The following is a 53,602-nucleotide window of genomic DNA, read 5'->3' as shown; positions in this document are numbered from 1 at the left end:
CCATAGGTAAAAATCTAGCCTGCGATGTAGCGAAGCTGGGGGAGTTCAAAGAAGTAAGAAAGGTTACCGGTTTGGATGACGTATTGACCGACACGGAGTTGGGATAAGTGACCGCGAACGTTGGTGATTTGACCATCGGTGTGGACCGGCATTAGTTGAACGAAGACCTCCCGGTGCTCCTCAATGGCCCGGGCGAGGAATTGCCGCCGCTGAAAGAGGGGTTGAACGGGAAGAACCCGTGGTGCCACTGGTTGGGCTTGCTGAGGGGTTTCAAATAAAGAAGACCAAAGGGCGGTCCCCCGGTTAATTAAAGAACGCTTTTGAATTTGCATCGTGCTTCCCTCCGAACGTTTGTTTGTGACTATATTATACGAACGGACGTTCAAAAAGGCAAGGGTAAAATCGATCATTTGTTCGTATTTATAAAATGGTGGCGAGAATTCGCCATTGACGCCCCGGCAGGTGGGCAAAGTGTGGTATCATATATCCAATACTTTTAAAAAAGGTTAGGGGTAAGAGCAAACATGACAAAGCGAGGAATGTTGATTGTCCTTTCGGGACCATCCGGAGTTGGTAAGGGAACGGTGCGTAAAGCCATCTTTGACCAACCGGGAAACGACTTTCAGTATTCAATTTCAATGACGACGCGCAAGCCGCGGCCGGGAGAAGTCAATGGCAAGGACTACTTCTTTGTTTCCAAAGAGGAGTTTGAACAAAAAATCCAGGCCGGCGAAATGCTTGAGTACGCCAAGTATGTTGACAATTATTACGGCACGCCATTAAAATGGATTAATGATACCTTAGATGCCGGTAAAGACGTCTTTTTGGAAATTGAAGTTAACGGGGCGATGCAAGTTCGTTCCAAGAGCCCAAATGGCGTCTTCATTTTCCTAACCCCACCTGATCTAATGGAATTAAAGCAACGTCTAATTCACCGGGGAACCGACAGCATGGAAGTAATTAACAAGCGCATCAAGAAGGCCTTTAGTGAGATCGAAATGATGCAAAATTACGACTATGCGGTGGTTAACGACGAGGTTCCAAACGCCGTTGAAAAAGTTAAAGAAATCATCCGTAGCGAACGGTTACGGGTGCGGCGCGTGATGCCGGACTACTTAGAAATGTTAGGAGAATCGATGAAATGATCTTATTTCCATCCGTTGATAAGCTATTAGAGCGGGTTGACTCCCGTTACTCACTAATCATGTTGGCTAGCAAGCGGGCCCACGAAATCGACAAGTACCGGATCGATAAGTGGCGGGCGGCCCACCCGGATAAGGCTGGCGAAACGGTCAGCTTAGAAGGCGACAAGCCGCTCTTGTTGGACCACTATGACTCCAACAAGTCCGTTGGGATGGCGCTGGAAGAAATCGAAGCGGGATTGGTAACGATCAACCCCGACCAACACGAAGACTTACAAGATTAATGACCGGGTGAACCGGGAAAAGTGGCCAGGGGGATCCCGGGTCGCTTTTTATTTTAAGGAGGAAGACAGGATGGCAAGGATTGCGGTATACCTAACGGGAAGCATTGCGGCTTATAAGGCAGTAAGCGTGGTGCGGGAGCTTCAGCGCGCTGGTCACGAGGTGCGGGTAGCCCAAACAAAAGCGGCGGAGCAGTTTGTTGGTCCCGCCACCCTGGCTTCTTTGACGCACCACCCGGTCGTTGATGACCTCTGGGAAATGAGCGAAGAGGGGCAAATCCCTCACGTTCACTTAGCCGACTGGTCCGACTTGGCCTTGGTGGTGCCGGCTAGTGCGGATGTAATTGCTAAGATGGCGGCGGGGCTGGCTGATGATGCGGTCACCAGCGCCCTGTTAGCGACCCAGGCCCCGCGTCTGGTGGTGCCGGCCATGAATTCACACATGTGGCAAAACCCAGCTACGCAACGAAACGTTACCCAACTGCTGGCTGATGGGGTTCACTTCTTGGAACCCGCCGATGGGATGTTGGCGGAGGGTTACACCGGCATGGGACGGATGCCCGAGGTTAGCACCATTATCGCTTGGGTTGCGGAGTTTTTAACCACCGGAAACGCCTTAGCGGGTAAGCGCTTGGTGGTGACGGCGGGGGGAACCCGCGAGCCACTGGATCCGGTTCGCTTTATCGGCAACCGTTCCTCCGGTAAGATGGGAATTGCGATTGCAAAAGCAGCTGCTAACCAGGGGGCCCAGGTGGAATTGATTGTTGGCAGCGTGAGTGTCGACTTGCCAAACGACGCCGGAATCACTGTTCGCCAAGTTGAAACCACCGAGGAGTTGTTGGCGGCCGTTGATCAGGCTTTTGAAGGGGCGGACGCCCTCGTAATGGCGGCGGCGGTGGCCGACTTTCGCATGGAAGCGGTTAGTGACCAAAAGATCAAAAAGGATGCCCATGGGGAGCTGATCCTGAAACTGGTGAAGACCCCGGATATTTTGAAGACAATGGGGCAAAAGAAGGGGCACCGCCTGGTGGTGGGGTTTGCCGCCGAAACAACCGCTCTGGTCGAAAACGGCATGGCGGAGTTAAAGAAGAAAAACGCCGATTTGATCGTAGCTAATGACGTGACCAAGGTGGGCAGTGGCTTTGGGGCCGATACCAACCAGGTCACCATTTTGGCGGCCGATCAGACACCCCAGACTTGGCCCAAGCTTAGTAAAGCGGCGGTGGCAAAGCGACTGGTAGCGCTGATTGGTCAACGATTGGGGGGGAAAACAAATGGCGGAACTCGTTCAAGTCATAGTTGATGTTCCAACGATGCAGACCAACCGCCCCTACACCTACCGGGTGCCCGAACGCCTCGAGCGTCAAGTGCAACCGGGGATGCGAGTGATGGTCCCCTTTGGGCGGGGAAGCCGGGAGGTCCAAGGGTTTGTGGTCGCCGTTGACCAACCAGGTGAATTTGACGGTGACTTAAAGGACCTCGCTGGGGTGATGGACCTAAGCCCGGTCTTAAATGACGAGCTACTGAAACTAGCGGGTTGGTTGGCCGATCAAACCTACGCCTTTAAAATCACGGCCTTTTATACCATGTTACCGAGCCTCTTAAAGGCCCAGACGACACGGTTGGTTCGCTTGGTCGATGAAGTTGATGAGCAAACGAGGCTCGCCCTGTTTGCCGATCAGGATGAATTAGACCTTGCCAAAGTTCAAACTGATCCCCTGGCACTGAGTCAGTTGATGAGGCTACGGCGAGCGGGTAAGGTGGTAATTGACTATCGGGTTCACGACCGGGCCCGGGCTAAACAAATCACCACCATTACCCCAACGCTGTCCTTTGATGATTACGAAGGGGAGCGACTAGGGGTGTTAAAAAACGCCCACGCCCAGCGGAATCTATTGGATTACTTGCAAAGCTTAGCGGGGAAAACCGTGCCACTCAAGCAAGCCCAAGAAGAGAGTGGCCTTTCGGCGGCTACCTTTACGACCGGGGCTAAGCGGGGTTGGCTCAAAAAGGGGCAAGCAGAAGTTTACCGCGATCCCAGTGGGGCGCTGCCTACGTCACCAACTGCCCCGCCGACCCTAAATCAGGAGCAGGCCCAGGCGGTGAAAAGGATTAACCAGGCCACCGATCAACGAACCGCCGAAACTTTCCTGTTGCAGGGGGTGACGGGTTCGGGGAAAACGGAGGTTTACCTGCGGGCAATTGAACGGGCCTTAGCTAACGGGCGCAGCGCCCTGATGTTGGTGCCAGAAATTTCACTAACCCCGCAAATCGTCAGCCGGGTGCGGGGCCGCTTTGGTAAACAAGTCGCGGTCCTGCATTCGGGCCTTTCCAACGGGGAACGCTATGACGAATGGCGCCGAATCAAGCGTGGCGAGGCGAAAGTGGTGGTGGGGGCGCGCTCAGCGGTATTTGCCCCCCTAGACAACGTTGGTTTGATCATTATGGATGAGGAGCACGAGTCGTCTTACAAACAAGACGACGCCCCCCGTTATCACGCCCGCGACGTTGCTAAGTGGCGAGCTGCTTACCATCACGCCCCGCTCGTCTTGGGATCGGCAACCCCGAGCCTAGAAAGCCGGGCCAGGGCGGCGACCGGGTTATACCACCGCTTAACCTTGCTCCACCGGGTTAACCAACGCCCCCTGCCGCCGATCCAAGTGGTCGATATGAAAAGAGAGGTTCAAGCGCGGGGGGAGACTAATTATTCGTTGCCGCTCTTGAACTTGTTGACCGACCGGCTTAATAAGGGGCAGCAAAGCATCCTAATGCTTAACCGGCGGGGCTTTTCCTCCTTTGTGATGTGTAGGGACTGCGGTTACGTTCCTAAGTGTCCCAACTGCGATATCTCGTTGACCCTGCACATGGATAGCCGGAGCCTAAAGTGTCACTATTGCGGTCACGAGGAGCGGATCCCCAACACCTGTCCGAACTGCCAGGGCCACCGAATCCGCTACTACGGGACCGGTACCGAAAAGGCGGTAGCCGAATTGCAAACCTACCTGCCGACCGCTCGGATCATCCGGATGGACGTTGATACTACCCGCCGAAAGGGGATGCACGAGAAATTACTAACTAAGTTTGGTAACCACGAGGCCGACATCCTATTGGGGACCCAAATGATCGCCAAGGGGTTAGATTTCCCGGGGGTGACCCTGGTGGGGGTCTTAAACGCCGACACGGGGCTGGATTTACCCGATTTTCGGTCCTCTGAGCGCACCTTTGACCTCCTAGCGCAGGTGGCCGGGCGGGCCGGACGTGCCGATGAGGCCGGCCAAGTGGTGATTCAAACCTTCAACCCGGATAATTACGTGATCCAACTGGCGCGGGCCCACGATTACGAGCGCTTCTTCGTCCAGGAGATGAACCTGCGCAAACTCGGCGCCTACCCGCCGTATTATTACACGGTCCGGGTGATGGGCAGCCACCCCGATGAGCAGATGGCCGCCCGGGTGATGCAAGCGGTTCGCCAGGAGTTGGTGGGGCAGTTGGATTCGCAAACGATCATTTTAGGCCCCACCCCCCGGGCAATTGCCCGCTTGAAAAACCGTTACTATTACCAAATTGTGATCAAGTACCGTCACGATCCGGCCCTCCATGCCCGCTTAACCGCGATCATGGAAGGGGCCCAGCAACAGTTTGACCGGGAGACCCAGGTGATGATTGACCCGGATCCCCAGTACTTCTTGTAGATGTAGAAAGGAAACCACGCCAATGAAATCAATTGTTTTTATGGGGACCCCCCAGTTTGCGGTCCCAATTTTGAAGGCCCTCATCGATAGCGAAGACTACCAAGTACTAGCCGTTGTTTCCCAACCTGATCGTCGGGTGGGACGCAAGCGCGAATTACGGGCCACTCCGGTTAAGGAACTAGCCCTTGAAAACGGAATTGAGGTTTTGACCCCCGAAAAAATTAATCACAGCCCCGAAATGGACCGGGTGATTGAACTAGCACCGGACCTGATTATCACGGCGGCCTTTGGTCAATTCTTGCCGGACAAGCTACTCGCCGCCGCTAAGGTTGCGGCCATTAACGTTCACGGTTCCTTGTTACCTAAGTACCGGGGTGGGGCGCCAATTCAATACGCCGTGATGAACGGGGACGCCGAGACCGGGGTCACAATCATGTACATGGTTAAGAAGATGGACGCCGGCGATATCATCAGCCAGGCTAGTTTACCAATTACCAAGCAAGACGATACCGGGACGATGTTTGAAAAGCTATCACTACTGGGGCGCGACCTTTTGTTAGATACCCTGCCTAAGTTGCTCGCCGGCGATATCACCCCGGTCAAACAAGACGAAAGCCAGGTTGTCTTTTCACCAAACATCACCCGCGAACAAGAAACGATTGATTTCACGCTCCCGGCCGACCGAATTGATGACCTCGTTCGGGGGTTGCGCCCAGCCCCGGTTGGTAACATGGTGATTGATGGCCTACGAACTAAGGTTTACGACGTGACCCCGCTAACGGAAACGACTGATCTGCAACCGGGCCAGGTGGTGCGGGTGGAAAAACACGCCCTGATTATAGCGGCCGGAGCGGGGACGACTTACCAGATTAACAGCCTTAAGCCAGCCGGAAAGCCCAAGATGGACATTACGGATTACTTAAACGGCCACCAAAATTTAAAGCCGGGAGTACAAGCGATTAACAATGACTAAGAAACAAGCACAATTAACGGGGGCCCGGGCCATCGCCCTGGCGACGCTAGATAAGGTCCGCACGTCGGGGGCCTATTCAAATCTCCAGTTGAACCAGGCCTTAGAAAGCGGGCAATTATCGGGCGCTGATCGCCGCCTAGTAACAGCCTTAGTGTACGGAACTCTACAGCACCAACGGACCTTAGACTACTGGCTTTCCCCCTTTATCGCCGGCAAAAAGGTGCGCCCTTGGGTCAAAACCCTTTTGTTAATGACCCTCTTTCAGTACCAGTACCTGGATCGGGTACCCAACTTTGCCGCTACCGATGAGGCGATCGAAATTGCTAAGCGGCGGGGGAACCCTGGGGTTCGTCGCTTTGTGACCGGGGTTTTGCACGCAATTCTGAGGAACGGAGTGGCCGACGTTGAAAAAATTGAGGACCCCAAGCAGCGGTTGGCCATCCAAGCCTCCCTGCCGGACTGGCTGGTTGACGAATTGGTCGCTCAGTATGGGCTGGCCCAAACGGAGGCGCTTGCTAAGGTAATTAACGAACCGGCACGGATCAGCCTACGGGTTAACCGGGCCAAGGCCACGGTCGAAGAAGCCCAAGCACTGCTAAGGTCAGCGGGGGTGGAAACCAAACCATCTGAGGTCGCCCAAAATGGCTTAGTGGTTACTAAGGGGGCGGTGTTAAAAACGGCGGCCTTTAAAAACGGGGTGGTAACGATTCAAGACGAATCCGCCATGTTAGCCGTGGAAAGCATGCACCTGACCGGTCACGAACGGGTCTTGGACGCCTGTGCCGCTCCGGGGGGTAAAACCGTTCAAATTGCGGAGGCCTTAACTGACGGGGAGGTCTACGCCTTAGACATCCACCGGCATAAGGTGGGCTTAATCGAAAAGAACGCGCAACGGATGGGGGTTGACAACCGGGTCTTCGCCCGCCAACTCGACGCTCGCCAGGTTGGCCAGGAATTTGCCGATCAGTTCTTTGATCAGATCTTGGTTGATGCACCGTGTTCGGGGATGGGACTTTTACGGCGGAAACCGGAGATTCGCTACGATAAGCAACTGGGCGACAGCCAACGTCTCCACCAAATTCAGGGGGCAATTTTGGATTCGGTGGCCACAAAAGTCAAAAAGGGCGGTATAATTACCTATAGTACGTGCACGATCCTTCGTCAGGAAAATGACGAGACGGTGGCCGAATTTTTAAAGCACCACCCCAACTTCCGGTTACAAAAAACCACCACCGCACGTATGTTGGAGGACAACCGCCAAGCCCAGACGCTCACCCTGTTGCCGAGTGACTACGGCTCTGATGGTTTCTTTATTAGTAACCTTCAACGAGTTCAGTAGAAGGGGAAAAAGAAACTCATGGAGACTGCATTTCAATCAGATATCGGTCAACAACGGTCCGAAAATCAGGACCGGGTTAATAATTTTTTTGCTGCGCCAAACCTCCAATTAGTGGTTATTGCTGATGGAGTGGGGGGCAATAATGGGGGCAACGTCGCTGCTGAAGAAACGGTAGCGGCGCTCGGTCGTTACTTCACCCAGGAGGCACCTAAAACCGTCCGCACCGCTAAGGCGTGGTTTCGGGATAAGGTCCGCTTGGTTAACAAATTAATTTTAAATAAAGCAAATTCAAATCTTAACTACCGAGGGATGGGAACGACGATGGTTGCGGCAATCCTGATTGATAACGTTGCCGTGGTCGCCAATATTGGTGACAGCCGGGGTTATATTTTCCACCAGGATTTGTTGACCCAAATCACCGTCGATCACTCCCTCGTCAATGAACTAGTCAAAAACGGTGACTTAACGGAACAAGAGGCCGCACATTCCCCGCAAAATAACATTATTACCCGGGCAATTGGAATCTCAACTGACGCTGAAATCGACGTCAATTCCTTTGAACTCGGGGAAAATGATCAACTACTGTTGTGTACGGATGGCCTGAGCAAAATGGTCGAAGGTGATCAGATTGCGGCCGTTTTAGCGGGACACGAGTCTTTAGAAGATAAGTGTGCCGACCTGATCAAGCTGGCCAACGCGGCCGGCGGCAACGATAACGTCACCGTTTTAATTAGCCAAAACGACCAGGAGAAATAACAGATGGAACCCGGATACGAGCTAAATCACCGGTACCGGATCATCCGTCCCCTTGGTGAGGGCGGAATGGCCAATGTCTACTTGGCCCACGACCTGGTTTTAGACCGGGATGTATCGGTTAAATTATTACGGCTTGATCTGCGGGATGATCCCAACACGCAGCGCCGCTTTCACCGCGAGGCTTTAGCGGCAACCCAACTTAATGATCCCCACATTGTTGGGGTTTACGACGTGGGAGAAGACCACGGAATGCAATACATGGTAATGCAATACGTCAAGGGGATGGACCTCAAGGCGTACATTAAGCAGCACTACCCCCTTCCGCTCCCCCAAGTGGTTAACATTATGGAACAGGTGCTGGCTGCCGTTGAAGCGGCCCACGCCCAGGGAATTATTCACCGTGATCTCAAGCCCCAAAATATCTTAATTGACGATCAACAAAACATTAAAATTACTGACTTTGGTATTGCGACGGCCAGCTCGGGGAATTCGTTAACCCAGACGAATACCCTGTTAGGTTCGGTCCATTACTTATCGCCCGAACAAGCGCGGGGCTCGATTGCCACCAAGCGTTCGGACATCTACTCACTCGGGATTATCCTGTACGAGTTATTAGTTGGCAAGGTGCCCTTTGAAGGGGAAACCGCGGTTTCAATTGCGCTAAAGCACTTTCAGGACCGGGTTCCTTCGGTACGCCAGGCGAACCCGGCGATTCCCCAGTCACTGGAAAACGTCGTCTACCGGGCGACCGCCAAGGACCCCGCCCAGCGCTATGGTTCCGCCGAAGAGATGGCCAAGGACTTGAAAACGGTCCTGACTCCGGAGCGAGCCAACGAGGCACCACTGGTCTTAGCAGACCCAGGGGATGAGGAAACTAAGGTCTTGGATTACCGCCAAATCAAGGAAGCGGCGGCCAAAACTAAGCAGGAGCCGGAAGCAAAAGAAGCCCCTGAACAACAAGAGACGGCTCCAGAACAGCCGCCTGTCCCGAAAAAGAAACGGCGCCAGGGGTTGTGGGTGAGCCTACTGACGATTGTTTTAGCAGGTCTACTGGGTTCGGGGTGGTATTTCAACCGTGAAGTAACCGTGCCGGACCTGACCGGGATGACGACCGCTCAGGCGACCAAGGCGTTAGCTAAAAAGCACCTGCGCTTGGGAAATATAACCCGGGAAACATCCTCGTCAGTGGCCAAAAATCGGATTGTCACCGTTGATGGTGCCAGCAAGGCCCGTTATGGTCGTGAAGTGAACGTTATCTTATCCAACGGGATGAAGAAGTGGACAATGGACGACCTGGTCGGCAACGACTACCAAGGGACCGCCGAAAGCTTACGGGCCAAAGGATTTACCGTACGGATTAAAAAGGAGTATTCCTCTTCCGTTAGCGCAGGGCAAATCATTCGTCAATCGGTGAGCTCGGGAACGGTGGTTCACCCGGCCCAAGACGTGATTACCCTAACCGTATCGGCCGGGAAACAAACTTATAAGATTCCTAACTTTAAAAACGAGGACATTACCGATGTTCAAGACTACGCTAGCAAGCATGGCCTACAACTGACGGTGACCCAACAGGAATCAACCACGGTAGCGGCCAACAAGGTCATTAGCCAAACTCCCAAGGCGGGGAGTCGTTTAGCTAAGGGGGACACCCTGACGGTGGTGATTGCAAGTTCGGGGACCCAACTGAAAACCACTAGCATCCAAATCGACATCCCCTTTGATGGTAACGGGGGCAAGACCGAAAACCGGGTCCAAGTTTACATTGAGGATGCTTACCACAACCTAACGATGGAATACCAAGACATCACGATTAACCAGGAAACAACGATCAACGTGCCGTTCACCCTGCGCAACGGTCAAACCGGGGCCTACAAGGTGATCCGAAACGGCAAGACGATCATGAGTGCAACGAACATTACCGGCTAAAAGCGATAGGAGGTCGTTTGTGAAAAACGGGACGATTCAGCAGTCACTGAGTGGCTTTTATGACATTTGGTCCGGGGGAAAACTATACCGGACCAGGGCACGGGGAAACTTTCGGAAGCGGGGGTTAAAGCCCGTCGTTGGTGACCAAGTGGAGTTTGAGGCGGAAAACCAACGGGAGGGCTACCTCCTAAAGATCTTGCCCCGCAAGAATCAGTTGGTCCGTCCCATGGTGGCCAACGTCGACCTAGCGGTGGTCGTGACTGCCGTTAAGGAACCCAACCTGTCAACGAACCTATTAGACCGCCAACTAGTGGCCTTGGAGAGCCAGGGGATTGATCCGGTGATTTACTTCTCTAAAACGGACCTCCTTTCGGATCAAGAAGCAGACGCCCTGATGCTGGTGGTAAAAGGCTACCAAATGATTGGCTACCCGGTGCTTTACCAACGGCCCTCGTTTGGTGAGGAGGCCTTAGGTGAGTTACGTAAGATACTGGCCGGTAAGGTGGTCACCATGATGGGCCAGACCGGGGCGGGGAAGTCCACCCTGTTAAACCACCTGGCGCCCGATCTTAACCTGGCGACCGGGGAGATTTCCCAGGCCCTCAAGCGGGGGCGTCACACCACCCGTAAGGTTAGCTTGATGCAGGTGGGCGACGCCTTGATTGCTGATACACCAGGTTTTTCGTCGTACGAAGACTTCCAAATGACCGTCGAGGAGTTACCCCACTTCTTCCCGGAGATGCAAGCACTCGCGCCCGAATGCAAATTTCGGGGTTGTTTACACATAAAAGAACCGTCCTGTGCGGTCAAGAATGCGCTTAAACATGGTAAAATAATGAACAGTCGGTATGACAATTACCTCCAGTTCCACGAGTTAATTGCCAACCAGAAACCAAACTATCAGAAATGAGGGAATTGATTATGATTAAAGTTGCACCGTCAATTTTGAGTGCTGATTACGTGAACCTGCAAAAAGACATTGAAATGGTGGAAAAGGGTGGCGCCGAAGTCCTTCACATCGACGTGATGGACGGGAGTTTTGTCCCAAGCATTTCTTACGGTCCAGGCTTCGTAAAGGCGATTCGGCCAATCTCTAAGATGGTCTTAGACGTGCACCTGATGGTTCAAAACCCAGAACACATTTTACCGGACTTCATTGACGCCGGTGCCGACATCATTGGGGTGCAAGTCGAAGCCACCCAACACATTCACCGGGCCCTTCAAATCATCAAGAATGGTGGGGTCAAGGCCGAAGTAGTTATTAACCCGGGAACACCGGTTGACATGATCAAGCCTGTGTTACACATGGTGGACCAAGTGCTGGTGATGACTGTTAACCCAGGCTTTGGTGGCCAGAAGTTCCTGCCGGAAACGGTGGCTAAGATTGCCGAATTGGATGCTTTGAAGAAGGAACTGGGTTACGACTTCGACATCGAAATCGATGGTGGGGTGAACGACCAAACCGTTGTTGACTGCTACAAGGCGGGGGCAACGGTGGCCGTAGCTGGCTCCTTTGTGTTTGACAACGAAGATCCAGTGGCCCAAATCAACAAGATCAAGGACGCAACGAAGTAACGCTTAGGGACGTGACAGCGAAATCACTGATTTCCGTCACGCCCTTTTTTGATGGGGAGGTAAGGTCGTGAGAGAAGTCAACATCATGGTCGGGGGGATCCTAGAGCTCGTGCCGCTAGACCAACTAAGGACGCGGGCCAACCAGATTTGGATCGGGGTTGATTACGGCGCCACCTTCTTGTTGGACCACGGAATCACACCACAAGTGGCACTGGGTGATTTTGATTCAACGCCGGCGCCCCTCTTGCAACGGCTAGAGGAGCGGGGAATTTCTTTAACGACGTTCCCCCCCGAAAAGGACTACACCGACACCCAATTAGGGGTCAAGCGGGCCTTTTTAGACTACCAGCCTGATCGGGTTAACATATACGGGGCCACCGGGGGGCGCTTGGATCAGCTTTTGTCTAACCTCTATTTCCCGCTCTTAGAGGAATTTCAGCCCTACTTGGACCGGCTCCGCTTAATTGACCGGCAAAACGAAGTCACTTACTACTGGCCGGGTGAGTATACAATTGAGAAGTTACCGGAGATGAAGTACTTGGCCTTCGTCAATTTAACCTCCGTCAAGGGCCTAACCCTGCCAGATGAAAAGTACCGGCTCACTAATTTTGATGCCGAGGTGCCCATTTCGTGGTCCAGTAACGAGTTTGTTGGTGAGGTTAACCACTTTTCCTTTCAAGACGGGGTGGTTGCCGTCATTCAGAGCCGGGATTGGGGTGCCCGTTAGCTGTCAAGGAAAAATACTTGAAAGAAAATGTTGCAATCACCGTGCCCCTATGGTAAATTATTTAGGTGAGTTACCGCAGATGCGCGGAGAAAATAATTTGATGAGGAGAGGAGGGTTATCATGGCTAAGGATTTTATTACTGGCAAGCGGACGCGGTTTGGTAACAAGCGTTCACACGCCCTTAACTCAAGTCGTCGCAGCTGGAAGCCAAACTTGCAAAAGGCCACCATTTTAGTTAATGGTAAGCCGAAGAAGGTTTACGTTTCAGCACGTACCCTGAAGTTAGGGAAAGTGACTCGGGTTAACTAAGAACCTAATAAATGCGGCTGCCAATTTTTGGCAGCCGTTTTTTGCTTGCCAACGGGTTAGTTTTGTTGCCCGGGGCGTTGTATGGTAAGATATGATGGATACAAATTTTACGAACTGAGTTCAACGACTAAAGGAGGCCGTTTTGGATGGCAGTAAAGATTAAAACTCCTGCTGGAATGATCGACATTGCAAATGACGTCATCGCGACGGTTGTTGGCGGCGCCGCCACTGATAACTATGGAGTTGTCGGAATGGCAAGTCGCAACCCGCTAAAGGATGGGGTTAACCAAATCTTAGGACGTGACAGCTTCCACCAGGGCGTTGTCATTCGTCAACAGGATAACGGGATTGCCGTCGATGTGTACATTATCGTCGGCTACGGAACCAAGATTTCCGCCGTCTCCAAGAGCGTGCAAGAAAAGGTGAAGTACAACTTAGAGGCAATGCTCGGGGTAACGGCCAACTCTGTGAACATTATGGTTCAGGGCGTGCGCGTCCTGGGCGACTAGCGTGACCGAGCGGGAGGAACAATAACTTTGGTAGTTACAACAATTACAAACCATGAATTTGGCAAGATGGTGCAAGCCGCGGCCGCCAAGCTGACGGCCCAAGCGGATTACATCAACTCGCTAAATGTCTTTCCAGTTCCGGACGGCGATACTGGGACGAATATGTCAATGTCAATGGCCTCCGGGGCCAAGTACGAACGGGACGCCACGGCCACGGCCGTTGGTGACCTAGCTAACGCCCTGGCTAAGGGGCTGTTGATGGGGGCCCGGGGGAACTCCGGGGTAATTTTATCCCAAATCTTCCGTGGCTTTGCCAAGGGCTGTGAAGGGGCCGAAAGCCTCGACGCTAAGGCCTTCGTGGATGCCTACGCTAACGGGGCAAAGACGGCGTACAAGGCCGTCATGAAGCCAACCGAGGGGACGATCCTGACGGTAGTCCGCGAGTCGGCCCAAGCGGGGTTGAACGTAGTCAAAAACGGCGAAGACGATTTAGCAATTGTGCTGCAAGAAATCGTTACCGCTGCCGACTTGGCCCTCCAAAAGACGCCGGAGCTCTTACCGGTATTAAAGGAAGTCGGTGTGGTTGACTCTGGTGGTCAGGGGCTGGTAACGGTGCTGCACGGCTTTTTAGAGGCTTTGACTGGCCAAGTAGTCGAAGACACCCTGCCGGATGCCGCCACCCTAGATGAAATGGTTAACGTTAACCACCGTCAGAGTGCACAAGGGAAGCTCAACCCCGAAGACATCAAGTATGGTTACTGCACCCAGATGATGGTGCGGATTGGCCGTGGTAAGACGGTTACCAAGAAGTTTGATTACGACACCTTCTACAACTACTTAGCCGACCTAGGTGATTCACTCCTGGTAATCAATGACGACGAAATCGTCAAGGTTCACGTCCACACCGAGCAACCGGATAAGGTTTTAGGCTGGGGACTTCAGTTTGGGGACCTGCAAACGATCAAGATCGATAACATGCGTTGGCAACAAGAATCGATCATGGAACACGATCAAGAGCCCGCACAGCAGTCGGCACCGGCTGCCAAGCCGGCCGACCAACCGCAATTTGAAACGGCGGTGATCGCGGTGGCCTCTGGTAACGGGATCCAAGAACTGTTCAAGTCCCTCGGGGTGACCCACGTGATCAGCGGTGGGCAAACCATGAACCCAAGTATCGAAGACTTGGTTAAGGCCGTTAATGAATCAGGGGCTAAACAGGCCATCATCTTGCCAAATAACGGTAATATCTTCATGGCCGCCGATCAAGCTGCCCAGGTGGCTAACATTCCAACCAAGGTCGTGCATGCCAAGACGATTGCCCAGGGGATGAGTTCCTTACTTGAATACAACCCAGAGGCCACCTTGGAAGCTAACCAAACGGCGATGGAAGCGAACTTAGCTAACGTGAAGTCCGGGGAAGTCACCGTGGCCGTTCGCGACACGACGATCGAAGGCCAAACGATCAAGGAAGGCGACTACATGGGGATCGTTGACGGCAAGATCACCAACACGGCGCCGGAAATTGAAGACGCCGCCGCCCAAATGGTGGTTGGCATGTTAGATGAGGACAGTGAAATTGTCACCATCCTTTACGGTCAGGATGGAACCAAGGAAGCCGCTGAACGGATTTCCAAGGCGATCGAAGACGTCGATGACGAAGTCGAAGTACAAATTTACGAAGGGGATCAGCCAGTTTACCCATACCTGATCTCAGTTGAATAGCTAACCGCAAAAGCGGGGTGGTCCACGCGGCAACCCCGCTTCTGGTGTTTAAGGGGGTGCAATCGTGCGGTCGCTACAGGATTCAGTTGGTCAATTGAAGGGTGTAGGGCCCAAGACGGTGGAGAACCTAGCCACGCTAGGGATCAAAACGGTGGGGGATTTGTTAACCCACTACCCGTCACGCTACGATGACTTTGCCCCCACTGATTTAACCGTGGCTAAGGACAAGCAAAAGGTAACCGTTAAGGGGACGGTGGTTTCTGAGCCGCTGATGTCACGGTACGGCTACCGGCGCTCCAGGATGTCCTTTCGTTTGGTGGTTGGGCAAGCCGGGGTGGTCAACGTGGTGTACTTCAACCAACCCTACTTAAAGCAACAAGTTGAGCCCAACCACGACGTCACGGTACTGGGGACCTGGGACGCCCCCCGCCAGCAAATTCTGGGCACCAAATTAGTCGTTGCCGACAGTAAGGCCGAGGCAGTCGGGGCAACCTACCCGGCCAATAAGCACGTTCGCCAGACCACCCTACGGAAACTGATCCGGCAGGCCTTTGATCAGTACCAAAACGTGATCGCGACCCTCCTGCCAATTAGCCTGCGCCAACGCTACCAGCTGATGGAAAGGCGCGAGATGATCAAGCAGATGCACTTCCCCACCGACACCACGATGGCTGAAGCCGCCAAACGAACGGCCGCCTTTGAGGAATTTTTCTTGTTTGAGTTACGCTTGCAAGCGATCCGACGGGCGAACCGCAAGGAAGAGGGGCTCCAGATCCTCTATAATAACACGGAATTACGGGACTTTATCAAAACGATCCCCTTTGAGTTGACGGCGGCCCAAAAGCGGGTGGTCAATGAAATCTGCCGCGACTTGCGGGCCCCTTACCAAATGAACCGGCTTTTGCAAGGGGACGTCGGGTCCGGGAAAACGATTGTAGCGGCGATTGCGGTCATGGCGGCCGTCCTGGCCGGCTACCAGGTGGCCCTGATGGCCCCCACCGAAATCCTGGCCGCCCAGCACGCCGAAAAGTTGGCGAAGGTCTTTTCCGGTACCCACGTTGAGGTCGCCCTGTTGACCGGGGCTTTAACCGCTAAGCAACATGACCAACTGGCCAAGGCCATCAAGGCCGGTGACGTCAATTTGATCGTCGGCACCCACGCCCTGATTCAAAACGGGGTTGATTACGCCAACCTCGGTTTGGTAATCATTGACGAACAGCACCGCTTTGGGGTCAACCAACGCCAGCAGTTGCGTGAAAAAGGGGAGCACCCCGACGTCTTAGCGATGACGGCGACGCCAATCCCGCGGACCCTAGCCATTACGGCCTACGGGGAAATGGACGTCTCGGTGATCGACGAATTACCGGCCGGGCGCCAACCGATTAAAACCACTTGGCTCAAGGGAAACCAGGGGCAAAGTGCCCTGGACTTTTTGGATCAGCAACTAATGGCCGGCGCCCAAGCCTACGTTGTGTCGCCCTTAATTGAAGAATCGGAAAACTTGGACGTCAAAAACGCTACCGACCTCTACGCTAGGTTTAAGGAACACTTTGGTCCTACCTACCAAGTGGGGCTCTTGCACGGCCGGATGAATAACGACGAAAAAGCGGTGGTCATGAAGGACTTTCAAGCGGGCAAGGTGCAAGTGATGGTCGCCACTACGGTGATCGAAGTCGGGGTCGACAACCCCAACGCCACCGTGATGTTGATTTACGACGCCGACCGCTTTGGCCTGGCCCAGCTCCACCAGTTACGGGGACGGGTCGGCCGGGGTAAGCGGCAATCCTACTGCTTATTAGTGGCCGACCCTAAAACCGACGAGGGGAAGGCGCGGATGGAAACGATGGTCGCCACCACTGATGGCTTTGAAGTGGCCCAAAAGGACCTCGAGTTGCGCGGGGCCGGGGACGTACTGGGGGACCGCCAGTCCGGGATGCCCGATTTTAAGGTGGGTGACCCGGTGGGCGACCTCAAGATGCTTCAAATCGCTCGGGCAGACGCCGGCAACCTCCTGGCTACCCCGGGATGGGATCAAAAGGATGAAAACCAGCCACTGGTGTTGTACTTACAGCGTCACCAGTTAGAAACACACTTTGATTAGGAGAGAAGAGTTATGAAGATTGCAGTTGATGCCATGGGCGGAGACAACGCCCCAGCCGTTGTAGTGGAAGGGGTGGAACGGGCCCGGGACCGTTTTAAAGACATTGAATTCGACCTGTTCGGGGATCCCCATCAGGTTCGGCCCCTCATTAAGGACGCCACCCGGATTAATTTGATCGAAACGACGGAAATGATTGAGATGGGTGAAGAACCGGTGCGGGCCATCCGCAAGAAAAAGGATTCTTCGATCGTCCGGGCGGCCGTCGCCGTTAAGGAAGGCCAAGCCGACGCCTTCTTTTCGGCCGGCAACACCGGGGCCATTTTAGCGGCCGGGTTATTCATCGTTGGCCGAATCAAGGGAATCGACCGGCCGGGGTTGACTTCGATCCTGCCAATTGCCAAACCAGGCAGTGGGGCAAAGAACTTTGTTTACCTCGATTCCGGTGCCAACGCCGAAAGTAAGGAAAAAAACTTGCTCCAGTTTGCCCAACTGGGGCGCTTTTACGCCGAAAACGTCTTAGGGGTCAACAACCCGCGGATTGCCCTGTTGAATAACGGGACCGAAGAAGATAAGGGGGACCGCCTCCACAAGGAAGTTCACCAACAACTTAAGGCCCAAGGGGATCTAAACTTCGTGGGCAACGTGGAAGCGAGCGCCCTCTTGGCTGGGGAAGCCGACGTAATTGTCTCAGATGGGTGGACGGCCAATGCCGCTTTGAAGGCTACCGAAGGGACCGCCAAGATGATGTTGACCTTAATTAAAAACGGGATCGAAAACGGTGGGCTGCGGGCCAAGCTGGGCTACCTGTTCTTAAAGCCGGTTTTCAAAAAGATTGCCAAGTTGATGGGGACGTCAACCTATGGGGGCGCCGTCTTATTGGGGCTCAAAGCGCCGGTAGTTAAGACCCACGGTTCGGCTGATGCCTTAGCGGTTGAAAACACGATCGCCCAAATCCACACGATGATCGAAAGCAAGGTAATCGAAAAAACGGTCTCCTACTTTGGTCAGGTCCAATCTGAGGAAAACATAGACAAGCCAAGCAAAAACTAATAGAATAAGGTAGTTAGTTTAGATAAAAGAGGTATTGAAAGAATGGATAAGAAGGAAATCTTTGATACGGTCTCGTCAATCGTGGCCGACCACTTTGATGTCGATCGGGCCAAGATCACCGATGACCTGAATTTGAAGACCGACCTGAACGCGGATTCCATTGACTTTGTGGAGTTTGTTCTCGAGGTCGAAGACACCTTCGGCGCGGAAATTGAGGACAGTGAAGCTGAAAAACTCAGTACCATTGGTGAAGTGGTTGATTACATCGCCGCCCACCAAAAGGACTAACGCTGGTACGCTAAAAAAGGGGGTCGCGAAAACATATCGCGGCCTTTTTTTGCAAAACGGACCAAATAGATGGGTATTCGGTCTGTGATAAGGGGTCGTGGGCTCACGACCCCCTATCAGAGGCCCGATCAGAAAGGACGGACACGATGATTACACAATTGCAGGATTACCTAGCCAAAACCTACGGGATTCACTTTAATAACCCGGCGCTGTTGGCCGAAGCCTTTACCCAGGCCTCATACGTCAACGAGCACCCGCACGAGAACCTAAAGTACTACGAACGAATTGAATTTTTGGGGGACGCGGTGTTACAGCTCTTCGTCTCCGAATACATCTACCGCCGCTATCCGGAACTGCCCCAGGGGAAATTAACCCGGCTGCGGGCCGCCATGGTTTGCGAGGACTCCTTTTCTAAGTTTGCCAAGGAGTGCCACTTTGACCAGTACATCCGCCTGGGTAAGGGGGAGGAAATGGCCGGGGCGCGCAACCGGGCTAGCCTTCTGTGCGATATTTTCGAATCCTTTATTGGGGCCCTGTACCTAGACCAGGGACGCCAAGCGGTCGAACAGTTTATTCAAACCGTTATCTTCCCTAAGCTTGACCTGGGGTGGTTCGATCACGCCGTCGATGCCAAGACCAGCCTGCAGGAATTCCTGCAAAGAAACGGTGACGTGGCAATCGAATACGACCTCCTAAGCGAAGGGGGAACGGAAAACGACCCGGTCTTTGAAGTGGAAGTAACCGTTGACGGTAAAAAGGTTGCCACCGGCCAGGGAAGTTCCAAGAAGCACGCGGAAATGGAAGCCGCTAAACACGCCTTAGAAAAACTACGAATGGACAAGTAGGTGTTGATCACTCATGCGACTACTTTCACTAGAAATTGAAGGTTTTAAATCCTTTGCCGATAAGACCGTCATCGATTTTCGACCGGGGATGACCGGAATCATTGGGCCCAACGGGAGCGGGAAGAGTAACATTATTGAAGCCATCCGCTGGGTGATGGGGGAGCAGTCCGCCAAGACCCTGCGGGGGGATAAGATGGCCGACGTGATTTTCAACGGGGCGGCCGACCGCAAGCCCTTAAACCGGGCGCAGGTTAAGATCACCCTCGATAACAGCGACCACTACTTGGATTCCGAGTTTACCGAATTAACGGTGACCCGCCGGCTGTACCGGAACGGTGATTCCGAGTACCTAGTCAACGACCGGCCGGTACGGCTCAAAGACATCGTCGACCTCTTCATTGATTCAGGGATTGGGCGCGAGTCCTTTTCAATCATCTCCCAGGGGCGGGTAGCCGCCATTTTCAACGGGAAGCCAACCGACCGGCGGGAAGTGATCGAAACGGTAGCCGGCGTTGCCAAGTATAAGCAAAACAAACGGGCCGCCGAAAAACGGCTAGTTACCACCACTGATAACCTTAACCGGGTCAACGATATCATTGCCGAAATCAACGGGCGCTTGGCCCCGTTAGCCGAGGAAAGCGCCCTGGCCGAGGAGTACCTAGAGCAAAAGGGACGCCTGGACCGCCTGGATCGTACCCAAACGGTCCGCCAAACCAGGGCTAACCAAGCCCGGCTAAGCCAGGTTAACGAAAAGGTCGTCAAGGGCCGAGAGCTAACTAAGCAATACGATCAGGACGCCAACACCGCTAGTCAGCGCCAGGCGCAGCTAGAGGGACAACGGCGCCAATTACTGGCGACGCGCGATGAGCACCAGGCTAAGTTGCTAGAGGCGACCCAGGTGATCGCTAAACTCGAAAATCAACAGTCGCTCTCCTCGGTTCGCAAGGAACAGCGCCAGGCCGAACAGGACCGGTTGACCAAGCGGCAAAGCGACCTGACGGAACAACAACGGGCGCTGACGGACCAAATAACGGCGGTCAATGGCGAACTGACTAAGCGTAAGGAAGCCATCAAGGACCACCAGGCTCAGCTGCGTCAATTAAAGACGATGAGCGCCGAAGAGCGGGCCGCCCAGCTAGAGGAGACGATTGAAAACCTGCGCAACAAGCAAGTCGACTTGATGCAGGAACAAACGACGATTCAAAACAACCAACTCTTCTTAAAGCGGGATCACCAGCGTAACCAGAGCCAACAAGAAGCCGGGGCCGCCGCCCTCAGTGAAGCCAAGCAGAAGTTGGCCGAGCTAACGAAAGCGGCTAACCAACAGGCCACCGTTGCCCAAACGGCTGAGCAAACGGCCCAAGAGGTGGTACAGCGCTATAACCAGGAGCAGGCCAACCAAGCAAAACTCCAGCAGGAATACGAACAGACTTCCCGCCGGTGGTACCAAGCCCTGGGGGACGTTTCTTCCGCCGAGGGACGGATTAAAAGTTACCAATCAATGGCGGCCGATTACACCGGATACTACCACGGGGTTCAACAGGTGTTGCGTAAGCGCCAGGCCTACCCGGGCCTTTTCGGCGCCGTTAGCGAACTCCTGGAGGTGCCAAGTCAATATACGACGGCGATTGAAACCGTCCTGGGTGGGCAACTACAACAGTTAGTCGTTGACAGCCAGGCGACCGGGAAGCGGATCATTCAGGATTTGATCCAAAGCCGGGGCGGGCGGGTAACGATCCTGCCACTGGATAACCTACGTGGCGGTTTTGCCCCCCGCAACTTGGCCAAGTTAGTGACCATGCCCGGTTACGTGGGCCGGGCCGGGGAGTTGATAGCCTATGACGCTCGTTTTCAAGTCGTGGTCGACCAGCTCCTGGCCAGCACGGTGGTCGTTGACAACCTCGATCACGCCACTGAGATTGCCCGGGCCGGGCAGCACCAGGTTCGGGTGGTCACCTTAGACGGCCAACTGATCAACGCCTCTGGGGCCATGACCGGGGGGGCCAACCGTAACCAGCGGACGGGGCTACTTCGCCAACGCCAACAGTTGGCCGAGCTAGAGCAAGCCGTTAAACAGGCTCAGGCCACCGCCAGTCAGTTGGAAGCACAGGTTCAGCGCCTCCAACGGGCGCGTCAGGCCAGCCAGGTCACCCGCGACGAACTGGAACAAGAACTAGCACGGGCACGTAATGAGGCCGTGGAGCAGGGTAACCAGGCCCAGCGGCTTCAAGACCAGGTAACGGCCGCCGCCCAAACGGTTACGTCGCTGGAATACCAAACCAACCAACAAAGCAACCAGCAGGCTAACTACCAAAGCCGGATTCAAGAGGCAGCTTGCGAGGCCGCCCGGGTTGAACAAGAGTTGGCCGAGGTTAAGGAGCGGACCAGCCGGGCGCAAGAGCAGTTGACCGCCCTCCAGTCCAACGCCGCTAGCCAAAACGAACAGGTTCACGAGCTCAGCCAGTGGCTGGCCGTTGAAAAGACCCGCTTGGAACAGGACGAATCTCACCGTAGTGAGCTGTTGAAGCAACAAAGCGAGGTCCAAGCCGCCTTAGCGGAAACGCAAGGGGCGCTCGCGCAGTTATCTAAACAAGACCAAACGATGGACGCCGAACACGAGTCCAGCCAGGTGGCCTTAGAAGAATCCCGCGCCGCTCTCAAGGACCACCAAGCCGCCGTCGAAACCGTCACCGACCAGTTAGATCAAGTCGAAGCAGACTTGCGGCAGGCTAGCGAACGGGCCCAACGACTGCAGGACCTGCTCAAGGTGGCCTTAAGTGATCAAACCAGGCTGGCTGCCGAACAAGCTCATCTGGAAACGACGATTGATCAGGGCTTAAACCGCCTGAGCGAACGCTACCAGATGACCTTGGACGCCGCCAGTCAGGACATGGCGGACCTAGCCGACGAAGAGCTAGCTCGTCAAATCAAGCTCTTGAACCGTGGAATCGCGGACCTGGGGGAGGTCAACACCTCTTCGATTGCCGAATACAAGCAGGTTAAGGAGCGCTACGACTTCTTGAGTGGCCAGCAAGCTGACTTGGTGGCCGCCAAAGAGCAGCTCGAACAAACGATGACCGAAATGGATCAACAAGTCGAGACCCGCTTTATGAACACCTTCAAGCAAGTTTCGGCGGCCTTTAGTGAAACCTTCACCCAGATCTTTGACGGTGGCGAGGCCAAGTTGATCCTGACCGAACCAAGTCAGCCTCTGACGACCGGGGTTGACATTATGGCTCAGCCGCCTGGCAAGCGTAACCAGCGTCTATCCCTGTTATCAGGGGGGGAACGGGCCCTAACGGCGATCGCCCTTTTATTTGCGATTCTAAAGGTCCGGCCGGTGCCGTTTGCCATCCTAGACGAACCGGAAGCGGCCCTTGACGCGGTTAACGTTGATCGTTTTGCCCACTACCTCGATCGCTTCGGGGATCAGGGCCCGCAGTTCATTGTTATCACCCACCGTAAGGGAACCATGATGAACGCCGACGTCTTGTACGGGGTTACCATGCAAGAGTCCGGGGTTTCGCGGATGGTTTCCGTTGACGTCAACACCACCCTAGCACAGCACCAAGGATAGAAATGAGGGGATCACATGGGATTATTTGATATTTTTCGGCGCAAGAAGCGCGAGGAAGTCGACCAGTCAACCGAAGCAACGGCCCCGGTCAGTGCGGCTACTAGTCCACAAGACCAGGCACCGGTAGCAGAAGCCAGTTCGGCTACGACACTTGACCAGCCAGCATCAGAAAAAGAAGAGACGACCAGCGCGGCGCCGGTAGAGGAAGCGGGCGCAGAAACCGCGGCCCCCAAAGCTGACGACCAAGGGGAAGTGGCACCCGAAAAAGATGAAGCTGTTAGTGCTACACCAGAGCAAGCCGTTGAAGCTCCGGCGTCGGCGGAAGGGTCAGCCAGCGTCGCACCAGAGGAACCGGTAGAAGAAGTGGCCCCAACGGTGGTGGCTAGTGCGGTTGCGGAAGAACCGGCCGTCAGTGAGGAACCAGCGCCAAGTGATGCTAGTGACGTGGCTGAAGAAGGTAGTGACGATTCCGCGTCCGCATCCGTGGCCCCGGTAACGGCGGACTGGGTCAACCAGATCGCCAAACCGGAGCCCACTACCCCGGCTTCACCGACCGAGGTGATTGAGGCCCAAGAAGAACTTGAGCAACCCCAAAAAGAGGATCACAACCAAGCAGAAGACGAGCCGGTGCCACAAGGGGAACCAGCTGCAGAAGACGAAACGGAAAAGAAGTACGACCAGGGGCTGGAAAAGTCACGCAACGGCTTCGGGGCGCGGTTAAACCGTTTCCTGGCGAACTTCCGCCACGTCGATGAAGACTTCTTCGATGACCTCGAAGACATGTTGATCGAATCCGACGTTGGTTACGAAATGGCGATGAAGCTCTCCGATTCCCTGCGCGAAGAGGTCCGGTTGCAAAACGCCAAGAACAAGCAAGACGTGTCCAACGTGATCATCGAAAAGATGGTCGACCTCTACGATGAAGCCGGGGCTGGGGAACAAACTACCCTGACGATGGCCGATCAGGGTCCAACCGTGATCATGTTCGTGGGGGTTAACGGGGCCGGAAAGACGACCACGATTGGGAAGATGGCCGCCCGCTTTAAGGGCCAGGGTAAGCGGGTGCTTTTAGCCGCTGCCGATACCTTCCGGGCCGGGGCTACCGAGCAGTTGGAAGTGTGGGCCCAACGCGACGGGGTTGACATCGTCACCGGGCCGGAAAATAGCGACCCGGCGGCGGTGGTCTTTGACGCCGTGACCAAGGCCAAAAAGGACAATTACGACGTCCTCTTTGTCGACACGGCCGGCCGGTTGCAAAACAAGGTCAACTTAATGAACGAGTTGGCCAAGATGAAGCGAATTTTAACCCGTGAAATTCCGGACGCCCCGCACGAAGTCCTGCTGGTTTTAGACGCCACCACCGGGCAAAACGCCCTGACCCAGGCTAAGTTATTCAAGGAAACGACCGACGTGACTGGGATTGTCTTAACTAAGCTCGACGGGACCGCCCGTGGGGGGATCGTCTTAGCCATCCGTAACGAATTACACCTACCGGTCAAGTTCGTCGGGTTGGGTGAAAAGGTGAGCGACTTAGAAGAATTCAACGCCCAAGACTTCGTTTACGGGCTCTTCAAGGGGCTCGTGACGGTCGATTAGCAAGGAGGATTTGGTAATGGAACTCGAAAAAAACGAGCGGATCAACGCCCTCTTCGCCTTTTACCAACCCTTGCTAACGGCCAAGCAAAACGACTACTTGCAGCTTTACTACGCCGACGATTACTCGCTGGGCGAAATTGCCACCGAGTTTTCGGTATCGCGCCAGGCCGTTTACGATAACATTAAGCGGACCGAAAAGATCTTGGAGGGCTACGAGCAAAAGTTACATCTGTACGCGGAGTTTAAAGCCCGCAATCAGCAGGCCGATCGGATCCGTGATTACGTTTTAAGCCACTACCCGACCGATCAGACCCTGAGGGATTTAATTGACGGGATGGAGAACCTGGAAGCGAAGTAAGTTTGGTGAGTAGAAAAGATTAGAACAGCGACCAGGTTAGGAGAAGGGTTTTCTCTCAACCTGGTTTTGTTTTTGTGAATTTTCCGCCCCCTTGTTTAGATGGAGAAAACGGGGCGGGTGTAGTAAAATTAGAAATGGTTTTGGCAAAGTTGCCACACGAATTTGAAATTATTAGGGGAGAAACACATGGCATTTGAAGGTTTAACGGAACGCCTGCAAAAGGCAATGGAAAAACTGCGGCGTAAGCCCAAGGTGACCGAAGCCGATTTACGCGAAACGATGCGTGAAATCCGGCTCGCCCTGCTGGAAGCCGACGTTAACTTTAAGGTCGTTAAAGACTTCGTCAAGACGGTGCGCGAAAAGGCTGCCGGCGCGGAGGTTTTAAAGGGCTTAAATCCGGCTCAGCAAATCGTCAAGATCGTTAACGATGAACTGACCGAAATGATGGGTGAAACGGCAACACCCCTCAATAAATCCGCCCACATCCCGACCGTCATCATGATGGTCGGGCTGCAAGGGGCCGGGAAGACGACGACGGCCGGTAAGTTGGCCAAGCGCCTTAAAAAAGAAGAAAACGCCCGCCCACTCTTCATTGCGGCCGACGTTTACCGGCCAGCCGCCATTACCCAGTTGCAACAAGTGGCCGCTAGCATTGACGTGCCGGTCTTTGAAATGGGGACCGACGTCGATCCGGTCGAAATCGTGCGCCAGGGGATGGAAGTCGCTAAGGAAAAGCACAACGACTACGTGATCATTGATACGGCCGGGCGCCTGCAAATCGATGAACAACTGATGGAAGAACTGGCTAAGATCAAGGAACTCGCTAAGCCAGACGAAATCCTCCTGGTGGTCGACGCCATGACCGGGCAAAACGCCGTCAATACTGCCCAAGGGTTTGACGACCAGTTAGACATCACTGGGGTAGTCTTGACCAAGTTGGATGGGGACACCCGTGGTGGGGCCGCCATGTCCATCCGGGCCGTCACCGGTAAGCCAATTAAGTTTGTCGGTGAAGGGGAAAAGATGGACAACTTGGACGTCTTCCATCCAGACCGGATGGCCTCCCGGATCCTGGGGATGGGGGACATGATGACCCTGATCGAAAAGGCCCAGGAAAACTTTGACCAGGAACAAGCCACCCAGGCGATGGCTAAGATGAAGGAAAATTCCTTTGATTTCAACGACTTCTTGGACCAAATGGACCAGATCACTAAGATGGGACCGCTGGAAGACCTCTTGAAAATGATGCCGGGGATGGCCAACAACCCGGCCTTACAAAACATCAACCTGGACCCGAAGCAGTTCGCCCACATCAAGGCGATTATCTACTCGATGACCCCCGAGGAACGGGAAAACCCGGACATGATGAACCCAAGCCGGCGCCGGCGGTTAGCAGCCGGGTCCGGGCGGCCAATCGTTGAAGTCAACCGGATGATCAAGCAGTTTAATCAAATGCGCAAGATGATGCGCCAGGTCACCAACGGGAACCTCAGCGGGATGGAAAACCTGATGGGCGGCCAGATGCCAGGCGGTCGCCTCGGTAAGTTGGCGATGAACCGGATGGCCCGGCAAATGAAGAAGAATAAAAAGAAGCGCCTGAAGAAAAAGAAGCGCTAAGAAAAAAATCGTGGAAATCCACGATTTTTTTAGTTAACGACAAAATACGTCCAGGTCGTTTGCAATAATAGAGAATAATAGAGAGTGAAAGGAGGAATTGAAAATGTTAGTAAAAGTGACACTACAATCAGACGCCGATGACTACCGGGACTTACTGGTCGCTAATCTGAAACAAGATGGCGCCGGGCTCAAGGACTTCCCGCGCCAGGGCTTTACCCCCATGTATAAGGAGGAAGACCTCAAGCTGGGCGATTGGGTGCTAGTACCCTTTCAAGCGCACGGTGAAGCTGAGAAGATTTTGCCGGCCGTGGTAATTGAAATCGTCGACAAACCGGAGGCAAGCTTTTCCTTTAAGATCAAGGAGGTTTTTGCCACCTTCACGCCTAGTTCGGCCACCATTAAGGAAGCGCAAAAACGGGTCACCGCCGACCTCTTTGCCAAGGCCGCACGCCGGGCCGAATTCTTGAAGCGGTTGGAAAAGTACCGCAAGTTAGCCAAGGACGACCCGGCGATGGCCGAACTGGTCAAGCAGTTGGAACAACTAGATGTTGACGGGAACTGGGAGGACCTGTTTGACTTTATGGTGGACCAACCAGACCCAGACCTAATCGTCTACTAGACTACTTGTTAATCAAACGATCACCAGTTAGAATGGGAGGAAAACGCAGAGGAGTTTGGTTTTGGGAGGAATCAGAATGAAAAAAACACTCTTATTGGGAACGCTAACGGTGGTCGCATTGGGATTGACGGCGTGTGGGAGTACGCCGTCTGGGCACCAAAAGACAAGTAGTGCTTCAAGTTCGACTAAGCAGGCGCAGACCAGTTCTAGCCAGATGTCAAAAGTCACTTCAACGAGCAGCGCGCCCAGCAGTAGCAAACAGCAAACCTACACGGATGCCGAGTACGCCCTGATGGCCTACGAAAAACTCGATGGGCAGGGAATGGCCAATTTACATAGCAATTCCGACAGAATGAACTGGTACCAAAAGGACAACAAGTTTTCAGTCGACTTCGGGGGTCACAGCACGACCATGACCGTCAATAACAACGACGTCTTGGTTGCCTACGACTCAGCGACCAGCAACGGGATGGGGGAGAAGAACGCCAGTGTCAACTACACCAAGGCCGAGTTGGCTAAGGAATACGGGCAGTACAAGGACACCTTAGACCAGTTGATCGCCACTGGGACGATGCACGCCCAGCAACGGGATGGGGCCGGTTCGACGAGTAGCGCCAGTTCTAGTTCGGCTAGCGTTAGTCAGGAAGCGTTGAACAAGACCTATACGATCATGGGTCATACCTTTAAGCCGGTCTGGGCAGATGATTATAAGTCATGCGTTTTGGTTGGAACGGATGGGGAAGGTGAGGCCGCTGAATGGGCGCCGAACGCCATTGGTTACTCGGTTGAAGAACGTAAGCAGGGAATGGAACAAGTAAGTGAAGCTTATAAGGAACTCTACGGAAAAGACTAAACTAAACAAAAAACGCTCGCCACTGGGGGGAGCGTTTTTTTATTCCAGTTTATAGCCAAAGCCGCGGACGGTCGTTAGGTGGACGGGCTTTTGCGAATCGTCCTCCAGTTTGTCGCGGAGGTGGGAAACGTGGATGTCCACGATTCGTGAGCTCCCCAGGATATCGTAGCCCCAAACCCCGTCAAGTAGTTGCTCGCGGGACAAGACTTGGCCCTGGTGGTCGGCCAAAAAGGCTAAGAGTTGAAATTCCTTGCGGGTCAGGCTAACCTCTTGGCCGGCCTTGGTGACCCGGACTTTTTTTGGATCGATTTCCCAGTCGCCGATCTTAATCCGGTCTTCAATGATTGGTTCATCGTCATCATCATTGGTGGTGGCGTCTTCATCGGCTACCGTGGCGTGTTGGTAAAGCCAGCAGCGTTGTTCGATTAGTGGTCGTAAAACGTCGTGGGCGAGGTCTTTTTCCAATACGTCGTCGACCTTGGCCCGGAAAAGCTTGCGTCGCTGCCGGTCATCGAGGTTGGGTGAGAAAACCAGCAGCGGGCCGTTTTGCTGGTGGCGGATCAGGGTCATGGTGGCGATGGTGGTGTCTAAGTTGGTGGCAGCCAGGTCCCACAAAATACCGGTGTAGGAGTTTTGCTCGAGGTTAACCACCAGGGCGGTAGCGGTGGTGACCCGGTCGAGGTCCCAGTGCTGGTGGTGGCAAAAGTGGGCTAAATCGGTCGCAAAGGTTTGATCCTTAGTCATGAGCAGAAAGTTTTTGATGATCGTTCCCCCCTGAATTTACAAAAGCTTTACACGATGAAGGTGGAAGGTTTACATGGCCTTGTTAAATTATAGTAGAAATGCGAGGGCGGATGGTCGGCACCCGTCAGCCCCCGAGGCGTCGCGTAACCCGGCACGGTTAGGCAGGGCGCCCAGAGTTAGACTAAGAAAAGTTTACAATTGTCATTATAGCACCATGCTTACCCGGCGGGGGGAAATCGGCCGATTTGCCGCCTAGGGTGATGGTTGTAAGCCAAACGAGAGGATTTTGATAATGAAGAAGATCATTGGGGGCCTTGGGGTCATATTGGTGCTCTTGCTCGGTTGGGGCTGGTTTTCCGCCCGGGGCAATGGCGCCACCATCACCAAGGTGACTGACGTGGGATCAACGGCCCTGCAACCCTTGGCAGAAGCGGCGATCCCTGGTTTTAATAGGACCAACCCGGACGTTAACATCACCGTTCAGGGTGGGGGCTCGGGGACCGGCTTATCCCAGGTTCAGGCCGGCGCCGTTGACATCGGGAGCTCCGACGTTTTTGCCGCCCAGCAAAACGGGATTGACGCCAACAAGTTGGTTGACCACATTGTGGCCGTGACCGGGATTGTCCCGATTGTGAACCCTAAATTAGGGGTGGACAACCTATCGATGAGCCAGCTGCGCGATATTTTTGCTGGTAAGATTACTAACTGGAAAGAGGTCGGTGGCCCGGACGAAAAGATCACCGTCATCAACCGGGCCTCCGGTTCCGGGACCCGGCTGGCCTTCGAGCAAGTGGTGATGGACGGGCAGGAAACCATGAAGGCCCAGGAACAAGATTCCAACGGGACGGTTAAGCAAATTGTTTCTAACGTCCCCGGAGCGATTTCCTACGTTTCCTCGGCCTATTTAAATGACCAGGTCAAAGCCCTGACGATTGACCACGTCATCGCCACCAGTGAAAACATCAGCGATAACAAGTGGAAACTGTGGTCTTATGAGCACATGTACACCACTAAACACGCCAAAAAGGCGACCTTGGATTACATCAAGTACCTGCAGTCCAGCGATGTTCAATCCCACTTGGTCAAAGAAGCCCGCTACATCTCGATTCACGATATGAAGGTCCAACGGGATGCTAACGGGGTCGTCACAAAGATAGGAGAGAAGTAATGAACGATTGGGAAAAGCGATTAACTGGTCCCTCCAAGGAAACCAATCAGGAGCGGCTAGGGCGGGTGTTGACGACCCTGTCGATCACCGTGATTGGCTTGCTGGTGGTGACCATCCTGGTCTTTTTAGCTAGCAAGGGGCTGTCCTTATTCTTTAAGTACGGGGTCAACGTGTGGGACTTCTTGTCCGGCACCGATTGGTCACCGAAGAAGGGCTTTTACGGCGCCCTGCCAATGATTGTAACCTCCTTTGGGGTGACGATGATGGCCGGGGTCGTAGCCCTGCCATTAGCCCTGATGGTAGCGTTGGCGGTAACGGAAATTTTGCCAGCCACCTTCCGCAAGGTCACCCAGCCGGTGATTGAACTGTTGGTCGGGATCCCGTCAGTTGTATACGGGTTCGTCGGTTTGACGGTGATCATCCCGGTCTTGCGCCAGTGGTTTGGCGGCACCGGGTTTGGGATGCTAGCGGCCACGGTCGTCTTGTTCTTGATGATCGTCCCGACGATGGTCTCGATGACGATCGACACCCTGCTAGCGGTACCGGAATCCTACCGGATGGCCTCGCGGGGTCTCGGGGCGACCAGGTGGCAGACCATTTACCGGACCATTTTACCGAGCGCGACCGGGGGAGTCTTGACGGCGATGATCTTCGGGATGGCCCGTGCCTTTGGGGAAGCCCTGGCGGTGCAAATGGTGGTCGGGAACGCCTCGATTATGCCAACTAGCCTGATGAGCTCGGCGGCCACCCTGACCTCGGTCTTGACCACCGGGATCGGGAACACGGTCATGGGGACCGCGGCCAACGACGCCCTGTGGTCCCTGGCCCTGGTACTGTTAGTGATGTCACTGTTCTTTAACCTGGCCATGCGCCTGGTCAACCGCAATAAGGAGGGCTAGCATGAACCCACAAAAAAGTGACCGGCTGGCGACCGGCGTGATCCTTTTCTTTGCCGCCATTGTGAGCCTGATCGTGTTAACCCTGGTGGTTTACCTGCTGGCGATTGGGTTGCCCCACGTTTCATGGCACTTCTTGACCAGCCCGGCCAGTTCCTTTACGGCCGGCGGGGGGATTCGCGACCAGCTCTTTAACTCCTTTTACCTGGTCGTCTTAACCCTGATCGTTTCGGTGCCGTTATCCTTGGGGGCGGCCATTTACCTGAGTGAGTACGCGCCGCAAAACCGGCTCACCAATACCCTGCGGTTGGCAATCGAAGTCCTTTCGTCATTGCCATCGGTGGTAGTTGGCTTGTTTGGGTACCTGGTCTTCGTGTTGCAATGGAAGATGGATTTCTCCCTGTTGGCCGGGGCACTCGCTTTGACGATCATTAACTTACCGTTGTTGACCCGTTCGTGTGAAACCGCCCTGTCTCAGGTGCCCTTCTTGCAACGCCAAGCGGGTCTGGGGCTGGGGATGGCCAAGTGGCGGGTGACAACCCGGATCGTGGTGCCAGCTGCCTTGCCGGGGATCATGACCGGGGCGATTTTATCGGCCGGCCGGATCTTCGGGGAGGCCGCCGCTTTAATCTACACGGCCGGGCAGAGCTCGATCAACGTTTCTTACAGCAACTGGAACCCGTTCAGTCAAACGAGTTTTCTAAACCCGATGCGCCCGGCCGAAACCCTAGCCGTCCACATCTGGAAGCTCAACACCGAGGGACTGATTCCAGACGCAACGGCGGTCTCGGCCGGAGCCGCCGCCGTCTTAATCCTAGCCATTTTGGCATTCAACCTCTTGGCCCGCTTCGCCGGTAGCCTGGTTGCTAAGCACTTCCGTCAATAAGGAGGAACAGTAATGGAAGAAAACATTGCACTTGAATTAAAGGACGTTTCCGTGGCCTACGGGGCCGAACCGACCGTTCACAACGTCTCAATGAAGTTCAAGAAAAATCAGGTGTCGGCCTTGATCGGGGCCTCGGGGTCTGGGAAGTCGACCCTCTTGCGGAGCATTAACCGGATGAACGATGGGATTGCCAACGTCACCGGGCAAATTCTCTTTCATGACGTCGACATCAACCAACCCAAGGTTAACGTCTACAAGGTCCGCCAAGAGATCGGGATGGTCTTTCAGCAGCCGACCCCGTTCCCGATGTCGATTTACGAAAACGTCATCTACGGCTTGCGTTTGACCGGTGAAAAGGATCGTCAGGTGCTAGACCAGCGGGTCGAAGAGAGTTTAAAGCAGGCCGCCTTGTGGGAAGAAGTTAAGGACCGCTTGAAAGTTAGCGCCCTTTCTCTTTCCGGGGGTCAGCAACAGCGGCTGTGCATCGCCCGGACGCTGGCCACCCGGCCCGAGATCATCTTGATGGACGAACCGACCAGCGCCCTGGACCCGATTTCAACCACCCAGATTGAAGCCACGATGATGGACCTCAAGAAAAACTACACCATCATCATCGTGACTCACAACATGCAACAGGCCTCACGGGCTTCTGACTGGACCGCTTTTATGCACCAAGGAAAGCTGATAGAATTTAACCAAACGACGGAAATCTTTATGAATCCACACGAACAAGCAACCAATGACTACCTCAACGGGAAGTTTGGCTAAAGGGGGAAATAACAATGGGTGTAATTTTTGACGAAGAATTAAAGAAACTGCGGACCCGTTTTATGGAAATGGGGATCGACGCTTCCGAGCAGATTTATAAGGCGGCCAAGGCCTTTACCGATCACGATAGCGCCCTGGCCCGGGAAGTGTTGGCCACGGACGCCCAGATCAATGACGAAGAAATCAGCCTGGAAAAGCGGGCCCTTAAGCTAATGGCCCTGCAACAGCCGTTGGCCAGCGATTTTCGGAAGATCATTTCGATTTTAAAGGCCTCTAACGACGTCGAACGGCTGGGGGATTACGCCACCCACATCGCCCGCTCCGCCATCAACTTCGACAAGAAAAACCACAACGGTGAGATCGAAAAAGAAATTGAAAAGATGACTGAGATTGTGCGCCAGATGCTGGAAAAGGTGATGGACGCTTACGTTTACACCAACGAAAAGGCGGCTTACGAAGTAGCGGACCAGGACTTGAAGGTCGACATGATTTACGTGACCGAACAAAAGCGGGTCTTAGCGGCGATGATGAAAAACCAGGCGGCGATTCCAGCCCTGGAAACCTACATGACCGTTATTCGGAACCTGGAACGGGCCGGCGACCACATCGTTAACCTGGCCGAGTGGGTCATCTACATTGGCGCTGGGAAGTTAGTCGAATTAAATCCCGGCAAGACCGACCCGGACCTGGTTAAGCGTAAGCTAGGTGAAGCTAAGTAGGCAATGTCGTAGGGGCGCCTAACCATTAACCAGAAAAATTTCCGAGGCTGTCAAGAAAAACTACTTTACAATCCTTGGAAAACTTGGTATATTATTACCTGTTAGAAAAAAGGTTAAGGAGGTGTCACTATGTCAGTCAAGATTCGTTTAAAGCGGATGGGTTCCAAGAAGCGTCCATTCTACCGGATCGTTGTTGCCGACTCACGTTCACCACGTGATGGTCGCTTCATCACTTCTCTTGGTACTTACAACCCGCTGACCACGCCAAAGCAAGTTAAGTTCGACGAGGACGCTGTGATGGAATGGTTACAAAAGGGTGCGCAACCTTCCGACACTGTTCGCAACATGCTGCAAAAGGCCGGTGTTATGAAGAAGTACCACGAAGCCAAGTACGCTAAGAAGTAATGGTGTGATCGGTCATGAAAGAGGTTGATTTTAAGGGGCTAGTGGTTGCCTTAGTGGCACCGCTAGTGAAACACCCTGAGGCGGTCAAGGTAGAAGAAGAAAATACTTCTTGCTACCATCAGTTCCGGGTGACCGTTGCGTCTACGGATACTGGCCGGGTGATTGGCCGTCAAGGACACGTTGCCGCAGCTTTGCGGACCATTGTCGAAGGGGCTCGTGATAAGCGGGTGAATGACAAGAAAATTCGGCTGATCATTCATGACCACCGTCATTAGAAAACTCCCACAAGCCTTTGTGGGAGTTTTTTTGAAAGCGGGCAAGGAAACACGTTCTTTTAAGGACGTGATGAATTGCCTTTTTTTGTACATTAAGGTAGATAAAAGAAAGAGGAACGAGCGAATGGAACTCTATACGGTTGGAAAAATCGTTAATACCCACGGCATTCGGGGGGAAGTCAAGGTGGTCGCAACCACCGACTTCGTTGATCAACGCTTTGCCGATGGCGCCACTTTATACCTGGTGAAAAAGGATCAAGCGCCCGTCGAATTGACGGTGGAACACGCCCGAATGCACAAGGGGCTGGTGTTGGTTAAGTTTAAGCAGTTCAATAACATTAACGAAGTCCAACACTTCCGTGACGCCGAGTTAAAGGTGGCGGATCAAGACCAAGCGGAATTAGAAGAGGGGCAGTACTACTACCACCAAATCATCGGCTTGACGGCGGAAACCGTTGACGGCCGGGTGCTGGGGAAGATCAAGGAAATCCTGGCCCCGGGTGCTAACGACGTCTGGGTGGTCGACCGCGAACAAAAGACCGACCTCTTGTTGCCGGTGATCGATGACGTGGTTAAAGAAGTCGACTTAGCTGGTGGCAAGGTGATCGTGGAACTCTTGGAGGGATTGGAATAATGCGGATTGATATTTTAAGCCTCTTCCCGGACATGTTTGACGCTACGTTGGGTCAATCGATCGTGGGACGGGCCCAAGACGATGGCTTTGTTGATATTAAGGTGACTGATTTTCGCCAGTACACCACCGATAAGCACCGTCACGTTGACGATGCCCCCTTTGGTGGGGGCGCCGGGATGCTTTTGCAAGCTCAGCCAATCTTTGACGCCATGGACGCCATTGAACAAGAAACCAAGGACACTTATCCCAAGGGCCGCGTGATCCTGATGGACCCGGCCGGGCGGCGCTTTGACCAGGACTTTGCCATGGAACTGGCCCAAGAAGAACACCTGACCTTTATTTGCGGTCACTATGAGGGCTATGACGAACGAATCCGCCAGCTGGTGACCGACGAGGCCTCCTTGGGGGATTACGTTTTGACCGGGGGTGAATTGGCCGCCATGGTGATGGTGGACGCCACCGTCCGCTTTGTTCCCGGGGTGTTGGGGAACATGTCTTCTCCGATGGGCGACTCGTTTTCCAACGGGCTGCTCGAATACCCGCAGTATACCCGTCCGGCTGACTTCCGGGGGATGAAGGTGCCGGAGGTCTTGACCAGCGGTAACCACGAAAAGATTCGGGAGTGGCGGATGCGTGAATCATTGAAACGAACGCTAGAACGGCGCCCCGATTTATTAAAAAACGCCAAGCTGAGTCGGGAACAACAGATCATCTTGCAAGACCTCAAGCTCGACTTGGATCCGGACGCACCGAAGTAGGGGGCCCAGCGTGAAAAAATTAATCGCTCGTCTCTTAAAACAAGAGGACCCCAGCGTCTACCAATTAAAGGACGGCCAACTGGAGCCAACCCTACGCACCATCGACTTAATTGGCCTAGGGACCGGGATGGTGGTCGGAACCGCCATCTTCACCTTGCCCGGGATCGTGGCTGCCGAACACACCGGCCCGGCTGTGCCGTTAGCCTTCATCGTGGCGGCCATCGGGGCTGGACTGTCGGCCCTGGCCTACGCAGAAACCGCCTCGGTACTTCCCTTTGCCGGCTCGGCCTTTTCTTGGATGAACGTCTTGTTCGGCGAATTCTTTGGTTGGATTGCCGGCTGGGCCCTATTAGCCGAGTACTTTATCTCAGTTGCCTTTGTCGCCTCCGGCTGGTCGGCTTACATGCAGGGCTTTCTCGCTTCGTTTGGGATTAAACTGCCCACCGCCCTGACCGGGGGCTTTAACCCTGCCAGTGGTTCGTACGTCGATATTTTCGCCGCCATCGCAATCTTAGCAGTTGGTTGGCTTTTATCCCACGGGGTCCACCAGGTCGCCCGGATTGAAAACACGATCGTCGCCATTAAGCTCTTGGTGATCATCCTCTTCATCGTGGTCGGGGCGACGGCCATTCACACCCAAAATTACCACCCCTTTATTCCCGCACACCGGCCGGGAACCACGTTTGGCGGCTGGACCGGGATTATGGCCGGGGCCTCGCAGATCTTCATTGCCTACGTTGGCTTCGATGCAATCGCGGCCAATACCGCTGAAACCAAGAATCCCCAAAAGACGATGCCGCGTGGTTTGATCGGCACCTTAGTTTTGGGGACTGGCTTTTTCATCGTCGTTTCGCTGGTCTTGGTGGGGATGTTTAAGTACTCGCGCTACGCCAACAATGCCGAACCAGCTGCTTGGGCTTTGCGCGAGTCTGGCCACTACCTGACCGCCAACCTCTTATCCGTTGTCGCCTTGATCGGGATCTTCTCGGCCTTGATTGCCATTTTACTGGCCTCCTCACGGCTAATTTACGCCTTTGGCCGTGACGGGCTTCTGCCGTCTTTCTTGGGTCACGTCGACGCCAAGCGGGTGCCAAACCGAGCCCTGTGGACGATCACCGTGTTGGCGATGATTTTGGGGTCGATTTTTCCCTTCACCTTCTTAGCAACCTTAGTGTCGGCCGGAACCTTGGTGGCCTTCATCTTCGTTTCGCTGGGGATTTACGCCCTGCGGCGCCGCGAAGGGAAGGACCTACCCGAAGCCCAGTTCAAGATGCCGGGTTACCCGATCTTGCCGGCGGTATCGGTGATCTTTTCGGCCGTCATCTTTTGGAACTTAAACGTCGATGCCAAGTGGATGATGGTCGGTTGGTTTGCCATCGGCCTGCTAGTCTACTTCTTGTATGGGATTCGCCACTCCACCTTGGCTAAGAAGGGCTAAATTCCGTTTGCAATTTAGCGGGAGAAATGGTACATTAGTTGTTGGCTATGTAAGCCGCATAAACGGTATTCCGCTGGTTCCAAGGGAATTAATGAATGTCGGCGAAAGGAAAGAAATATTATGCGTCAAAATCAATTGATCGAAAAGGTAACTGCTGGTCAGTTACGCAGTGACATTCCGGCCTTCCGCGCCGGTGACACCGTTCGGGTACACGCCCTCATCGTTGAAGGGACCCGCGAACGTGTTCAGATCTTCGAAGGGGTTGTTATCAAGCGCCACGGTGCTGGTATCTCCGCTACCTACACGGTACGTAAGATCAGTAACGGGATTGGTGTTGAACGGACCTTCCCACTTCACTCACCACGGGTGGAAAAGATCGAAGTTGTACGCTACGGTCGTGTACGCCGTGCTAAGCTCTACTACCTCCGTGAACGGACTGGTAAGAGTGCCCGCATTGCTGAACGTCGTCGCGACAAGTAAACTCTTGACTAGGTCAATGCCTACTAAAGAGACTGGAATTTGTTCCAGTCTCTTTTTTTTATGGGACGAATTTACAATTGAAGTGCAACAAGTAAGAAGAAAATAAAAAAGAACTCATAGCCTGAGTCCTGTAAAATGAAGTCACCACAACAAACATCTAAAGGAGATCTTAGGCTATGAGTTCGTACAACCATCTTACCTTAAAAGACCGAGAATGCATACTATTAGGCGTCACTTTGAAGGACACCTATCAAGTTATTGCGCAGAGGGTTGGGTGTTCTAAAGCCACCGTATCGCGCGAGATCAAACGCAATGGCGGTCGTAAGGCTTACTCAGCCGTCAAGGCCCAAGAGAACTATCAGGGACGTCGACTAAAAAGCCGACGTCCTAGGCTTCTAACTAACTTGAAGTTACGGGATTTTATCCTTCACTGTATTGTTCAACGTCAGTGGTCCCCGGAACAGATTTCAGGTCGTTTAGCCCACGAAAACAGCGAATGGCGTATCAGTTATAACACCATTTATCGTGGGATTGAACGCGATAATTTAGGCATCAAACGTAAGAGTCACGGGGCTCGTGGCTTTGCCCGTAAGCTCCGTCACCGTGGTAAAACCCGAAAGGTCAAGGGAACCATTAAGGAACGTCGAGGACGATTTAACGACGTCCCTTCCGTTCATGAACGCCCGGTTTCATGTGAGAATCGAAGCCGGTTTGGTCATTGGGAAGGTGATACAATTCGCGGTAAAACCGGGCGTTCAGCCCTGGTAACCTTAGTGGACCGTAAATCTCGGTATTTATTATCTCAGCGCGTTCTCAAAGTAAACGCCAAGAACGTCACACAAGCGATGATTGACCTCCTGCATACCGTAACGCCTAAACGCGTTCGGACGCTTACGCCGGACCGTGGAACTGAATTCGCAGGATACCGTGAAGTTAGCCAAGAACTAAGCATTCCAGTCTATTTTCCCGATCCCCATGCGCCCCAACAACGGGGAACCAATGAGAATACCAACGGGCTTATCCGTGAGTATTTCCCCAAAGGAACCGACCTAGACCAACTAACTGATCAAGATATCGACAAGTTTGTCAGGGATTTAAATCACCGACCACGTAAGGTCTTAGGCTGGAAGAGTCCATTTGAAGTTTTCTTCGGGACAAAGTTGCGCTTGATTTGACAATTCGTCGGAAATTTGGGCTTTTTTTGGCTAGCGACATGATATGTCAAAGTGGTGTGGGAGAATAGTCATTAAGGGAGGTGGTAGTAAAGAAAAGGCGGAATGAAATTTGATAAAAATTTTGCTATAATACAAAAGTTATGTGAAAGCGATTTTAAAACAATTGGGGATTGAGTAATGAAAGAACTATCTAAACAAGTTAAGGCACTCTGGGGGAAAAAGAGCAACGTTGATGGTCAAGAACTGTGGCAACCTCTAGTGGTGCACCTCTAGAAACAGTAGAAGAAGTTCAAAAGCGATTAGATTTTCAATTGAAAACGGTCTATTTTTGCGTTATATTTATAACGTAATAATTAAATTTAAGAGGAATAGTTATGGAATTTAAGAAACACTTTAAACTTTACAAAAGTGGCAAGCAATGGTGTATTGCGGCAGTAGTAACATTTACCGCAACATTAGGTTTAGTAGCTGGCAATACTACTGTTAATGCGGATACATTAACTACTGGTGGTTCAACTCCTCAAGCCCAAGTAAATCAAGAGAAGGGTATAACTAATACTAGTCAGCCAGCTTCTGATCAAGGAAAAACTAGTAATACTGGGGATGTAAGAAATACTGTCCCTCAGCCAAATAATTCTGGTAAAACGAATCAGTATCAAGCGGATACATTAACTACTGGTGGTTCAACTCCTCAAGCCCAAGTAAATCAAGAGAAGGGTATAACTAATACTAGTCAGCCAGCTTCTGATCAAGGAAAAACTAGTAATACTGGGGATGTAAGAAATACTGTCCCTCAGCCAAATAATTCTGGTAAAACGAATCAGTCTCAAAATGGACAAGATCAAAAAGAAAGCGCTGGCAATGATAATGGATCTACAGGTAACAACGATCAGAATAAAGGCCAGCAAACAACTGATTGGCAAAAAAATGCTAATAACCAGTGGGTATACAATGGTAAAACTGATCAAGATTTGAAGGGAACACAATATGTTCAATTACCTACAATTCCAGATACAAATGTTCAAGGAAATACGAATTGGTATTTTGTAAAGGACGGTATTGCTCAATCTGGTGTTCAACAGTGGGCTGGTACTTATTACTACTTTGATCCAACGACCTACCTCCGTGTAGATAATGACTACCGTCAATCACAATGGGGTGATTGGTACTTATTTGGTAACGATGGTCGAATCTTGAGTGGTGTTCAACAATGGGCAGGAACTTATTACTATTTCGACCCTACTACTTATCTTCGAGTGGATGATGATTATGTTACCTCACAATGGGGCTTAAAGTACATGTTTGGTAAAGATGGTCGGATTGCTACCGGTTTGTATAAGTGGGATAAAAATAATCAATGGTATTACTTTGATCCGACAACGTACTTGGCTGTAACGAATAATTATATTCAGGCTAATGACGGTCACTGGTATCTCTTTACTGCAGATGGTACTGCAGCCAGTCGAGTTGCTAAGTGGGCCGGTACCTACTATTACTTTGATCCGCAGACACATTTACGTGTAGATGATAATTATGTTCAATCGCAATGGGGCGACTGGTACATGTTTGGTAAAGATGGTCGGATTGCCACGGGACTATACAAATGGGATAAGAATAATCAATGGTACTACTTTGATCCAGTAACCTACTTAAAAGTTACTAATAAGTGGGTAGACGGTAATTATTATGATGAAGATGGTGCACAAGCCATCTCTAAGCTAGTCACAATTAATAATCGTCTTTATTATTTTGATGATCAAGGAAAAGAAATTTCAAACCAATTTAGAACTATTCATGGAAATACGTACTATTTTGGCAATGATAGTGCGGCTGTAACAGGGCAACAGACGATTGATGGTAAAGTATACAAATTCAGTAATTATGGGTATTTACTTGGAAATCGTTATGGAAAGATTGAAAACGGTAAGCTGAATATTTATAGCCTTGCTGACAATTCCTTAATTAAGACAGTTGAAGCAGGTCCATGGGAAAATATGGCGTATAGTATGGATTCGAACTCTATTAATAATATTGATGGGTATATTAGTTATACTGGTTGGTATCGTCCATATGGTACAAGCCAGGATGGTAAGACTTGGTATCCAACCACAGTAGCTGATTGGCGTCCAATTCTAATGTACGTTTGGCCTAGCAAAGATGTTCAAGTTAAATTTATTCAGTACTTTGTAAATCATGGTTATGAAAATAGTAATTATGGTTTAACAGCTGGTTCAGTTAAAGATTTGTCTGAAAACACTGCTTCTATTAAATTGAATGAAGTTGCTCAAAACTTACGTTATGTAATTGAACAACATATTGTAGCAGCTAAGAGCACAAGTCAGCTTGCTAATGATATAAATAATTTTATAACTACAATTCCAGAATTATCAAAGGCTTCAGAATTGTCGGTAGTTAATCGTTATGGATATCAACCGGATTACAGTGGAAGCGTTGATGATGATCAAGTAATTTTTGTTAATAATGATTCTAAGAATCAAAAAATCGGAAATACAAGTTATGCTGATAGTAATTACAGATTAATGAATCGAACAATTAATAATCAAAATGGGGATAATAATAGCGATGACAGTCCAGAATTGTTGGTTGGTAATGATATTGACAATTCTAACCCAGTTGTTCAAGCTGAAAATCTTAATTGGGAATATTTCCTTTTGAATTATGGTAAATTCATGAATTATAATCCAAATGGTAATTTTGATGGTTTTAGAATTGATGCTGCTGATAATATCGATGCGGATGTTTTAGACCAAGCAGCTCAATTGATTAATAGTATATACAATACTAAGGGTAATCAGGCTAATGCAAACGATCATTTGATCTACAATGAAGGATATCATTCAGGAGCAGCTAATATGTTAGATCGAAAGAGCAATCCTGAATTGTATATGGATTCAGGTTATTTCTATACTCTTGAAAATGTCTTAGGACGTGCTAGTGATCGTGACGATATTAATAATTTAATTACAAATAGTATTGTTAACCGTCAAAATGATGTTAGTGAAAATGTTGCTACACCAAACTGGTCATTTGTTACTAACCATGATCAACGTAAGAATTTAATTAATCAAATTGTAATTGATGATCATCCTGGGGTTGCCGATATTATGAGTGACGGTTATAAGGCTGAATATGTAAACCAAGCATGGAAAGAATTCTATGCTGACCAAGCAAGGACAGATAAAAAGTATACTCAATATAACTTGCCTGCCCAATATGCTTTACTCTTGACTAACAAGGATACCGTTCCTCAGGTTTACTATGGTGATTTATATGATGAAACCGATCAATATATGCAAAATAAGTCGGTGTACTATGATGCAATCACCACTTTGATGAAAGCTCGTAAGTCGTATGTAAGTGGTGGTCAATCTATGATTAAGATCAACGACCATTTACTTACTAGTGTTAGATATGGTAAAGGAATAATTGATGGTAATGTCTCAATGACAGATATACTTGGTAGAAATTCGGGTATTGCAGTTGTTGTAGGAAATGACGCTCAAATGGCTAACCAAACTATCAGTATTAATATGGGGAAAGCTCACGCTAACCAAGCTTATAAACAATTATTGGGAACAATAGATTCTGGATTAACCTCTAGTGATACTACAATTTACCATACAGATAGCAATGGAGTCTTGAATGTTACAGTAAAAGGATATAGTAATCCATATGTCAGCGGTTATTTAGGGGTTTGGGTGCCTCTAAATGGTGGAGCTAATATTACTACTAAGGCAAGTGAAGTAACTAATCAAAGTGATAAAACTTACAGCTCTAATGCAGCATTAGATTCACACGTGATTTACGAAGACTTTAGTTTATTCCAACCAGAGCCAACGTCAAAGGCAGAACATGCATATAATATTATTGCAGATAATGCCTCACTATTTAATGAATTAGGAATTACTGATTTCTGGATGGCACCTGCATACACGCCATTTAATAGGAGTCGGTATAATGAAGGCTACTCAATGACTGATCGTTATAACTTGGGAACTGAAGCAAATCCAACTAAGTATGGTAGTGGTGAAGAACTTTCAAATGCAATAGCAGCTTTGCATGATGCTGGATTAAAGGTACAAGAAGACTTAGTAATGAACCAAATGATAGGTTTTTCTGGTCAGGAAGCTGTAACAGTTACTCGCACCGACGCACATACTAAACAATTAACTGTAGATGGTAAGACATTTGCTAATCAAATTTACTTTGCCTACACTCGTGGTGGTGGTGAAGGACAAAAGAACTATGGTGGTAAATACTTGGATGAACTTCAAAAAAAATATCCTGAGTTGTTTACTACAAAGGCCGTTTCAACAGGAGTAGCTCCAGATCCATCAGTTCATATTACTGAATGGAGTGCTAAATATCAAAATGGTACTTCTCTACAAAACATTGGAATAGGCTTAGCTGTTAAATTAGCTAATGGCGATTATGCCTACTTAAATGATAGTAATAATAAAGCATTTAACACCGCTTTGCCAGAAACGATGTCTTCCGCTGATTATTATGCTAATATTGAAGACGATTAGATTTAGAAAGAATATAGTAGATTTTGTCAGATTTAAGATAAGAATTGCATATTTATGATTTCTAGATAAATAGGAAACGACTGATACTAACGTTGATGAGTATCAGTCGTTTTTTAGTTTTTGATCGGTGGTAGCTTTTCGTTTGAGGCCGAATTGCTGGCAGCCGGCATCGAGGTGCGCCACATCACCGAGGAGGTCAACGTGCCGATGTATAACACCAACTTACCCCTGCAAGGTGCCGGCGCCCTGCACGGTAACATGGTGGTGTCGATGCGACCAATCCCGGCTAGCCAGGTAGCTAAGGCGGTGGAGGTGACGGCGGCGATGCCTAGGGTCCACGGGGCACCGATCCACGTTGGCGACCCCGCTTCGTTAGGGATCAAAGACCTGTTCCAGCCCGATTACGGTGATCCGGTCACAATCAAAGACGGGGAGCTGCCGGTCTTTTGGCCCTGTGGGGTGACCCCGCAAAACGCGATCATGCAAAGTAAGCTGCCGCTGGTGATTACCCACGCCCCGGGCCACATGTTGATCACCGACGTGTTAAACGCCGACCTGAAGGTTAACGGGTGATCAATCAAAACTTTGATGACCAAGCCTTGACAACCCCCTATAGAAGGGGTACATTATTAGCAATCAGATGTCCTTTAAGCTAGTCCCGTGAGGCTAGAAAGGTAACGGAGAAATTGCCCAGTTTGGGCCACCGTTGAACCCTTCACTTGCGGAATGCGAGTGGAGGGTTTTCTTTTGGGACAGCAGAGAATAAACCATCAAATTGCTCCAGCGAGGGCAAAATGGTTACGCTTTCCGGATTAAAGACGGTAGTGGTAACGATTAACCTCCCTGGAGCAGCGCCAAGTTGCCCCGGGGAGGTTTTTTCTTTGGGGTACAGAAAAGGAGAATGTCTCATGACCACCCAACTCGTTGAACAACTGGTTTCTTTACCACACTTTGTTTCCGTGGAGGATTTAACGACTGACCAAGTCAACGCCCTGATTGCCCGGGCCGAAGAATTCAAGAACGGCGCGCCGACACCGAAACTTAGCCAGCCGGTTTACGTGACCAACATGTTCTTTGAAAACTCGACGCGCACCCACACCTCCTTTGCGATGGCCGAAAAGAAGCTGGGCTTAACCGAAATCCCCTTCGACGCGTCCCACTCCTCGATTAAAAAGGGCGAAACCCTTTATGACACCTGCTTAACCCTGGATGCCTTAGGCGTTGACCTAACGGTGATCCGGGCGCCCGAAAACGACTACTACCTGCCACTGATCAACCCGGGGGCGGGCCACTACCTAGGCCTGGGGATCGTGAACGGTGGTGACGGCTCTGGTCAACACCCATCCCAATGCATGCTAGACATCATGACCATCCACGAACACTTTGGCCACTTTAAGGGCCTCAAGGTGGCGATCGTCGGCGACATCACCAACTCCCGGGTGGCCCGCTCCAACATGGAAATCTTAAACAAGCTCGGCGCCGAAGTGTACTTCTCCGGCCCGGAATATTGGTACGACCACGCCTTTGACAAGTACGGCAAGTTCTTACCGATCGACGAACTGGTCGAAGAAGTCGACGTCATGATGCTCTTACGGGTCCAACACGAACGCCACGCCGGCGATGCTTACGAAGGGGACTTCTCGGCGGCGGACTACCACAAGCAATACGGGATCAACGAGGAACGCTACGCCCTGCTCAAGCCGGACACGATCATCATGCACCCGGGCCCGATTAACCGGGGCGTTGAACTAGCCGACTCCTTAGTCGAAGCCCCAAAGTCGGCCTTCGTCGCCCAAATGAAAAACGGGGTCTTCATGCGGATGGCGATGTTAGAAGCCGTACTGCGCGGTCGCAAACTGGGGGGCTTGGAATAATGAAAACCCTAATTAAAAACGGGACCGTCTACAACGATGGCCGCCTGGTTAAAGAAGACGTCCTGGTGGAAGACGGGATCATCCGGGCAATTGGCAAGGACCTCCACGAGTACCTAGACGATGATTACGACGAACTCGACGCCGGCAACCTCCTGGTCAGCCCCGGTTTAGTCGACGTGCACGTCCACTACCGCGAGCCGGGCCAAACTGAAAAGGAAACGATCAAGACCGGATCGGCCGCCGCGGCTCACGGCGGCTTCACCACGGTTGGGGCGATGCCAAACGTCGACCCGGTACCGGACACCCCGGCCAAGGTGGCCCAGATAGTCGCTAAAAATAAGCAGGACGGCCTGGTTCACATCGCCCAGTACTCGGCGATCACGACCGACCGGACTAGCGATGAGGTGGTTGACATGGCCGGCGTCAAGCAGGCCGGGGCCTTCGCCGTTTCCAACGACGGTAACGGGGTCCAAGCGGCGGGGACGATGTACCGGGCCATGCAGGCCGCTAAGGCGGTGGGCCTACCGTTAGCCGCCCACGTGGAGGACGAATCGCTGCTCTTTGGCGGCGTGATGACGGAAGGGGACCGGTCCCGCTACCTGGGACTACCCGGCGCCCCGGAAGTAGTCGAATCCGCCCAAGTCGCTCGCGACCTCGCCCTGGCCAAGGCCACTGGGGTCCACTACCACGTCTGTCACGTCTCCACCAAGGACAGCCTGGCGATGATCCACTTCGCCAAGCAAAACTGCGTCCGGGTGACTTGCGAGGCGACCCCACACCACCTGCTCTTGTCCGACCAGTGCATTGACGGTCACGATAGCAACTACAAGATGAACCCACCACTACGCCACGAAGCAGACCGGCGCGCCCTGGTGGCGGCTTTAAACGATGGCACGGTTGACATGATCGCTACCGACCACGCCCCGCACACCGAAGAAGATAAGGGTCGTGACTTTTGCTGCGCGGCCAACGGGATCACCGGCAGTGAAACGGCCTTCGCCCTGTTGTACACCAAGTTAGTCAAGACCGGGCTCTTGAAGCTAGAGCGGCTCTTGGACCTGATGGCCACCAACCCCGCCGAAGCCTTTAACCTGACCGAAGCCGGTCACTTAGAGGTCGGTAAGCCCGCCGACATCGCCGTCTTTGACCTCAACCACCCCTACGTTATCGACCAGCGTGACTACCTGTCCAAGGGAATCAATTCACCCTTTACCGGGATGACCGTCTACGGGCAAACCGTGATGACGATGGTTGACGGCCAAGTGGTTTACCAACGAAAGGAGAACTAACGTGCAACGCTACCTCGTCTTAGAAGACGGCACAACTTACCGTGGCACCGCCTTTGGGGCCGACCAAGCCAAGACCGGTGAAGTGGTCTTTACCACCGGCATGACCGGCTACCAAGAGGCGATCACCGACCAGTCCTTTGCCAACCAGATTCTGGTCTTCACCAACCCCCTGATCGGGAATTACGGCGTCAACCTCGATGATGACGAATCCCTGCTTCCCGAGATCAAAGGGGTTGTTTGCCGCAAACTGGCCCGCGTCGCCACTAACTGGCGGATGCAAGACGACTTGGCCAACTTCTTGACCCAGCGGGGGATTCCGGGGCTGGAGGGGATCGACACCCGGGCCCTGGTTAAAAAGCTGCGCCAACACGGAACCCTGCGGGGGCGGCTGGTCGATGACTTAACCGACCTGGACCAAGTAGTGGCCGCATTAAAGCAAGCCACCCCGATGAAAAACATCATCCCGCTCGTTTCCACCAAGAGCCCCTATCCCAACCCGGGCACCAAGCGCAACATCGTGGTGGTCGACTTTGGGATCAAGCACTCCATCTTACGGGAACTGGCTAAGCGCGACTGTAACGTGATCGTCTTACCCCACACCGCGACGGCCACCCAGGTCCTAAATTTGCACGCCGACGGGGTCCTCTTGTCCAACGGCCCCGGCGACCCACTGGAAATGACGGCGGCCGCGGAAATGGTTAAAGAAGTTGAACAACACCTGCCCGTCTTTGGTATTTGCATGGGTCACCAGATCTTGGCCCTAGCTAACGGCGCCAAGACGGTCAAGATGAAGTTTGGCCACCGCGGTTTCAACCACCCGGTCAAAAACGTGGCGACCGGCGAGGTTAACTTCACCTCGCAAAACCACGGGTACGCCGTCGACGCCACCTCCATCGACCCCGACCGGTTACTGATCACCCACGTCGAAATTAACGACGGCACCGTCGAGGGGCTTCGCCACAAGCACTACCCGGCCTTTTCGGTCCAATTCCACCCGGATGCGGCCCCGGGACCGCACGATGCGGAGCAGCTCTTTGATGACTTCATTAACCTGGTCGACCAACGCAAGAAAGGACGAAACTAATGCCGAAGCGCACTGATATTCACAAGATCATGGTGATTGGCTCGGGCCCGATCATCATCGGCCAAGCCGCTGAATTTGACTATTCCGGTACCCAGGCCTGCCTAGCCCTAAAGGAGGAGGGTTACGAAACCGTTTTGGTCAACTCCAACCCGGCCACGATCATGACCGACAAGGAGATTGCCGACCACGTCTACATCGAACCGCTGACGGTGGCGGCCTTGACCCGGATTTTGCGCCAGGAGGCCCCCGACGCCCTCTTACCCACTTTAGGGGGGCAAATTGGGTTGAACCTAGCCGTCGCCCTTTCAAAGACCGGGATCCTAGACGAACTGGGAATTGAACTACTGGGGACCAAACTGGCCTCGATTGACCAGGCCGAGGACCGCGAAAAGTTCAAGGAATTGATGCAAGAACTGGGTGAGCCGGTCCCGGCCTCCTTGACCGTCAGCACGGTTGAACAGGCCCTGGCCTTTGCTAAAACCGTTGGCTACCCGGTGATCGTCCGCCCCGCCTTTACGATGGGCGGGACCGGGGGTGGGTTAGCCAACAACGAGGCCGAACTTACCGAAATCGCCAAGAATGGCCTTGAACTATCGCCGGCCACCCAGTGCTTGATCGAAAAGTCGATCGCCGGCTACAAGGAAATCGAGTTTGAGGTCATGCGCGACGCCGCCGATAACACGATGGTCGTTTGTTGCATGGAAAACTTCGATCCGGTCGGCATCCACACCGGCGACTCGATCGTCTTTGCGCCCAGCCAAACCCTGGCCGACCGCGAGTACCAACGCTTACGGGACTGCGCGTTAAAACTGATTTCAGCCTTAAAGATCGAGGGGGGCTGTAACGTCCAACTGGCCCTCGATCCCAACTCTTACGATTACAACGTGATTGAAGTCAACCCGCGGGTCAGCCGTTCCTCGGCCCTGGCTTCTAAGGCCACCGGCTACCCGATCGCCAAGCTAGCCGCCAAGATTGCGGTGGGCTTAACCCTCGACGAAATCAAGAACCCGGTCACCAAGACGACCTACGCCGAGTTTGAACCAGCCCTTGATTACGTGGTCGTTAAGATCCCCCGCTGGCCCTTTGACAAGTTTACCAAGGCCGACCGGCGCCTAGGTAGCCAGATGAAGGCGACCGGGGAAGTGATGGCGATTGGCCGGACCGCCGAAGAAGCGCTCTTAAAGGCGGTCGCGTCCTTAGAAATCGACCAAAAGGACCTCTTGTCAAAAGAAGCCGCCGCCGCTAGTGATCGCCAACTAGAAGACAAACTTGTCCACGCCCAAGATGACCGCCTCTTTTACATCGCCGAGGCCTTTCGGCGCGGTTATTCCCTGGCTGACCTCCACGAACTGACCCGGATTAACCACTACTTCTTAGACATCGTGGCCGGGTTGGTTGAAGAAGAGGGGCGGATCAAGGCCGCTGGTTTGGACAAGGAGGTAATTTACGAAGCCAAGCGCGACGGCTTTGCCGACACGACCTTGGCGACCCTACTCGGCCAAAACCCGGCAGCCATCCGTGCCTTCCGCAAGGCTAACGGGATCGTGCCGGTCTACAAAATGGTCGACACCTGCGCGGCCGAATTCGACTCGGCAACGCCCTACTTTTACTCGACCTACGAAACGGAAAACGAAAGCCGCCGCAGCGCTAAGCCGTCCGTCTTGGTGATCGGTTCGGGTCCAATCCGGATTGGGCAGGGGGTCGAGTTTGACTACGCGACCGTCCACTGCGTCCGGGCCCTGCAAAAGTTGGGTTACGAAGCGATCGTCATCAATTCCAACCCCGAAACGGTCTCGACTGACTTTTCGGTCTCCGATAAGCTCTACTTTGAACCGCTGACCCTAGAAAACGTCTTAAACGTTACCGACTTAGAGCAACCAGTTGGCGCCATCGTTCAGTTCGGTGGCCAAACCGCCATCAACTTAGCGGCCGGGTTGGAGGCAAACGGGGTCAAGATCTTGGGGACGACCGTGGCCGACCTGGACGCCGCCGAGGACCGCGAGCTCTTTGACCAGGTGATCAAGGACCTGAACTTGCGCCAACCAATCGGGATGACCGCTACCACCCGCCAGGGGGTGCTAGACGCCGCTAAGGAGATCGGCTACCCGGTCCTGGTGCGGCCTAGTTACGTCCTGGGGGGTAAGGCGATGGAGATCGTTTACGGCCAAGCCGAACTGGAGGACTACTTAAACCAAAACGCCGACGTCACCGGTAGCCACCCAATCCTGGTGGACGCCTACTTGGAAGGGGCGGAGTGTGAAGTTGACGCTATTTGTGACGGGGAACGGGTCCTCTTACCAGGGATCATGGAACACATCGAACACGCCGGGGTTCACTCCGGGGATTCGATGGCCGTTTACCCGCCGCAATCACTTTCGGGCGCGGTAAAGGTTCAAATCGAAGAGGCGACCAAGAAGCTGGCCGTCGCCCTCAAGTGCGTGGGGATCATGAACATCCAATTCATCATCCACGACGGCCAGGCCTACGTCTTGGAGGTTAACCCACGGGCCAGCCGGACGGTGCCGTTCTTGTCCAAGGTGACCGGAATCGAAATGGCCCAGCTAGCCACCAAGGTGATCCTTGGCCACAGCCTGGCTGAACAAGGCTACCGAAGCGGCTTGGCGCCGGAAAGCCAGATGATTCACGTTAAGGCGCCGGTCTTTTCCTTCTCGAAGCTGGGGGACGTTGACTCCTACCTCGGCCCGGAAATGAAGTCGACCGGGGAGGTAATGGGTTCGGACACCACCTACGAAAAGGCACTCTACAAGGCCTTTGCCGGGGCCGGCATGGAGGTGCCAGATAACGGCGCCGTGCTGTTAACGATCGAAGACAACGATAAGGCCCAAATCCTGCCGCTGGCCAAGCGCTTCTTGGCAATTGGCTACCGGATCCTGGCCACCAGCGGGACGGCCGCTTTCTTAGAAGAGAACGGCTTGCACCCAACTGTGGTCGCTAAGCTCCACGAACAGGGGCAACCCGCTATTTTAGACGTGATTAAAGACAAGCACGTCGACCTGGTGATCAACACGATGGGCCACGACGACGAAAAGAACTCCGATGGCTTCATCATCCGCCAAACGGCGATTGAACACCACGTGCCGCTCTTAACCGCCCTAGACACCGTGAACGCCCTGTTGCGCTCGCTTGAAATGACGTCCTTTAAAACCACTGAACTATAAGGAGACCCAACCATGACCAACCGACTTGCCGTATCCTTACCCGGCCTGAACATGACCAACCCGTTGATGCCCGCTTCCGGAACCTTTGGCTTTGGGGACGCCTGGGGTGCCGACCAGGTTAACTTTAACGACCTGGGTGCTTTGGTAATTAAAACTACCACCCCCGAGGCGCGGACGGGGAACCCGCAACCCCAGATTGCCAAGCTGAACGACGGGGTAATGAACGCCGTTGGCTTGACCAACCCCGGCGTTGACGCCGTGATCAAAGAAAAGCTACCCAACTTAGCTAAGCAGTACCCGGACCTGCCGGTGGTCGGCTCAATCGGCGGCAGTACCGAAACCGACTACGTGTTAGTGGCCGAAAAGTTAGCCAAGTCGGGGTTAGTTAGCGCCCTGGAACTTAACGTGTCTTGCCCCAACGTCGCCCACGGGGGGATGGCCTTTGGCACCGACGCCAAGGTCTTGGAATCGTTGACCAACCAGGTTAAACGGGTGGTCGGCGACGTCCCGCTGTACGTTAAGCTGACCCCCAACGTGACCGATATTACCGAGGTCGCCAGGGGGGCCGAAGCGGGGGGCGCCGATGGCCTGTCCTTGATTAACACCGTCTTGGGCTTACACATCGACATCCGCACCGGCCAGCCGGTCTTGGGTAACGGAATGGGTGGCTACTCCGGGACGGAGGTTAAGCCGCTAGCGGTCCGGATGGTCTACCAAGTGGCCCGCGCTACCAAGTTGCCAATCATCGGGATGGGCGGGATCGAAACCGCCGCCGACGTGCTTGAGTTTATGATGGCCGGGGCCAGTGCCGTCGCCGTTGGGGCCGCCCACTTCAAAGACATCGCCGCTTGCCCCCACATTGCCGCTCAACTTCCGGCCTTAATGGACGAGCTGGGGATTAAGACCTTGGCGGAGTTAAAGAGAATTTAACAGTACACAAATGGGCTGGGAGAGCACGTGCTCTCCCAGCCCATTTCTTTTTATTCTAAAGGTAACATGGTTAGGTAACATGGTTGCAACTCCGGTCCGCTGGGTAGGTTGGGTCGCACTCACAGATAACGTGCTCCCCAACCATGGGCCTAGTATCTAAGTACGGGCGAAGAACGGTGCTGGCGTACCAACCGTTCGCCCTAGCTTAGCTATACGGCCCGTTTCGAAGGTTGGGTCGCACTCACTACAATTGAAAGTACTTCTCCAAGTAATCAGCGACCCCATCGTGCTCGTTGTCTAGGGTCGTCACGTCCTTAGCGACGGCCTTGAGCTCGGGGATGGCATTTTTCATTGCAACCCCGTGGCCGGCGAAGTCGATCATTTCGAGGTCGTTTTGCTCATCGCCAAAGGCCACGATGTGTTGGCGGTCGATTTGGAAGTGGTGGGCTAAATAAGACAGGGCGGTTTCCTTGTGGGTGCCGCGGTGGATCAGCTCCATGATCGAATAGCCCCCGCCCCAGACCCGGGGTTCGACAAAGTCACCGTAGCGCTCGTTGACCCGGTTGATGATTGCGTCTTTTTTGGCGGGGTCAAACTGAATCGTCAGGGCGATCGGGTTGTCAGTTAAATTGCGCTCGTTAAGGATCTGGTCGTCGCTGAGTTGGGCCGGCAAAAATTCCGGCAGTTCGTTTGACGGGTGGTCCGCCCAGACGTGGTGCTTGTCCTCGGCGATTAGGGTTTGAACTCCTAGTTCTCGGCGGCTTTCTAGCATGTCTAGGGTTAGTTCGCGGGTCACCTTAATGGCGTACTCGTGTTTCCAATTTTGGTAGGGCAGGTGGGCCAGGGCGCCGTTAAAATTGATGATCGGCGACTTGAGGCCGATCTGGTCGTAAAGGTGCGCCGAGATCAACCAGGGCCGCCCGGTCACGATCACCACCAGGTGGCCATCGTTAGCTAGCCGGCGCAGGGTGCTGACGGTGTGGTCGGTCAGCTTAGATTGGTTATTTAAGGTGGTGCCGTCCATGTCTAGGGCGATCAAGTGTTGGTCCATGCTTATCCCTCGCTTTTTAAAGTCAATAGCTTGATTATACCGACCAAGGAGCGCCTTGACAAATCTTGCGCGCCCCTAGTTAGACGGGTAAAATGAAACGGATGTCAAAAGAAAACGAGGAAACCATCGTGCAATTACCAACTGCCTTTATTGAAAAGTACCAACGCCTGTTAAAAGAGGAGGCCCCGGCCTTTTTGGCTGCCCTGACTTCCGGGACCGTCCAAAGTGGCTTTCGGGCCAACCCCTTAAAACCGGGTCAGCCAACCGCAACGATTGAAGCGGCGGCAGGCCAAAGCCCCTACGTTACCAACGGGTACCTGGGCAAAGTGGACGGCCACAGCCTCGATCACGTCACTGGTTGGGTCTACAGTCAGGAACCCTCGGCGATGCTAGTCGGCGAGTTTGCCGATCCGCAACCCGGCGAACGGGTCTTGGACCTGTGCGCCGCCCCGGGGGGCAAGTCAACCCACCTGATCGCTAAGATGAACGACGAGGGCCTCTTGGTCGCCAACGAAATCTTTAAGAACCGGGCCCAGGTCCTGGCCGAAAACCTGGAGCGGTGGGGGGCTAAGCACGTGGTGGTGGCCAACGAAAGCCCCGACCAACTGGAAAAGCAGTTCCCGGCCTTTTTTGACCGGATCCTGGTCGACGCCCCGTGCTCGGGGGAGGGGATGTTTAGAAAGGAGCCGGCCGGCATTGAGTATTGGAACGAGGACTACCCGGCCGAGTGTGCCAACCGTCAGCGCCACATTTTAACCTCGGCGCTGAAAATGCTCAAGCCGGGTGGGACCCTGGTTTATTCGACTTGTACCTTTGCCCCCGAAGAAGATGAGCAAATGGCAGCTTGGCTTCTAAACAACTACGACCTAACGATGGTCGAATTAGAAAAGGCGCCGGGCATGGACGCCGGCCGGCCGGAGTGGGCGGACGGTAACCCCGAATTAACTAAGGCGCTGCGCCTCTTTCCCCACCACTTCAAGGGCGAGGGCCACTTCATTGCTAAGTTCGTTAAGAACGGTGAAGAACCCGTCCTCCCCACCAAGAAAAACAAGAAGAAAAAAGGCCGTGGTCAACGGAGTAAGTTTGCCCCCACTAAGGAACAACAAGCCCTGTGGCAAGACTTCCAAACAAAGGTGTTGCCTAATTACGAAGCGGGCCAGTTGGTCGTCTTTGGTGACTACCTCTATGACCTGCCGGTGGGGATGCCAGCGATTGATCAGATGAGCCTCATTCGGCCGGGCCTGCAGCTGGGGGTCTTCAAGAAGAACCGCTTCGAACCGGCCCTGGCGCTGGCGTTAGCCACCAAGCCGGCCACTTGCACCCAGGTTGTGGAAGTGGACGAACCGGCCTGGCGAACCTACGTCCACGGCGATACCCTCACTATTCAGGACGCCCCAAAGAACGGCTGGTACCTGGTTGAGTGCGACCAACACGCCGCAGGCTG

At 53.0% G+C, this 53,602-nt stretch carries 47 protein-coding genes (1 of these 47 cut by a window edge); 44 read left to right on the top strand and 3 right to left on the bottom strand.

Going from position 1 to position 53,602, the window contains the following annotated elements; genetic code table 11:
* Window positions 1-14: 14 nt before the first annotated feature.
* Entirely contained in the window at window positions 15-332 is a 318-nt protein-coding gene (locus FG166_RS06640; protein WP_014562535.1) for a hypothetical protein, read from the bottom strand.
* A gap of 192 nt (window positions 333-524) precedes the next feature.
* Between FG166_RS06640 and gmk the strand changes: the two genes are divergently transcribed.
* The 24 genes from gmk to FG166_RS06520 all read left to right on the top strand — a co-directional run bounded on the left by gmk (window position 525) and on the right by FG166_RS06520 (window position 27,855).
* Complete coding sequence (gene gmk / locus FG166_RS06635; protein ID WP_003683827.1) at window positions 525-1,145, top strand: guanylate kinase; 621 nt, start codon at window positions 525-527, stop codon at window positions 1,143-1,145.
* Window positions 1,142-1,426: a DNA-directed RNA polymerase subunit omega gene (gene rpoZ, locus FG166_RS06630; RefSeq protein WP_003683829.1), complete on the top strand. Its 285-nt coding sequence runs from the start codon at window positions 1,142-1,144 to the stop codon at window positions 1,424-1,426. The genes gmk and rpoZ overlap by 4 nt, the downstream gene beginning before the upstream one ends.
* A 70-nt stretch (window positions 1,427-1,496) precedes the next feature.
* Window positions 1,497-2,726 carry a bifunctional phosphopantothenoylcysteine decarboxylase/phosphopantothenate--cysteine ligase CoaBC gene (gene coaBC, locus FG166_RS06625; RefSeq protein ID WP_035431165.1) on the top strand — a complete coding sequence of 410 codons (1,230 nt, stop codon included), beginning with the start codon at window positions 1,497-1,499 and terminating at the stop codon, window positions 2,724-2,726.
* Window positions 2,698-5,115, top strand: coding sequence for a primosomal protein N' (gene priA / locus FG166_RS06620; protein WP_003683832.1), 2,418 nt, complete (start codon window positions 2,698-2,700; stop codon window positions 5,113-5,115). The genes coaBC and priA overlap by 29 nt, the downstream gene beginning before the upstream one ends.
* A 22-nt stretch (window positions 5,116-5,137) precedes the next feature.
* On the top strand, window positions 5,138-6,088 hold the full coding sequence (gene fmt, locus FG166_RS06615) for a methionyl-tRNA formyltransferase (RefSeq protein WP_003683834.1): 951 nt from the start codon (window positions 5,138-5,140) through the stop codon (window positions 6,086-6,088).
* Window positions 6,081-7,427 (top strand): 16S rRNA (cytosine(967)-C(5))-methyltransferase RsmB, encoded by a 1,347-nt coding sequence (gene rsmB, locus FG166_RS06610; RefSeq protein ID WP_003683836.1) that lies wholly within the window; start codon window positions 6,081-6,083, stop codon window positions 7,425-7,427. The genes fmt and rsmB overlap by 8 nt, the downstream gene beginning before the upstream one ends.
* An 18-nt stretch (window positions 7,428-7,445) precedes the next feature.
* The gene (locus FG166_RS06605; protein ID WP_003683838.1) at window positions 7,446-8,183 is read left to right on the top strand and encodes a Stp1/IreP family PP2C-type Ser/Thr phosphatase; all 738 of its coding nucleotides are present in this window, start codon (window positions 7,446-7,448) and stop codon (window positions 8,181-8,183) included.
* A 3-nt stretch (window positions 8,184-8,186) separates the two neighbouring features.
* Window positions 8,187-10,109 carry a Stk1 family PASTA domain-containing Ser/Thr kinase gene (gene pknB, locus FG166_RS06600; protein WP_003683840.1) on the top strand — a complete coding sequence of 641 codons (1,923 nt, stop codon included), beginning with the start codon at window positions 8,187-8,189 and terminating at the stop codon, window positions 10,107-10,109.
* Between the two features lie 19 nt (window positions 10,110-10,128).
* Window positions 10,129-11,019, top strand: a complete 891-nt coding sequence (rsgA, locus tag FG166_RS06595) for a ribosome small subunit-dependent GTPase A (RefSeq protein WP_003683842.1) — start codon at window positions 10,129-10,131, stop codon at window positions 11,017-11,019.
* An 11-nt stretch (window positions 11,020-11,030) separates the two neighbouring features.
* The gene (rpe, locus tag FG166_RS06590; protein ID WP_003686276.1) at window positions 11,031-11,684 is read left to right on the top strand and encodes a ribulose-phosphate 3-epimerase; all 654 of its coding nucleotides are present in this window, start codon (window positions 11,031-11,033) and stop codon (window positions 11,682-11,684) included.
* 67 nt (window positions 11,685-11,751) lie between these two features.
* Complete coding sequence (locus tag FG166_RS06585; protein WP_003686277.1) at window positions 11,752-12,411, top strand: thiamine diphosphokinase; 660 nt, start codon at window positions 11,752-11,754, stop codon at window positions 12,409-12,411.
* Window positions 12,412-12,531: 120 nt separating this feature from the next.
* Window positions 12,532-12,720: a 50S ribosomal protein L28 gene (rpmB, locus tag FG166_RS06580; RefSeq protein ID WP_003683847.1), complete on the top strand. Its 189-nt coding sequence runs from the start codon at window positions 12,532-12,534 to the stop codon at window positions 12,718-12,720.
* A 146-nt stretch (window positions 12,721-12,866) separates the two neighbouring features.
* A complete protein-coding gene (locus FG166_RS06575; RefSeq protein ID WP_003683850.1) occupies window positions 12,867-13,229 on the top strand; it encodes an Asp23/Gls24 family envelope stress response protein in 363 nt (120 codons plus the stop codon).
* A gap of 27 nt (window positions 13,230-13,256) precedes the next feature.
* Window positions 13,257-14,951 carry a DAK2 domain-containing protein gene (locus tag FG166_RS06570; protein WP_003686279.1) on the top strand — a complete coding sequence of 565 codons (1,695 nt, stop codon included), beginning with the start codon at window positions 13,257-13,259 and terminating at the stop codon, window positions 14,949-14,951.
* A gap of 64 nt (window positions 14,952-15,015) precedes the next feature.
* Window positions 15,016-17,052 carry an ATP-dependent DNA helicase RecG gene (gene recG / locus FG166_RS06565; RefSeq protein WP_003683853.1) on the top strand — a complete coding sequence of 679 codons (2,037 nt, stop codon included), beginning with the start codon at window positions 15,016-15,018 and terminating at the stop codon, window positions 17,050-17,052.
* 12 nt (window positions 17,053-17,064) lie between these two features.
* Complete coding sequence (gene plsX, locus FG166_RS06560; protein WP_003683856.1) at window positions 17,065-18,102, top strand: phosphate acyltransferase PlsX; 1,038 nt, start codon at window positions 17,065-17,067, stop codon at window positions 18,100-18,102.
* Window positions 18,103-18,144: 42 nt separating this feature from the next.
* Window positions 18,145-18,390 (top strand): acyl carrier protein, encoded by a 246-nt coding sequence (gene acpP, locus FG166_RS06555; protein ID WP_003683858.1) that lies wholly within the window; start codon window positions 18,145-18,147, stop codon window positions 18,388-18,390.
* A 146-nt stretch (window positions 18,391-18,536) separates the two neighbouring features.
* Entirely contained in the window at window positions 18,537-19,235 is a 699-nt protein-coding gene (rnc, locus tag FG166_RS06550; protein ID WP_003683860.1) for a ribonuclease III, read from the top strand.
* A 13-nt stretch (window positions 19,236-19,248) separates the two neighbouring features.
* Window positions 19,249-22,812, top strand: a complete 3,564-nt coding sequence (gene smc, locus FG166_RS06545; protein WP_003683862.1) for a chromosome segregation protein SMC — start codon at window positions 19,249-19,251, stop codon at window positions 22,810-22,812.
* 15 nt (window positions 22,813-22,827) lie between these two features.
* On the top strand, window positions 22,828-24,408 hold the full coding sequence (ftsY, locus tag FG166_RS06540; RefSeq protein ID WP_003683864.1) for a signal recognition particle-docking protein FtsY: 1,581 nt from the start codon (window positions 22,828-22,830) through the stop codon (window positions 24,406-24,408).
* 16 nt (window positions 24,409-24,424) lie between these two features.
* Window positions 24,425-24,766, top strand: a complete 342-nt coding sequence (locus tag FG166_RS06535; RefSeq protein WP_003683867.1) for a putative DNA-binding protein — start codon at window positions 24,425-24,427, stop codon at window positions 24,764-24,766.
* A 186-nt stretch (window positions 24,767-24,952) separates the two neighbouring features.
* Window positions 24,953-26,383 (top strand): signal recognition particle protein, encoded by a 1,431-nt coding sequence (gene ffh / locus FG166_RS06530; protein WP_003683870.1) that lies wholly within the window; start codon window positions 24,953-24,955, stop codon window positions 26,381-26,383.
* 103 nt (window positions 26,384-26,486) lie between these two features.
* Window positions 26,487-27,002: a hypothetical protein gene (locus tag FG166_RS06525; protein ID WP_003683873.1), complete on the top strand. Its 516-nt coding sequence runs from the start codon at window positions 26,487-26,489 to the stop codon at window positions 27,000-27,002.
* Window positions 27,003-27,078: 76 nt separating this feature from the next.
* Window positions 27,079-27,855 carry a hypothetical protein gene (locus FG166_RS06520; protein ID WP_021349786.1) on the top strand — a complete coding sequence of 259 codons (777 nt, stop codon included), beginning with the start codon at window positions 27,079-27,081 and terminating at the stop codon, window positions 27,853-27,855.
* Window positions 27,856-27,894: 39 nt separating this feature from the next.
* Here FG166_RS06520 and FG166_RS06515 read toward each other — a convergent pair whose 3' ends face one another.
* Window positions 27,895-28,599: a winged helix-turn-helix transcriptional regulator gene (locus FG166_RS06515; protein ID WP_003683877.1), complete on the bottom strand. Its 705-nt coding sequence runs from the start codon at window positions 28,597-28,599 to the stop codon at window positions 27,895-27,897.
* 292 nt (window positions 28,600-28,891) lie between these two features.
* Between FG166_RS06515 and FG166_RS06510 the strand changes: the two genes are divergently transcribed.
* From FG166_RS06510 to FG166_RS06420, 19 genes are all read left to right on the top strand, one after another.
* Window positions 28,892-29,767 (top strand): phosphate ABC transporter substrate-binding protein, encoded by an 876-nt coding sequence (locus FG166_RS06510; RefSeq protein ID WP_003683878.1) that lies wholly within the window; start codon window positions 28,892-28,894, stop codon window positions 29,765-29,767.
* Window positions 29,767-30,666: a phosphate ABC transporter permease subunit PstC gene (gene pstC / locus FG166_RS06505; RefSeq protein WP_003683880.1), complete on the top strand. Its 900-nt coding sequence runs from the start codon at window positions 29,767-29,769 to the stop codon at window positions 30,664-30,666. Before FG166_RS06510 ends, pstC begins: the two co-directional genes overlap by 1 nt.
* Before the next feature lies 1 nt (window position 30,667).
* Window positions 30,668-31,549 carry a phosphate ABC transporter permease PstA gene (pstA, locus tag FG166_RS06500; RefSeq protein ID WP_003683883.1) on the top strand — a complete coding sequence of 294 codons (882 nt, stop codon included), beginning with the start codon at window positions 30,668-30,670 and terminating at the stop codon, window positions 31,547-31,549.
* Window positions 31,550-31,561: 12 nt separating this feature from the next.
* On the top strand, window positions 31,562-32,317 hold the full coding sequence (gene pstB, locus FG166_RS06495) for a phosphate ABC transporter ATP-binding protein PstB (RefSeq protein WP_003683884.1): 756 nt from the start codon (window positions 31,562-31,564) through the stop codon (window positions 32,315-32,317).
* A 14-nt stretch (window positions 32,318-32,331) separates the two neighbouring features.
* Entirely contained in the window at window positions 32,332-33,036 is a 705-nt protein-coding gene (phoU, locus tag FG166_RS06490) for a phosphate signaling complex protein PhoU (RefSeq protein WP_003683886.1), read from the top strand.
* Between the two features lie 129 nt (window positions 33,037-33,165).
* Window positions 33,166-33,441, top strand: a complete 276-nt coding sequence (gene rpsP, locus FG166_RS06485; protein WP_003683887.1) for a 30S ribosomal protein S16 — start codon at window positions 33,166-33,168, stop codon at window positions 33,439-33,441.
* 14 nt (window positions 33,442-33,455) lie between these two features.
* Window positions 33,456-33,716, top strand: a complete 261-nt coding sequence (locus FG166_RS06480) for a KH domain-containing protein (protein WP_003683889.1) — start codon at window positions 33,456-33,458, stop codon at window positions 33,714-33,716.
* A 124-nt stretch (window positions 33,717-33,840) separates the two neighbouring features.
* The gene (gene rimM / locus FG166_RS06475; RefSeq protein WP_004563245.1) at window positions 33,841-34,350 is read left to right on the top strand and encodes a ribosome maturation factor RimM; all 510 of its coding nucleotides are present in this window, start codon (window positions 33,841-33,843) and stop codon (window positions 34,348-34,350) included.
* Window positions 34,350-35,108 carry a tRNA (guanosine(37)-N1)-methyltransferase TrmD gene (gene trmD, locus FG166_RS06470; RefSeq protein WP_003683893.1) on the top strand — a complete coding sequence of 253 codons (759 nt, stop codon included), beginning with the start codon at window positions 34,350-34,352 and terminating at the stop codon, window positions 35,106-35,108. Before rimM ends, trmD begins: the two co-directional genes overlap by 1 nt.
* Before the next feature lie 10 nt (window positions 35,109-35,118).
* Window positions 35,119-36,546, top strand: coding sequence for an APC family permease (locus tag FG166_RS06465; protein ID WP_003683895.1), 1,428 nt, complete (start codon window positions 35,119-35,121; stop codon window positions 36,544-36,546).
* Window positions 36,547-36,666: 120 nt separating this feature from the next.
* On the top strand, window positions 36,667-37,026 hold the full coding sequence (rplS, locus tag FG166_RS06460; protein ID WP_003683897.1) for a 50S ribosomal protein L19: 360 nt from the start codon (window positions 36,667-36,669) through the stop codon (window positions 37,024-37,026).
* Window positions 37,027-37,202: 176 nt separating this feature from the next.
* A complete protein-coding gene (locus FG166_RS06455) occupies window positions 37,203-38,201 on the top strand; it encodes an IS30 family transposase (protein ID WP_014562466.1) in 999 nt (332 codons plus the stop codon).
* 374 nt (window positions 38,202-38,575) lie between these two features.
* Entirely contained in the window at window positions 38,576-42,751 is a 4,176-nt protein-coding gene (locus tag FG166_RS09700) for a glycoside hydrolase family 70 protein (RefSeq protein WP_178958868.1), read from the top strand.
* Between the two features lie 120 nt (window positions 42,752-42,871).
* On the top strand, window positions 42,872-43,324 hold the full coding sequence (locus tag FG166_RS06445; RefSeq protein WP_003683903.1) for a D-glutamate cyclase family protein: 453 nt from the start codon (window positions 42,872-42,874) through the stop codon (window positions 43,322-43,324).
* A gap of 335 nt (window positions 43,325-43,659) precedes the next feature.
* Window positions 43,660-44,625: an aspartate carbamoyltransferase catalytic subunit gene (locus FG166_RS06440; protein ID WP_003683905.1), complete on the top strand. Its 966-nt coding sequence runs from the start codon at window positions 43,660-43,662 to the stop codon at window positions 44,623-44,625.
* A complete protein-coding gene (locus FG166_RS06435; RefSeq protein WP_003683906.1) occupies window positions 44,625-45,914 on the top strand; it encodes a dihydroorotase in 1,290 nt (429 codons plus the stop codon). The genes FG166_RS06440 and FG166_RS06435 overlap by 1 nt, the downstream gene beginning before the upstream one ends.
* A 1-nt stretch (window position 45,915) precedes the next feature.
* Entirely contained in the window at window positions 45,916-46,998 is a 1,083-nt protein-coding gene (gene carA / locus FG166_RS06430; RefSeq protein ID WP_003683908.1) for a glutamine-hydrolyzing carbamoyl-phosphate synthase small subunit, read from the top strand.
* A complete protein-coding gene (gene carB / locus FG166_RS06425) occupies window positions 46,998-50,177 on the top strand; it encodes a carbamoyl-phosphate synthase large subunit (RefSeq protein ID WP_003683910.1) in 3,180 nt (1,059 codons plus the stop codon). The genes carA and carB overlap by 1 nt, the downstream gene beginning before the upstream one ends.
* A 12-nt stretch (window positions 50,178-50,189) precedes the next feature.
* Window positions 50,190-51,107 (top strand): dihydroorotate dehydrogenase, encoded by a 918-nt coding sequence (locus FG166_RS06420; protein ID WP_003683911.1) that lies wholly within the window; start codon window positions 50,190-50,192, stop codon window positions 51,105-51,107.
* Between the two features lie 244 nt (window positions 51,108-51,351).
* Here FG166_RS06420 and FG166_RS06415 read toward each other — a convergent pair whose 3' ends face one another.
* Entirely contained in the window at window positions 51,352-52,158 is an 807-nt protein-coding gene (locus FG166_RS06415; RefSeq protein ID WP_003683913.1) for a Cof-type HAD-IIB family hydrolase, read from the bottom strand.
* A 128-nt stretch (window positions 52,159-52,286) separates the two neighbouring features.
* Between FG166_RS06415 and FG166_RS06410 the strand changes: the two genes are divergently transcribed.
* Window positions 52,287-53,602, top strand: partial view of an RsmF rRNA methyltransferase first C-terminal domain-containing protein gene (locus FG166_RS06410; RefSeq protein ID WP_035431171.1) — the 5' portion only. The gene runs 58 nt beyond the window's last position; only the first 1,316 of its 1,374 coding nucleotides appear in the window; its start codon is at window positions 52,287-52,289; its stop codon lies off the right edge, out of view.

The organism is Limosilactobacillus fermentum (genome assembly GCF_013394085.1).
Classification (GTDB): domain Bacteria; phylum Bacillota; class Bacilli; order Lactobacillales; family Lactobacillaceae; genus Limosilactobacillus; species Limosilactobacillus fermentum.
Note: the sequence above shows the minus strand (reverse complement) of the source record. Positions and strands in the feature narration are given on the sequence as shown.

Bases quoted from the DNA above. Each gene is read 5' to 3' on its own strand.
- FG166_RS06510 (WP_003683878.1), top strand. From the start codon at position 28,892: ATGAAGAAGATCATTGGGGGCCTTGGGGTCATATTGGTGCTCTTGCTC.
- gmk (WP_003683827.1), top strand. From the start codon at position 525: ATGACAAAGCGAGGAATGTTGATTGTCCTTTCGGGACCATCCGGAGTT.
- pstB (WP_003683884.1), top strand. From the start codon at position 31,562: ATGGAAGAAAACATTGCACTTGAATTAAAGGACGTTTCCGTGGCCTAC.
- FG166_RS06520 (WP_021349786.1), top strand. From the start codon at position 27,079: ATGAAAAAAACACTCTTATTGGGAACGCTAACGGTGGTCGCATTGGGA.
- rpe (WP_003686276.1), top strand. From the start codon at position 11,031: ATGATTAAAGTTGCACCGTCAATTTTGAGTGCTGATTACGTGAACCTG.
- FG166_RS06575 (WP_003683850.1), top strand. From the start codon at position 12,867: ATGGCAGTAAAGATTAAAACTCCTGCTGGAATGATCGACATTGCAAAT.
- FG166_RS06435 (WP_003683906.1), top strand. From the start codon at position 44,625: ATGAAAACCCTAATTAAAAACGGGACCGTCTACAACGATGGCCGCCTG.
- pstC (WP_003683880.1), top strand. From the start codon at position 29,767: ATGAACGATTGGGAAAAGCGATTAACTGGTCCCTCCAAGGAAACCAAT.
- pknB (WP_003683840.1), top strand. From the start codon at position 8,187: ATGGAACCCGGATACGAGCTAAATCACCGGTACCGGATCATCCGTCCC.
- phoU (WP_003683886.1), top strand. From the start codon at position 32,332: ATGGGTGTAATTTTTGACGAAGAATTAAAGAAACTGCGGACCCGTTTT.
- FG166_RS06640 (WP_014562535.1), bottom strand. From the start codon at position 332: ATGCAAATTCAAAAGCGTTCTTTAATTAACCGGGGGACCGCCCTTTGG.
- FG166_RS06455 (WP_014562466.1), top strand. From the start codon at position 37,203: ATGAGTTCGTACAACCATCTTACCTTAAAAGACCGAGAATGCATACTA.
- pstA (WP_003683883.1), top strand. From the start codon at position 30,668: ATGAACCCACAAAAAAGTGACCGGCTGGCGACCGGCGTGATCCTTTTC.
- trmD (WP_003683893.1), top strand. From the start codon at position 34,350: ATGCGGATTGATATTTTAAGCCTCTTCCCGGACATGTTTGACGCTACG.
- carB (WP_003683910.1), top strand. From the start codon at position 46,998: ATGCCGAAGCGCACTGATATTCACAAGATCATGGTGATTGGCTCGGGC.
- rsmB (WP_003683836.1), top strand. From the start codon at position 6,081: ATGACTAAGAAACAAGCACAATTAACGGGGGCCCGGGCCATCGCCCTG.
- rpmB (WP_003683847.1), top strand. From the start codon at position 12,532: ATGGCTAAGGATTTTATTACTGGCAAGCGGACGCGGTTTGGTAACAAG.
- coaBC (WP_035431165.1), top strand. From the start codon at position 1,497: ATGGCAAGGATTGCGGTATACCTAACGGGAAGCATTGCGGCTTATAAG.
- FG166_RS06415 (WP_003683913.1), bottom strand. From the start codon at position 52,158: ATGGACCAACACTTGATCGCCCTAGACATGGACGGCACCACCTTAAAT.
- FG166_RS06525 (WP_003683873.1), top strand. From the start codon at position 26,487: ATGTTAGTAAAAGTGACACTACAATCAGACGCCGATGACTACCGGGAC.
- FG166_RS06440 (WP_003683905.1), top strand. From the start codon at position 43,660: ATGACCACCCAACTCGTTGAACAACTGGTTTCTTTACCACACTTTGTT.
- rpsP (WP_003683887.1), top strand. From the start codon at position 33,166: ATGTCAGTCAAGATTCGTTTAAAGCGGATGGGTTCCAAGAAGCGTCCA.
- FG166_RS06515 (WP_003683877.1), bottom strand. From the start codon at position 28,599: ATGACTAAGGATCAAACCTTTGCGACCGATTTAGCCCACTTTTGCCAC.
- FG166_RS06480 (WP_003683889.1), top strand. From the start codon at position 33,456: ATGAAAGAGGTTGATTTTAAGGGGCTAGTGGTTGCCTTAGTGGCACCG.
- fmt (WP_003683834.1), top strand. From the start codon at position 5,138: ATGAAATCAATTGTTTTTATGGGGACCCCCCAGTTTGCGGTCCCAATT.
- ftsY (WP_003683864.1), top strand. From the start codon at position 22,828: ATGGGATTATTTGATATTTTTCGGCGCAAGAAGCGCGAGGAAGTCGAC.
- plsX (WP_003683856.1), top strand. From the start codon at position 17,065: ATGAAGATTGCAGTTGATGCCATGGGCGGAGACAACGCCCCAGCCGTT.
- FG166_RS06535 (WP_003683867.1), top strand. From the start codon at position 24,425: ATGGAACTCGAAAAAAACGAGCGGATCAACGCCCTCTTCGCCTTTTAC.
- FG166_RS06420 (WP_003683911.1), top strand. From the start codon at position 50,190: ATGACCAACCGACTTGCCGTATCCTTACCCGGCCTGAACATGACCAAC.
- FG166_RS06605 (WP_003683838.1), top strand. From the start codon at position 7,446: ATGGAGACTGCATTTCAATCAGATATCGGTCAACAACGGTCCGAAAAT.
- rimM (WP_004563245.1), top strand. From the start codon at position 33,841: ATGGAACTCTATACGGTTGGAAAAATCGTTAATACCCACGGCATTCGG.
- rnc (WP_003683860.1), top strand. From the start codon at position 18,537: ATGATTACACAATTGCAGGATTACCTAGCCAAAACCTACGGGATTCAC.
- ffh (WP_003683870.1), top strand. From the start codon at position 24,953: ATGGCATTTGAAGGTTTAACGGAACGCCTGCAAAAGGCAATGGAAAAA.
- FG166_RS09700 (WP_178958868.1), top strand. From the start codon at position 38,576: ATGGAATTTAAGAAACACTTTAAACTTTACAAAAGTGGCAAGCAATGG.
- acpP (WP_003683858.1), top strand. From the start codon at position 18,145: ATGGATAAGAAGGAAATCTTTGATACGGTCTCGTCAATCGTGGCCGAC.
- priA (WP_003683832.1), top strand. From the start codon at position 2,698: ATGGCGGAACTCGTTCAAGTCATAGTTGATGTTCCAACGATGCAGACC.
- rpoZ (WP_003683829.1), top strand. From the start codon at position 1,142: ATGATCTTATTTCCATCCGTTGATAAGCTATTAGAGCGGGTTGACTCC.
- smc (WP_003683862.1), top strand. From the start codon at position 19,249: ATGCGACTACTTTCACTAGAAATTGAAGGTTTTAAATCCTTTGCCGAT.
- rplS (WP_003683897.1), top strand. From the start codon at position 36,667: ATGCGTCAAAATCAATTGATCGAAAAGGTAACTGCTGGTCAGTTACGC.